We start from the raw sequence: 55,966 nt of genomic DNA on the forward strand, positions 1-55,966 counted from the left end.
CCGACCTGCTGCTCTCCTCGGTTCCGGAGATGGAAATCGGCTGGCTGGAAAAGGCAATCAAGGGACGGCGCATGGCCAGCGCGGGGAACTAGATAGCAAGCCAGCGGTCCGCCAGGTCAGAGAAGCCGGCGTCCGTCATGCGGATGCAATATTAGAGCGCCACACGTCTCGCGGAGGGCGCCGCTCGCAGACTTTTAAACAGGGGTAGGACATGAAGACTGAACTCGATTATCTCGCCGAACTCGCCGGTCAAGGCCGGATATCGCGCCGCGCCTTTCTTGGGCGCGCCGCCGCGCTCGGCGTATCGGCGGCCCTGATGCCGGCGCTGGCCGGCAAGGCATTTGCCCAGACGGCGGTGAAGGGCGGTATCATCAAGGCCGGCCTGCAGGGCGGTGAATCCACCAACAGTCTCGATCCGGCGCTGAATCTCAGTCAGGTTACCTTCAGCTTCGGCAAGCTTTGGGGCGAGTATCTTGTGCGCCTCACACCAGACAACAAGCTGGTCAACCTGATTGCCGAAGAAATTGGCGCCTCAGCCGACGCCAAGACATGGACGATCAAGATCCGCGATGGCATCGAGTTCCACAATGGCAAGACGGTCGGCGCGGAGGATGTTGCCGCCACCATCGAGCGCCATGCGGATGAGAAGTCCAAGTCCGGAGCACTCGGCATCCTGAAGAATATCAAGGGCGTCAAGGCAAGCGGCAAGGAAGTCATCGTAACGCTCGGCGACGCCGATGCCGACTTCCCCTACCTGATGGCCGACTACCATCTCGTCATCCAGCCGAATGGCGGCAAGGACGATCCGAATGCCGGCATCAGCGCCGGTCCCTACAAGGTCAGCGTCAACCAGCCGGGCGTGCGCCATGGCGGCGAGCGTTTCGCCAATTACTGGCTGGGCGACAAGGCCGGCCATGCCGACCAGGTCGAGATCATCGTCATCAACGATGCAACGGCACGGTTGGCTGCATTGCAGGGTGGTCAGGTACACATGATCAACCGCGTCGAACCCAAGGTCGTCGATCTCGTCAAGCGCATTCCCGGCGTCAGCATCGAGAACGCCTCGGGCAAGGGCTACTACCCGTTCAACATGTTCTGCGACACCGCCCCCTTCGACAGCGGCGATCTCCGCATGGCGCTGAAACTCGCCATGGACCGCGACGAGATGCTGGAAAAGATCCTGCGCGGCTATGGCTCGGTGGGTAACGACTTCCCGATCAACGAGGCCTATCCGCTGTTTTCCGCTGACATCGAGCAACGCAAGTTCGACCCGGAAAAGGCGGCGGCAGCCTACAAGAAATCAGGCCACAGCGGCTCGATCGTGCTGCGCACCTCGGACGTCGCTTTTCCGGGCGCCGTCGATGCCGCACAGCTCTATCAGCAGTCCTGCGCCAAAGCCGGCATCAAGATCGAGATCAAGCGCGAACCCGGCGACGGCTACTGGTCTGAGGTCTGGAACAAGCAGCCTTTCTCGCTCTCCTATTGGGGCGGACGCGCCACGCAGGACCAGATGTATTCCACCGGCTATGTCTCGACCGCCGACTGGAACGACACGCGCTTCAAGCGGCCGGAATTCGACAAGATGCTGTTTACCGCGCGCGGCGAGCTCGACCAGGCCAAGCGCCAGGCGATCTACCACGACATGGCAGTGATGATGCGTGACGAAGGCGGGCTGATCGTGCCCTTCTTCAACCAGTTCATCGACGCGGCCGCCACCAACAAGATCGGCGGCTATGCCAAGAGCCCTATCGGCGAAATGATGGACGGCTACGCGCTTGCCGAGTGCTGGCTCAACGCTTGAGCGGACTCTGATCGTCCGATTTCATCTATCAAGAACGCCGTGTGCCCGGGACGGCACACGGCGTTCCCGTTTCAACCGCCAACCGCATGGAGCAGCCCATGGCGCTCAAATCCAAGCTTTTGCTGATCATCCTCGATGGCGTGCCTTACAGGAACTGGCGCCGGCTGATGGGCAATCTCGAAGGTTGGGTGCAATCGGGCGAAGCCCGGGTCTGGAAGATGCGCTCCGTGCTGCCGTCGACCTCGGCCTGCTGCTATGCGTCGATCCACACCGGGGTTTCACCGCAGGTGCACGGGATTCTCTCCAACGAGAACCGGTTCCGCGTCGAGCAGCCCGATATCTTCTCCGAGGTCAGCAAGGCAGGCGGCAAGACGGGGGCGGTGACCCATTCCTACTGGTCGGAGTTCTTCCGCGCCTATCCGTTCGACCTGGTCGAGGACATGGAATTCGACGAGCCAAGCGGGCCGATCACGCATGGCCGCTTCCACACCATGACTGGTTACAATCTCCGCAACCAGATGACGCCCAGCGATGTCGACCTGTTCGCCACGCTGACGATGCTGACGAAACGCCATGGCATCGACTACGGCATCCTGCACACCTGCACGCTGGACTCGATGGGACACCGCTTCGGCCACGACTGCCACGAGATGGACCATGCCGTCTATGCGATGGACGGCATGCTGGCGGCCTTCCTGCCGCGCTGGATCGAAGCCGGCTATGAGGTGATCGTCACCGCCGATCACGGCCAGACCGATCGTGGCCATCATGGCGGCCACGACGACGAGATGCAGGATTTCGCGCTGTATTATTTCGGACCTGGAATGGGGCCGCAGGCCGACACGCTGCTCGACCAGCTGCAGTTGGCGCCGACAGTGCTGAGCCGACTGGGTGTTCCGGTGCCCGCGACGATGAAAGCGAAGCCGTTTTTGGGGTGAACTGAATGCGACGTTGGCGTCCCCTCTCCCCGTCCTTTACGGGGAGAGGGTAAGGGTGAGGGGCAGCGCCAAAGTCGAATATAAGACCTCACGCCGGCGCCGCCCCTCATCCGCCTGCCGGCACCTTCTCCCCGTATAGTGACTGGGAGAAGGGATGCTCTGGCAACCGCCTCGCTCTTCGGTTAGCCTCCCAAAAATTCCTTGGCGGAGGATGAACCTTTTTGGACCGATCAGCGACAGAGCAGACAGGAGCCAGGCGGCTCGACCGGCCATGACGGCAGCGACGGAGACCGATCGCACTCTCGTCGACCGGGTCGCGAAGGGCGACCGTGCCGCCGTGCGGCTCCTGTTCATGCGTCACCACGCGCGGGTCTACCGCTTCGTGGCGCGCCAGACGGGATCGGAAATGATGGCCGACGATATCGCCAACGAAGTCTTCCTCGAGCTGTGGCGCCAGGCGCCGGGCTTCGAAGGGCGCTCCGAAGTCTCGACATGGCTGCTCGGCATCGCCCGTTTCAAGGCGCTGTCCTTTCTGCGCAAGAAGAAGGAAGACTGGATCGACGACGAGGCCGCCGCCGCGGTGCCCGACGGCGCCGACACGCCGGAAGTCGTCACCATGAAGGAAGACAAGGCCGCCGCCCTGCGGCGCTTCGTCGACACCTTGCCCGAAGAGCATCGCGTCGTCATCGATCTTGCCTATTATCACGGACAATCGGTGAGCGAGATCGGCGAGGTGCTCGACATTCCGGTCGCCACCGTCAAGACCCGGATGTTCTACGCCCGCAAGAAACTCGGAGAGGCCCTCAAGGCCGCCGGTTACGACAGGGGGTGGCCATGAGCGCCGCTGAAAAAATGTCGCGCCGCGACGAAATGGAAACGCTGCTGCCGTTCTACCTGAACGGCTCGCTGGAAGGTTCCGACCTGGAAGCGGTCGAGGAATGGCTGGCCAGCGATCCGGCCGCACTTGCCGCCCTTGGTGAGGCTGAAGCCGAATTCTCCGGCGCCACGGCCGCCAACGAAGCAATCCGGCCGCCGGCCGATGCGCTCAGCCGCTTTGCAAAGGCACTCGACGCCGAGGCCGGGCCTGCGCGCAAGCCGGCAGGATCGTCCTGGCTGGCGCAGGCCTGGGGCCGCTTCATGGCGGTGCCGGTCGGTGTCGCCTGGGCCGCGGCCGCGGTCCTGCTGGCCCTGGTCATGGTGCAGTCGTTTGTCGAGCCCGGCGGCAAGGGCAGTGATTTCGAGATTGCCGGCGCGCAAGACGATCTGGCGAAAATGCCGTTCGCCCTGGTCAAGTTCAAGCCGGATGCGAAGGTGTCGGACATATCCGCCTTCCTCGGCGGCAACGGGCTGAAGATCATCGGCGGACCGACCGCCGACGGCGTGTTCCGGCTTGGCATCCCGGCTGCCAACGCAGCCGACTACACCAGGCAAATCGGCCTTGTTGCCGCCCAGCCCTTCACGGAGACTGTGATCGAGGGAAGGAAACCCGTTGATGGCGGCTGAGGCGGTCATTCGATTTGCGGCAGTGCTTGCGGCGGCGATGACAATCGTCGCCGTGCCCGCGTCGGCGCAGACCAACGATCCCAATCCAGACCAGACCAAAATCGACTGCCGCGACGGGACCAATGCGGCGGGAGCCGACTGCGCCAAGAACGGCAATGACACAAAGGACGGATCGGACGCAGGCCAATCCGGCGCCGTCTTCCTGCCGGCGCTGATTTTCGACCTTTTCCCCAATCCGGCGGCACCTCCGACCCCTGTGCCGACGCCACGGCCGGCACCCGCGACGCCGCCTGCCGATACTCAAGCCGGCCCCCCGCCTGGCGGCCCGATCGTCTCGCCGACCGATCTCATTGCCGTTCAGCCGCCGCGCGCGGTGGTTGGCGATTTCGTGCCCGACGAGGTGCTGGTGACCGTCGACGGCGGTGCCGGCGCTGTCCAGCAGATCGCCGCCTCCTTCGGCCTGCAGGTGCGCTCGCAGCGCCAGTCGCGGCTGCTTGGCACCACGCTGGTGCGCTTCGGCATTCCCGACGGCCGGCCCGTCGGCGTCGTGCTGGCGCAACTGGCCGCCGACGGCCGCACACAGCGGCGCGAGCCCAATCACGTCTATTCGCTGCAGCAGGCCGCCGGCATCGTCAACTATGCGTTCGACCGCATTGCGCTCGATTCCAAGCAGGCCAGCGGCGAGAACGTCCGCATCGCGGTGATCGACACCGGCATCGATGACACCAACCCGGCGCTGTCGGGCGTCGTTGCCGGGCAGTTCGACGCCATGCCCGACGTGCCGATCGAAAAGCGCGATCACGGCACGTCGATCGACGGCCTGATCGCCGGCGTCGGCGCGCTGGAGGGCATGGCGCCGGGCGCCAAGATCTATCATGCCCGCGCCTTCGAGGGCGGCAAGTCGACCATGGACGTCATCCTGTCGGCGCTCGACTGGGCGGCGGAACAGGACGTGCGCATCATCAATATGAGCTTCGTCGGGCCGAAGAACGATTTGCTCGGCGTCGCCTGCCGCAATGCCCGCGCGCTCGGCATGGTTCTGGTCGCCGCAGCCGGCAACAACGGGCCGAAGGCGCCCTATGGCTATCCGGCGGCCTTCGATGGTGTCATCGCGGTCACCGCCACCGATGCCAGGGATGGGCTGATGCCGCAGGCCAATCGCGGCGCCTATGTCTTCATTTCGGCGCCCGGCGTCGAGATGGTGGCGCCGAGCGGCGCCGGTTCGGACGTGGTCACAGGCACCTCGTTTGCGGCGGCGATCGTGAGCGGCGCCATCGCCAATCTCATCCATGCCGCGCCCGGCCGAACGGCGGACGACATCGAGAAGGCGCTCGCGGCCACGGCCAGGGATCTCGGCCCTAAGGGACGAGACAATGATTTCGGCTATGGGCTGCTGGACATCAAGGCGGCGGGGGCTGCGAAGGAGTAAGGTCGGCGCTTGCAGCGCTTCGGGAGACAGTTCTAAACAGGCGCTCCCGCCACCGATCCCCTGACCACCAGGTCGACCGGCCAGACCTCGCCGCGGGCGCCCTCCTCCAGGCCGGAAATCCGTGCCGCCAGCCGCTCGGCGACACGGGCGCCGGCGAGACGGATCGATGAACGCGTCGTTGACAGCGGCACCGAAAAATTTTCCGGCCTCAGCCAGGGGAAGACATCGTCATGGGCGATCAGCGACACGTCGCCCGGAATGCTCAGGCCGAGGTCGCGCACCGCACGCACGACGCCCAGCGCCATGATCAGGCTGGAGCAGGCGATCGCCGTCGGCGCGTCGCCTTCTTCCAGCAAACGCCTGGTGGCGCGATAGCCGTTCTCCTCGGTCATATCGACCGAGCAGACATGGCGTTCGCTCAATGACAGTCCGCTCGCGGCAAGCGCCCGGCGCACGCCGCGTTCGCGATGGATGGCGAAGGTCTCGCGGTCGTCACCGTTGATCAGCGCCAGCCTCCGATGACCGAGCTGGATCAGCAGCCTGGCCGCCTCGTGGAAGGCGCCCTCATTGTCGATGTCGGTAAAGGCATAGTCGAAATCGAAGCCCTCGCTGCGGCCATGGACGATGAAGGGAATGCCGAGCGTGTTGACCAGCGCCACGCGCCGGTCGGCGGGCCTTGGAGAGGAGATATAAACAGCGTCGACCTGCCGGTTGGCGACGATGCGCCGGTAGGTCGTCTCCTGGTCGTCGGCGTCGGCCGGCGACAGCACAAGGTCGAGCTCGTGCGAGCGGGCATAGTCACCAAGGCCGGACAGGAACTCGACGAAATGCGGATCGATGTCGACGGACGCACCGGTCGGCAGGACATAGCCGATCATGCCGGTCTTGCCGGTCGCCAGTCGGCGCGCGCTCGGGTTGGGACGATAGCCATGGCGCTTGGCGGCATCCATGACACGCCTGCGCGTCTCCTCGTTGACCTCGGGATAGCCGTTCAGCGCACGGCTTACCGTGGTTTGCGAAAGTGCCAGCATATGGGCGAGCTGCTTGAGGTTCACGAAAGGTCTCCATCCCTCAAAGCGCTTTTAAATTGAATCGACCCAAGTCCCAGCGGGCCCGAGCCATACCAAGCCTAACCATAAACGCGGTTCGGGCTTGTTTGAAACAAAAACTGCTGCTGCATCGCCATAATAGTATGTTGCAGCGCACTTTCAGGGGCGCAAATGCGCGAACCTAAATCGATTAATCCGCCAGCCTCTTGACTTCCTAGCAATTCAATGGCGTGATCGAAAAAGCCAAAGCGCTTTGGAAGACTCTTCGAAAGGTTGCGGTTCCTTTCCGACTGAGTCACAGTCCTGCGGCGTCGGCGGGCGGAATGGAGGTTCCGTCCGGTGTGTGAGACCCACTGGGAGGAATACCGATGAAGAAAATGCTTTTGCTGGGTGCTGCGTTTGCCACGTTCGCCCTGAACGCGCCCGCGCAGGCCGAACTGAAGTTCAAGCCCGGCGAAGACAAGCGCTTCAACTGGGCGAACTACGACGAGCTCAAGAAAGTCGACCTCAAGGGTGAGACACTGTCGATCTTCGGGCCGTGGCGCGGCGAGGACGAAGGCCTGGTGCGCGGCGTTCTCGACTATTTCTCGGAAGCCACCGGCGTCGAGATCAAATACTCCTCCTCGGAGAATTACGAGCAGCAGATCGTCATCGACACACAGGCCGGCAGCCCGCCGAACATCGCCGTGCTGCCGCAGCCGGGCCTGATCCAGGATCTGGCATCGAAGGGCCTTTTGACGCCACTCGGTGACGACACCGCCAAATGGGTCAAGGACAATTACGGTGCCGGCCAGTCATGGGTCGATCTCGGCACCTTTAAGGACAAGGACGGCAAGCCGGGCTTCTTCGCCTTCCCTTACAAGGCCGATGTGAAGTCGCTGGTCTGGTATTCGCCGGATAATTTCGAGGAAGCCGGCTACAAGGTGCCGAAGACGCAGGAAGAACTCGCCGATCTCGAAAAGAAGATCATCGCCGATGGCGGCAAGCCGTGGTGCATCGGCCTCGGCTCCGGCGGCGCCACCGGCTGGCCGGCGACCGACTGGGTCGAAGACCTGATGCTGCGCACCCAGCCTCCGGAGGTCTACGACAAATGGGTGAAGAACGAGATCCCGTTCAACGACCCCGCAGTGGTCAACGCCATCGACATTTTCGGCAAGATCGCCACCGACGACAAGATGGTCGACGGCGGCGCCAAGGCGGTTGCGGCGACCGATTTCCGCGACAGCCCGAAGGGCCTCTTTTCGGTGCCGCCGAAATGCTACCTGCACCACCAGGCATCGTTCATCCCGACCTTCTTCCCGGAAGGCACCAAGGTCGGCCAGGACGCGGACTTCTTCTACTTCCCGCCCTATGCCTCCAAGCCTGAACTGGGCACGCCCGTGCTCGGCGCCGGTACGCTGGCGATGATCACCAAGGACAGCAAGAGCGCGCGCGCATTCATCGAATTCCTGAAGATGCCGCTCGCCCACGAGATCTGGATGGCCGAAGGCGGCTTCGTGACGCCGCTCAAGTCGGTCAACAAGGATGCCTATGCCAGCGACGCGCTGAAGAAGCAGGGCGAAATCCTCGCCAATGCCTCGACTTTCCGCTTCGACGGTTCCGACCTGATGCCGGGCAAGATCGGCGCCGGCGCCTTCTGGACCGGCATGATCGACCTGGTCGGCGGCAAGTCGGCGCAGGACGTCGCCGCCGACATCCAGAAGAGCTGGGACGCGATCAAGTAGCGGCGGCACGTAAGCGGACCAACCATTCTCGCACTGGATCCGGGCCGTACTGGCCCGGATCCGACGGCGGCCTGTGCCGCAGCCTTTCGTCATGAGCGCATCGACATGAAGCGCGATCGGCAATGTGCGCAAGCCGCCGATGACGCGCTCCAAACAACTGAATCGGCGCCTGGTCCCTGTCATCAAGGTCATTCCTTGTCGGGTCATGCGCAGGGGGAGAGGGACCCATGGCGGCTCAGATTTTCTCGGCCATATTCGTCATCATCATCGGGGTCGGCGGTTGCGTCGCCTATTTCTGGGGCGCCAACAAACTGGTCGACCTGATATTCCCGTCACGCGGCGTCGCCGGTGCCGCGGCCATCGACAATCTGCGCCGGCAAGGACTGGTCCGACCATGGCTGTTCGTCGGCCCGGCGATGATCATCCTCACCATCTACCTGATCTATCCGGTGGTCGAGACGCTGCGGCTGTCGTTCCTCGATCGCAGCGGCATCAATTTCGTCGGCCTGGCGAACTATGAATGGGCGTTCGGCGATCGCGAGTTCCGCAACTCGATCCTCAACAACATCATCTGGCTGGCGGTGGTGCCGGCCGCCTGCACCTTCCTTGGGCTGATCATCGCCGTGCTTACGGACAAGATCTGGTGGGGCACGATCGCCAAGAGCCTGATCTTCCTGCCGCTGGCGATCTCCTTCGTCGGCGCCAGCGTGATCTGGAAATTCATCTACGAATATCGCGGCGAAGGCCAGACGCAGATCGGCATCCTCAACGCCATCATTCAGCATTTCGGCGGCCAGCCGCAGGTCTGGATATCGCTGCCGTTCTGGAACAATTTCTTCCTGATGATCATCCTGATCTGGATCCAGACCGGCTTTGCCATGGTCATCCTGTCTTCCGCCCTGCGCGGCATTCCCGAAGAAACGCTGGAAGCCGCCGTCATCGACGGCGCCAATCCGTTCCAGATCTTCTGGAAGATCATGGTGCCGCAGATCTGGGGCACCATCGCCGTGGTCTGGACCACGATCACCATTCTGGTGCTCAAAGTGTTCGACATCGTGCTGACCATGACCAACGGCCAGTGGAACAGCCAGGTGCTGGCCAATCTGATGTTCGACTGGATGTTCCGCGGCGGCGGCGATTTCGGCCGCGGCGCCACCATCGCCATCATCATCATGATCGCGGTCATTCCGATCATGGTCTGGAACATCCGCCAGGCGAACAAAGAGACGGGAGGACATTGAGATGGCCGTCGCGACCGGAAATTCCTTCGCCAGCCGCTTTGGCGTCCACATCGCCGTGCTCATCTTCGTCGCGATCTGGACCATACCGACGCTCGGCATCCTGGTCTCGTCGCTGCGCGACAAGAACCAGATCATCGCCTCGGGATGGTGGAACTCGTTCGCCAGTTCCACCCAGACGGAAGCCGGCCGGCTGCCGCCCGCCTCGGCGCAAGTCGAGAAGGACAGCAAGTTCCTCCTCGAGGGCAATATCTTCGGCGACGGCACCAAGCGCGACATCAGCGCCTTCGGCGTCAAATCGGCGGCACCGACGCAATATCCCGCCGGCACCACAGCCGATCTCGGCGACGGCGTGACCTTACAGCTCAATGCCGACGGCAGCTTCGTCATGCAGTCCCCGAAAGCATTCGAAGGCGATCGCGGCCAGCGCGTCTATTATGCTTCGTCGGCGCCGCCGAAATTCACCACCGACAATTACAGAACCGTGCTGTTCTCCGAGGGCATCGGACGGTCATTCATGAATTCGCTGACCGTCACTATCCCAGCGACAATCATCCCGATCCTGATCGCCGCCTTTGCCGCCTATGCGCTGGCCTGGATGCGGTTTCCCGGCCGGGCGCTGCTGATCGCGGTTATCATCGGCCTGCTGGTGGTGCCATTGCAGATGTCGCTGATCCCGTTGTTGAAACTCTATAATGGCGTCGGCGCTTTCTTCGGCATGCCGTCGAAGACCTATCTCGGCATCTGGCTGGCGCATACCGGCTTCGGCCTGCCCTTCGCCATCTACCTGCTGCGCAGCTACATTGCCGGCCTGCCGCGCGAAATCATGGAATCGGCGCGCATCGACGGCGCCAGCGATTTCGAGATCTTCGTCAAGATCGTCTTGCCGCTGTCGTTCCCGGTGCTGGCTTCGTTTGCCATCTTCCAGTTCCTGTGGGTATGGAACGATCTGCTGGTGGCGATGGTTTTCCTCGGTACAGAGGCAGACCAGATCGTGCTGACCGCCAAGCTCAACGCGCTGTTGGGCTCGCGCGGCGGCGACTGGGAGATTCTGACGACATCGGCTTTCGTGACCATCATTGTGCCGCTGATCGTGTTCTTCTCGCTGCAGCGCTATTTTGTCCGCGGGCTGCTTGCCGGCTCGGTGAAAGGAGGCTGAGACGATGCAATCCGCTTTGAAGGCCAACTCGAAGCCTGACCTCGCCATCGATCGCGACTGGTGGCGGGGCGCGGTAATCTACCAGATCTATCCGCGCAGCTACCAGGACTCGAATGGCGACGGCATCGGTGATCTCAAGGGTATCATAGGCCGCCTCCCCTACATCGCCGCACTCGGCGCGGACGCCATCTGGATTTCGCCGTTCTTCAAGTCGCCGATGAAGGATTTCGGCTATGACGTATCGGATTACTGCGATGTCGATCCGATGTTCGGCACGCTGGCCGATTTCGACGCGCTGACCGCGGAGGCACACAGGTTGGGCTTGAAGGTGATGATCGACGAGGTGCTGTCGCACACCGCCGACAACCACCCATGGTTCAAGGAAAGCCGGTCGAGCCGCACCAACAATAAGGCCGACTGGTATGTCTGGGCGGACGCCAGGCCGGACGGCACGCCGCCCAATAACTGGCTGTCGATCTTCGGCGGCTCGGCCTGGCAATGGGACACCAGTCGCCAGCAATATTACATGCACAATTTCCTGGCCGAACAGCCCGACCTCAACTTTCACAACCGCGAAGTCCAGGACGCATTGCTCGACGTCACCCGCTTCTGGCTGGAACGCGGCGTCGATGGTTTCCGGCTCGATACCATCAATTTCTACTTCCACAGCCAGGGTCTGGAAAACAATCCGCCGCTGCCGCCGGAAGAGCGCAACGACCAGACCGCGCCGGCGGTCAACCCCTACAACTACCAGGACCATCTCTACGACAAGAGCCGGCCCGAGAACCTCGGCTTCCTCGAACGGTTCCGTGCCCTGCTCGATGAATATCCGGCAACCGCAGCGGTCGGCGAGGTCGGCGATTCGCAGCGCGGGCTTGAAGTGGTTGCCGCCTACACCGCCGGCGGCAAGCGCGTGCACATGTGCTACTCCTTCGATTTCCTGGCGCCGGAAAAGATCAGCGCGGGCAAGGTCCGCTCGGTGCTGGAATCCTTCGGCAAGGTCGCCAGCGACGGCTGGTCGTGCTGGGCCTTTTCCAACCATGACGTGATGCGCCCGGCGTCGCGCTGGGCCGCCAATGAGGCCGACCCGACAGCCTATCTCAAGGTCATCTCGGCGCTGCTGATGTCCCTGCGCGGTTCGGTCTGCATCTATCAGGGCGAGGAGCTTGGGCTCGGTGAAGCAGAGCTGCGCTTCGAGGATTTGCAGGATCCCTATGGCATCCGCTTCTGGCCTGAGTTTAAGGGCCGCGACGGCTGCCGCACACCGATGGTGTGGGATGGCGGCGCCAAGAATGGCGGCTTCTCCCCAGCAAAGCCCTGGCTGCCGGTGCCGGCCAAGCATCTGGCGCGAGCGGTCAATGTCCAGCAGGACGACGAGACTTCGCTGCTCGAGCACTACCGGCGCTTTCTCAGCTTCCGGCGTGCCCATCCGGCGCTCGCCAAGGGCGACATCAATTTCATCGAAAGTGAGGGCGACACCGTTGCCTTCACGCGCCGCGCAGGCAACGAGCAGATCCTCTGCGTCTTCAATCTGGGAGCCGGGCCGGCCAAGGTTGACCTTGGCGGCCGATCGCTGCAACCTCTGCCCGGGCACGGATTTTCGGGGCAGGCGAACAGCGGTTCCATCGAACTTGGCGGCTACGGCGCCTGGTTCGGGCGTCTCGACTGAATTTCCAATCACTGGAGGAAACCAAATGGCCGATGTCACGCTAAGACAAGTGAAGAAGTCCTACGGCAATCTGAACATTCTCCATGGCATCGACCTCGATATCAAGTCGGGCGAGTTCATCGTCTTCGTCGGCCCGTCGGGCTGCGGCAAGTCGACATTGCTGAGATCGATCGCCGGGCTCGAGGAAATCACCTCCGGCGAGCTTAGAATAGCCGGCGAAGTGGTGAACGACGTGCCGCCGTCGAAGCGGGGCATCGCCATGGTGTTCCAGTCCTACGCGCTCTACCCGCACATGACTGTCTACGACAACATGGCGTTCTCGATGAAGATCGGCAAAGAGAACAAGGCCGAGATCGACCGCCGCGTGCGTCAGGCCGCCGAGATCCTGCAGCTGACCAAATATCTCGACCGCCTGCCCAAGGCGATGTCCGGCGGCCAGCGCCAGCGCGTCGCCATCGGCCGCGCCATCGTGCGCAATCCCAAGGTGTTCCTGTTCGACGAGCCGCTTTCGAACCTCGACGCGGCGCTTCGCGTCGCCACCCGCATCGAAATCGCCAAGCTCAAGGAATCGATGCCCAACACGACCATGATCTACGTCACCCACGATCAGGTCGAGGCGATGACGCTGGCCGACCGCATCGTGGTGCTCAAGGACGGCCATATCGAGCAGGTCGGCACGCCGATGGATCTCTACAAGAAGCCAGGCAATCTGTTCGTTGCCCAGTTCATCGGCTCGCCGGCCATGAACATCCTGCCCGCGACCATCGACAAGTCAGGCAATTCGACCGTCGTCAGCCATGTCGGCGGACGCAAGGCAACCGTGCCGATCGCAACGCCTGCTTCGGCGAAGGGTGCTGCGGTGAGCTTTGGCGTGCGGCCGGAGGACCTGATCATCGCCAGCGGCGCTGACTATCTGTTCGAGGGGACGGTCGACTATCTCGAGCAGCTCGGCGAGGTTCAGCTAGTCTATGTCGACATCGGTCGCGCCGACCTGCCGCTGGTGACCAAGCTGCCCGGCAATGTCGAGGTCAAGCGCGGCTCGACATTGCGGCTGAGCGCCAATGGCGAGGACCTGCATATCTTCGACGCTGACGGACGGTCGTTTGCCCTTCATGAGGCTGAAGCGAAGGCGGCCTGAGGCAGGACCGCGTCTTGGACGCAAAAAGAGCGGCGGGCTAGCCCCGCCGCTCTTTTGTTGAAGATTAGCTTCGGCTGTTAACGGCCGAAGAGATTCCGGTCGCTGCCCTGAGGGGCGGACTTCTCCACGTCGCCCGACGAATTGAGCAGCTTCTCGACGAGGCCACCGCTGTTGCGGACCGAGCTCGTATGCGCGCTGTCAACCGAAGTAACCGCAGGCTGACTGGCGCCATTGGAGCCAAAGTTGTCGCTGCCGGCGAACGCGCTGCCGGTGATGGCCAGAACGGCGGCGGCAGCAATAAGGATCTTGTTCATTTTAATCTCCTGAATTCTGGATTTCGCCAGGACGGCAGACACAGCTGCCGTCGCTTGCGAAATTGGCTGTTAGCGACCGAAGAGGTTACGGTCGCTGCCCTGAGCGGGCGTCTGGGCAGCCGGTTCCGAGGTCTTGGTGGAAGCCGTGTACGACTGGTCCACTGCGGCGGCAGGCTGGTTGGAGCCGTTCGAACCGTAGTTGTCGCTGCCGGCGAAAGCGCTGCCGGAGATGGCCAGAACGGCGGCGGCAATGAGGATCTTGTTCATCTTAAATACTCCTGAATGTCTGAATTTCGCCATGGCGGCGGGCGAGCCCGCCGTCGACTGGGAATCGGCTGTTAGTTGTTGCCGAAGAGGTTGCGGTCAGCACCCTGGGCAGGCGCCTGAGCAGCCGGTTCCGACTTCTTGGTCGAAGCGGTGTACGAGCTGTCGACAGCAGTGGCTGCCGCGGCGTTCGAACCGTAGTGGTCGCTACCAGCGAAGGCGCTGCCGGAAATGGCCAGAAGGGCTGCGGCAGTGAGAATGATCTTTTTCATTTTTGGTACTCCAGTATCGTCTTTTTTCCGTCCGTCTAGCGGCGTGTCTTTGGAAATGAAATCGCGTCGTTCGGACAGCCCCGATGTGGGAGGGCAGCCCCGTCTTTTCCAATCACGAAGTTGTTTCGTGTGGACCATGAATCTACACCTTGAAATTGTGCCAAGGGAGTCTAGAGATAGATTTTTCTTCTTTATATCAGCGTGTTAGGTTTAACCACCTAACGGATCACTGACTGTTTCAAAGGCCCAGCGTTCACACCGTCCTGCACGCACCGTCAACAGAAACGAACCGTTCGGTTCGATTTTAGAGCAAGCTAATAGTCACTTTTCGAAACCGTTAACCTTTTTTGACCCCGCCAAGGGATCCGATTCGGGGATATCGCAGCCGGCAAAATGGCCATCCGGGAGGTGGATTTCAGCCCGCGACGGTCTGCGGGAACGTTCGCATGCCGTGTCGCGCCGCATGGATACGATGTCGTTTTCATGCCGACGGCGCGCCCCCGATCGTGGTTAGATCATACCATCTCAGGTGCCGCTTCGTGACGACGAGGCGGAGAATTGGGAAGCCGGTCAGAATCCGGCGCTGCCCCCGCAACGGTGGTGGAGTTCAAGTCGCAACGGGAGACCACTGGGCAACTGCCTGGGAAGGTGTCGCGATGGTCCGCAAGGACAACTCCAGAGCCCGGAAACCAGCCCGAGATTGTTAGACTCGACTGATCGCGGTGGGCGGTCAAGAGGTGGATAGCGCATGTCTGGCACCTAGCCGGCCTGCGTTTCAATCCTTCCTCCATCACCACCAGTTCAGTCCTTAGAAACGAGGACAGGACATGGATACCCGCAACGACATGCTGAGGCTCCTGAAGGGGCGCCGGCAAGGCTTTTCGCTGGAGCAGCCCTTTTACACCGATCCGGACTACTTCAAGCTCGACATGGAGCTGATCTGGTATCGCGACTGGCTGTTCATCGGCCATGATTGCGAACTGCCGAAGCCGGGCAGCTACATCACCGTGCAGATCGGCGACTACCCGGTCGTCCTTGTCCGCGACCAGCACGGCAAGATCAACGCCTTCCACAATTCCTGCCGCCATCGCGGCAGCCGCGTGTGCAACGCGGAGAAGGGTACGGCGGCAAAGCTCGTCTGTCCGTATCATCAGTGGACCTATGAGCTGGACGGCCGCCTGCTGTTTGCCCGCCAGATGGCCGACGGTTTCGACAAGAGTGATTTCAGCCTGAAGCCGGTCGCCTGCGAGAGCGTCGGCGGCTACATCTTCATCTGCCTGGCCAAGGAACCGGCGGATTTCGCGCCGATGCGGGCGATGATCGAACCCTATCTTTTGCCGCACCGGTTGCGTGAAGCAAAGATCGCCTTCGAGAGCACGATCGTCGAGAAGGGCAACTGGAAGCTGGTCTGGGAAAACAACCGCGAGTGCTATCACTGCGCCGCCAATCATCCTGAGCTGTGCAAGACCTTCCCCGAGGCTCCGACCGTGACCGGCGTCAACGGCGCCGACAGCGACCCTGAAATGGTCGCGCACTGGGCCAAATGCGAGGCATCAGGCCTGCCGAGCAAATTCCGCATCGATCCGGCAGGGCAGTACCGCGCCACCCGCGCGCCCCTGCTGCGCGATGCCGTCAGCTACACCATGACGGGAAAACGGGCAGTCCAGAAGAACCTGTCCGACAGCGTTTCAACCGACCGCATCGGCTCCTTGCTGCTCTATCACTATCCGACGACCTGGAACCATATCCTCGGCGACCACGCCGTCACCTTCCGCGTGCTGCCGATCAGTGCCACGGAAACCGCGGTGACGACAAAATGGCTCGTCCACAAGGATGCGGTCGAAGGCGTCGACTACGATCTCGCTGAGCTTACCCATGTCTGGACCGAGACCAACGATCAGGACCGCCGCATCGTCGAGGAAAACGCCTTCGGCATCTTGTCGCCGGCCTACGAACCAGGCCCCTATTCGGAGCTGCATGAGGGCGGCGTGATCCAGTTCGTCGAGTGGTACGCGTCGTTCATCGGACCGCGCCTCGCAGAAGGCGACCGGCCGGCCCTGCGCAGCGTCGCCTAGCCCAGGGGACAGAGGATGAATGCGATGACGGACCTTGGCCTCTATCGCCATCTCGACCAGATGACGCCCTGGAACGACAGGCTGCAGGTGCTGGAAGTGATCGGCGTCAGTGACGAAGCGCCTGACGTGAAGACCTTCACCTTCCGCTCCGACAACCAGACCTGGTTCCGCTACAAGCCGGGCCAGTTCGTGACGCTGGAACTGCCGACATCGGACGGGCCGCTGATGCGCACCTACACGCTGTCGTCCTCGCCGTCGCGGCCGTTCTCGATCGCGGTGACGGTCAAGGCGCAGGCGGGCAGCACCGGTACGCGCTGGATGTTCGACCAACTGACGCCCGGTTCGCACGTCAAGGCCTATGGGCCGACCGGCGACTTTTCGCTGCACAGCCACCCGGCGGCCAAATATCTGTTCATTTCGGCCGGCTCCGGCGTGACGCCGATGATGTCGATGCTGCGCTGGTTGAACGACTGCGCGCCATGGACAGATGTCGGCTTCGTCAACTGTGCGCGCCGCCCGGAAGAGATCATTTTCCGCAAGGAACTTGAGCTGCTCGGCAGCCGCATGCCCGGCCTGTCGCTCGGCTTCATGATCGAGGAGCGGTCGAGCCGCGAGGGCTGGTTCGGCCATATGGGCCGCATCGACGCGATCCGGCTGCCATTGCTGGCGCCCGATTTCCGCGAGCGCGAGATCTTCTGCTGCGGCCCCGATCCCTTCATGCGCGCCGTGCGCGGCATGCTGGACGCCGCCGGCTTCGACATGGCTAAATACCATCAGGAAAGCTTCGCGGCGCCTGCCGTGGAGGAGATCCCGGCGCCGTTCTCGCCGCCGGCGGAAGACGGCGCCGCTGCTCCTGTCGAGGCCGTGACACCAATCCGTTTCTCGCTTTCCGATGTCGATGCCGAATGCGTCGCCGGCCAGACCGTGCTGCAGACGGCACGCGCCTCTGGGGTGCGGATTCCCGCCGCCTGCGAGTTCGGCCTGTGCGGTACCTGCAAGGTGAGGAAGGTCGCGGGCGACGTCGAGATGAGCCACAATGGCGGCATCCTCGATCACGAAATCGAGGACGGCTTTATCCTCGCCTGTTGCTCGAAGCCGCTTTCGGCGCTTGAAATCGAAGCGTGACCGGCTGCGCTCGCCCGGAGCCTGCGCCATCTTGCCAAAAACCCTGCAAATGGTTAGACGCCTGCAACGGTGGGGTTGACCGTAAGGCCCGAAGATCATCTCCGCGGCCTGCTCGGCGGGGGAGCAAATATGCGACAATCCGGCATCTATGCCATTGCCAGCAAGGATATCGTCTTTGAATCCTTCGACGGCGAAGCCGTCGTTCTTGACCTGACCACGGGCAAATATTTCGGCTTCTCTGATTCAGGCAGCAGACTTTGGGATGCACTGTCGTCCGGCGTGCCTGCCTCCGAACTGGTCGGCGCCGCGACCGGAATTGGCGCCCTCGATGCCGCCGCGATTGACGGCTTTGTCTCACAATTGCTCGAATTCGGTTTGCTGGCGGCCGTAACCGATGGCATGGCAAGACCGGTTCCAAGCGAATTGCTGGCTCAGCTCGCCGCTGCCAGAGAGCCCCTCAAGGTCGACATCCATGACGATCTCGCCGATCTCATTGTCGTCGATCCCATCCACGAGGTCGAGGAGCCCCTCGGCTGGCCCGCGGTGAAGCAAGCCAACTGAAGCGCCCATCAGGTTCTCGTTGCCGGACAGCTCCGGAACAGGCAAACCCATGCCGAACGTCACTCTCGAAAACCTGGTTGACTACGCACGCCATGTCCTAGCGCAAGCAGAGAGCAGCGCCGCGCATTATCCACTGACCCGCAAGGCGAGCTTGCCGCATCTGGAGCTGACCGCGCATGTCAGCGCCGGCGCATTGGCGGATGCCGTCGCTCATGGCTTTGTCACGGCTCCGGGCAGCCGAACGCCTGCCGACATCTGCCGCATCTTCGTCGCGCACCCCGGCATTGACGGCATCGCGGTACCGGCCAGTTGGGGCCAGGGACCCTTCACGCAGCATGGCTTCGCCACCCAACTGGCGGGAGCTGGATTGCGCGGCAACCATTTCCACGACCTGGATTTCTGGCAGTTCTATGATCCGCAACGTCGCGTTGGCGTGCAATTGATGGCCTCGGCCGATGCCTTTCCACCGTGGGAGCCGGGAGCGCCGCTGCGCCCCTTCCTCCATTGGGAATATGCGGCACGTGGCATGCGCCTTGCCCATGCCGGCACGCTTGGCGCCAATGGCAAGGGCGTCCTGCTGGCCGGTGCGGGCGGGGCCGGGAAATCCGGAACCGTCGCCGCCGGCCTCCTCAACGGACTGGACAGCGTCGGCGACGACTATGTGCTGGTCGACCTTGCCAACGGCGTGACTGCCCGCCCGTTGTTTTCAACACTCAAGCAGGATCCCCAGGGGTTCGCGCGGCTTGGGCTGAAGCACCGGCTGAAGGCGCATGGTCCTCTCAACTGGCAAGGCAAGCATACTTTTCACATTGATGACATTGCGCCTCGGCCGGTGCCCGAAACTCTGGACATGGTTGCGCTGCTGGTGCCACATATCGACGGTGGCGGGGCAAGTTCGATCGTGCCGGTGTCGCGCAGGGATGCCATGATCGCCTTGGCGCCGTCCGGCATAGCGCAGATGCCGGGCGAGCGGGAGAGCGGCTTTCGCTTCTTCAGCGACCTGACCCGCCTGCTGCCGTGCTATCGTCTGTCGCTGGGGACGCAGCCCCAGGAGATAGCCGGCACGATTGCGGACTTTCTCGCGCGGGGCGATTCGTGAAACTGAGCGTGATAATGCCCGTCTATAATCGTGAGCGCTATGTCGTTTCGGCATTGCGCTCGCTGGTGCGGCAGCGGGACGCCGCCGATCTCGACATCATCGTCATCGACGACGGCTCGACCGACGGCTCTGCTGAGGCCGTGCGCTCGATGATGCGCGAAAACCCCTGCATCCGACTGTTCCAGCAATCCAACATGGGCGTAGCCAGGGCGCGCAACGCCGGGCTGCGGCAACTGCCGCCGGATGCGGAGTTCGTGTCATTCCTGGATTCGGACGACATCTCGCTGGCCGGACGGTTCAAGGCCGATCTCGCCCGCTTCGAGGCTACTCCCGGGCTTGAGCTGACCTATTCGCTGATGACGCTGGTCGACCGGATCGACGATGAGCAGCTGAAACCGGCAGTCGACAGCCGCACGATGACGCTTCGGGGAATTTCGCTGAGCGCCGCCGTGTTCAGCAGAGGGCTTGTCGGCCGGACGGGCGAGTTCGATGAGGATTTCGAGCAGGCTGAGGATACCGACTATCTGCTGCGCGTTTTCGAGGCGGGACCGAACTACGAATTGTTGGACGCGGTCGCGATCTACTACCGACGCCACGCCGGAAATGTCACCAAGGAGCATAGCGGCAGGGTCCGCAACCATTTGCGTGCAATCCACAAGTCGATGCGGCGGCGCAAGGCCGATCCGTCACGGCGTGAGGTCCAGGGCATCTTCGAATTGAAGAGTCCCGCCGATTGGCGAATGCTATGATGCTCGACACAATCGGGTCGGATCAGCCAAGCCCGGAACGCTGCTGGAGACGCCAATGAGGCTGAGCGTCATCATGCCGGTCTACAATCGCGAACAGTTCGTTGGCCTGGCGCTGCGCTCGCTGCTCAGGCAGCGCGAAGACATCGATCTTGACATCATCGTCATCGACGATGGGTCGACCGATGGCTCGGCAGCCGTCGTACGGTCGTTGATCGACGAGGCCCCGTGCATTCGTCTTTTCCAGCAGGTCAATGGCGGGGTCACCAAGGCGCGCAATGCAGGGCTGAGGCAGTTGCTGCCGCAGACTCGTCTGGTGTCGTTTCTCGATTCAGACGACATCTCCCCGATAGGGCGTTTCAAGGCGGATCTCGCCTGCTTCGAAGAGGATCCGGGCCTCGACCTGACCTATTCGCGCATGACGCTGGTCGACAAGATCGATGGCGAGACGCTGGAACCAGCCGCCGACAGCCACTCCATCACCGTGCGAGGGATCCACCTGTCCGCCGGAATCTTTGCGCGAGACCTCATCGAGCGCACCGGTGGTTTCGACGAGGATTTCAAACAGGCCGAGGACACCGACTATCTGTTGCGTATCTTTGAGAGCCAGGCAAAATACGTTATGCCCGATACGGTGGCTCTCTATTACAGGCGTCATCCCGGCAACATGACCAAGGAAGCCGATGTGCCCTTTCGCGAGTTCATGCGCGCCATTCACAAGTCGATGAAGCGTCGCAAGGCCGATCCCAGCTTGCGCCGGGTGGAGGGGATTTTCGACTTCAAGGATCTCGCGCAGTGGCGGTTCCTTTGATGGCAGGCTACGGCGTCGTCATTCCGGCTTTCAACGCGGCCGCCACCATCGGCGCGGCCCTGAACTCCGTTCTGGCCCAGACGGCAAGGGCGGAGACCATCGTCGTGGTCGATGACGGTTCGACCGACGATACGGCTGCGGTGATCGATGCGATGAACCTGCCGGTGACGGTGCTGCGACAGGACAATGCCGGACCTGGCAGCGCAACGACCCGTGGCATTGCGGCACTCTCGACGCCGCTCATCGCGACGCTCGATGCCGACGATTTGTGGCTGCCGGACAAGGTCGAAAAGCAGCTGGCCTATCTCGGCCGTCATCCCGGGACAGCGGGCGTCTTTACGCATTGGCGGACGTTTCGCGGCGACAGCCCCGATTTGCCCGATGCGACCAGTGGAGCTGGCTGGTCGCGCACGACGATGATGATCCGCCAGGAGGTGGTGCCGCGCATCGGTCCCATCATCGACCCACCAGGCGGTCGCGGCGAGATGATCGACTGGATCGCCCGGGTTCGTGAGGCAGGCCTTGCCCTTGCCATGCTCGACGACGTGCTTGCATTGCGCCGCATCCGTCCGGGCAGCCTTTCCTACGGCCGCGATCCGGCACGCGACCGGGGCTATCTCCAGGTCGCAAGGCTCGCCATGCAGCGGCGAGCCCGGAACAAGGCAGGCTCCAATTGAACGCCAGGCCCGTTCGCCGCATCGGCCGCCGCTTCCCGGACTATGGCTGGTCGTGGCCCACCGGCCAGCTGGACCTGTTGCTAAAGGCGGCGCTGCTCTCCGACGAGGACGCAGCCGCCGGCTGCGTCGCGCGCTGGCTGGACGAGAACGACATCGATCTCGTCTCGTTTCGAGAACATCGCCTGCTCGCCGCCATCTCCGACAGGTTCGGCAGGAAGCTGGCCGGGCATACCGCGCACCCGCGCCTCGTCGGCCTGCAGAAGATGCTATGGACGAAGTCGCGCATGGCGATGCGCGAGGCCGAACCGGCGCTGAAGGCGATGGCAGACGGCGGCGCCGACATCATGCTGATAAAGGGCGCCAGCCGCATTGCCTTGAACGCGTCGGCGCAGCGTGGCCGGGTGGCGCACGACATCGACATACTGGTGCGCCCGCGCGACATGGCTGCCGTCTTCGACATCTTGCGCGATCGCGACTGGCAGATCGCCTCGGGCGTCAGCGCGCAATATCTGCGAACCCGGTTGGCGTCACTGCGGTCGATGAACTTCTTCAAGGGCCGTTTCGGCGACATCGACCTGCACCAGCTCGGCTATGACGGGTCGCAGACGAGCGCGGAAGACGACCTGGCGATCTGGCAACGGGCGGTCCCGGCACAATTCAGCGGCGTCGCGGTCTTCGTGCCGTCGCCGGCCGATCGCATGGCCCTGGCCATCGCCCATGGCGGCCTCGACGCCCACACCCACAGCGACTGGCTTGTCGACTGCGCGGTCGCCATCCATGGCGAAGACGTGGACTGGGACGTGTTCCTCGGCATCGTCGGCCGACGCGGCTTGGCCGTCCCGGCGGCGGTGGCATTGTCCTATCTGGCGTTTGAGATCGGCGTTCCTGTGCCGGAGCCGACATTGGCCGGTATCTTCGAGATGGCCGACCGGGCCGGCCTGTCGCGCTGGTCGTCGGTTCTGCAGGCCAAGCCGCGCACGGATTTCGGCGGCCTTGTCTGGCTGTCGCGCGGGCTTGCCAAGCAATTGCGTCTGAAGCGGAAGAAGGGCCGGTTGCAACAGGAGCCACCCGCCAAACCTTGGCGCGGCAGACCGGCCGCGCGCAAGCCGCAGGCCGTACCGGCGCTATTGGTGTTTTCGCAGGCCATCGCCTGTCCGCAAACGACCGGCGACATGATGCTCGATATCACCGTCAGGATCGGCGTTCCGCCGGTCCGGCGCCGCATCGAAATGGAGATCAATGCCGGCGACGAGCATATCGCTCGCCTGCGCGCCATGGCCATCAGCCGATCCGGCAGGGAACGCGTGCTGCATTTTCGCGGCAAGGTGACGCTCGACGGCGCGCGAGCTGCCTGGACGCTCGAAGCGCGACCGTCGCGGCAGTTTCGTGAATGGAACGACGAAGCCACAGTGGCTGCTTATGGCGCCTTGCCCTTCGAGCTGCTGTCGGCGGATTTCTCGCCGGTTGGCTAGTCTAAAGGCGAATCCGACGAACCTTTCTCGAAAGGCGGCGTCGGTTCAAACTCCGTAGCGTTCGGTGCGAATGATTCCGGCTGCAACGCCGGCATCGATCAGCGCCTGGGCGGCGGCTGACACGAAGGCGTTGGAGCCGCAGACGAAGGCGATGCCAGGCGGCTCCGGCAGCCGCGCCATGGCTTGCACCATCATCGCAACGTCCACCCGCCGCGCATAGTCGGCTGGACGGCGTGCGGCTTCGCGGGTCAGTGTCAGCACCAGGTCGAAGCCGTCCTGGCGCTCGTCGAGAACGATCAGCTCGTCACGAAAGATCACTTCGTCCCAGACCCGGACCGAAAAGACCAGGACGACGGGCACCGCTGAATTACGTGCGGCGCGGTGGCGGAGCATCGACATCAAGGGCACGACGCCCGAACCGCCGCCGACCAGAACAAGCGGGCCACTCTCATCCTCGGGCCAGACGAAATGCCCGCCAAGCGGCCCGCGCAGTTCGATTTCATCGCCCACTGCCGCGACCTCGTGGAAGAAGGGCGAGACCTCGCCATCGTCGAGTTTTTCGATCGCCAGTTCAATTACGCCATGCGTTTCGGGCGCGGAGGCGATGGAATAGGAGCGGCGCGCCTGATAGCCGTCCGGCGCCGTTAGCCTGACGTCGACATGCTGCCCTGCGCGATAGGCGAAGGGCCGAGACGGCTGGAAAAAGAAGCTGGTGACACGCGGCGTGCGCTTTTCGATGCGGACGATGCTGGCTGTTTGCCAGGGCGACTGCACGGCCGCCGCATCGCTCATGGATCGCCCGTGTAGCGTTGCTCGCGCCATGGGTCGCCATAGATGTGGTAGCCGCGCAATTCCCAGAAACCGGGCTCGTCGCGCGTGGTGAATTGCAGGCCGTTCAACCATTTGGCCGATTTCCAGAAATAAAGATGCGGCACCAGCAGCCTTGCCGGGCCGCCATGGTCCGGTGTGATCGGCTTGCCTTCGTAGAGCAGCGCCACCATGGCCTTGCCGGCGGTGAGATCCGTGACCGGCACGTTGGTGGTGTAGCCGTCGAATGCGTGCGCCAACGTGAAGCCGGTCGGCGGCTCGACCCCCGCATCGGCAAGGATATCGTCGACCAGCACACCCTGCCAAGGCGTGTCGAACTTGGTCCATGCTGTCACGCAATGGATATCGCGTGTCATCTTGGTCAACGGCAGCGCGTTGAACTCGGCCCAGTTCCATTTCTTGATCGGGCGTGGCCCGTGTTTCAGCGTGAAAGACCAATCCTCGGTACGCACGCGCGGCGTCGGGCCGGCCGACAGCACCGGGAAACCCTGTTCTAGATACTGGCCTGGCGGGATGCGGGCATCGCCATCGGTTGGCGGGCGCCGTCCTGAAGAGAAACCTCGGGTGACCATAGCGGCAATCCCCATGCAATCAGGCCACTATCGGCCTGACGCAATGTTCTCGAAGATGTCGTGACGGGCAACCTAAATCTTGACGGGCGGAGACCGGCGGGACCGTCACCGATGGACCTGCCGCTCCGCGTGCACGTCAACGCCATTTCTCAGCCATTGGCGAAAGGCACCGCGATGTACATTTGAGCGTCGCCACGCTCGACCAGCAACAGCACCGATTTCCTGCCGGACTTGCCGGCCAAGGCGATCGCCTGGGTTACCTGCCTGGCATTCTTGACCGGCACCTGATTGACGGCAACGATGATGTCGCCGGCCTGTATTCCGGAAGCGGCGGCCGCTTTGTCGGGGTTGACGCTGGCAACCACCGCGCCGTGCTGCTTGCCGGCAAGGTTCATCTGCTGGCGAATGTCGGGTGTTATATCCATCAAGCCGAGCCCTATCGCCGGAGCGCGCCCGGCGCTCGGCGCGTCGGACCCGTCGTCCAGCGACGCGGTCTTCGCATCGGCGCTGTTTTGGCCGACATCGACGGAAATCCGCATCGGCTTGCCTTTGCGCCAGACATCGACCGTTTCCCGGGCGCCCGGCGCGACATCGGCGACCGCCCGCGACAGGTCCTTGGGATCCTTCACGTCCTGCCCGGCAAAGCTGGTGATGACGTCACCCGTCTCGATGCCGGCCTTGGCCGCCGGCGAACCGTCGTTGACCTCTGAGACCAGTGCGCCGCCGGAATGGTCGAGCCCGATGGCGCTCGCGACATCCGGCGTCACCTCCTGGATCTGAACGCCGATATAGCCGTACTGGATGGAGCCGCCCTTCATCAGCTTGGCGACCACCTTCTGGGCCTGGCCCGACGGAATGGCAAAACCGACGCCGACGCTGCCGCCATTGGGTGAATAGATCGCCGTGTTGATGCCGACGACATTGCCGGCGACATCCACCAGCGGGCCGCCGGAATTGCCGTGGTTGATCGGCGCGTCGATCTGGATGAAATCGTCGAAAGGCCCACTATGCAGGTCGCGGCCGCGCGCCGAGACGATGCCTGCCGTGACGGTGGTGCCGATGCCGAACGGGTTGCCGAAGGCCAGCACCTGGTCGCCTGGCATGAGCTTGTCGGAATCGCCCCATTTGACTGTCGGCAGGGGTTTGTCCGACTTGATCTTGAGTACGGCGAGATCGTTCTTGGCATCGCGGCCGACAAGCTTGGCCGGAAGTTCGGTGCCGTCGTCGAGCGTAACCTTGATCGAAGAGGCGCCATCGATGACGTGATTGTTGGTGACGATGGTACCATCCGCGCCGACGATGAAGCCGGAACCCAGCGCCTCGGCGCGCTGCGGTTGCTGTTGTGGCGGCGTCTTGGGCGTCGGCATGCCCTGGTCACCGAAGAACTGGCGGAAATAGTCATCGAAAGGCGAGCCGCCGTCGAAAGGAGAGGCATCGCTCATCGTTTCAGGCTGTGCCTTCATGACGGTGGTGACCGTCACCACCGCCGGCTTGTCGGCGGCAACGATGGGTGCGAACGAGCCATTGGGCGCGGTGATGCCGGCGACAGGCGTCTGGGTCGTCGGAATAGTGTTGCCCTCGCCTTGGGCGAAAGACATGACGAAGGGGGATATGATCAGCGCAGCGCCCAGCAAGGCCGCGACGCGATGTCTGCGAAGGATATCTGACATGGTCGTTTGTCCGGGCGAGAGTTGATCCAGCGCCGTGGCCTCTCCCGTGCGGGGAAAATCGGTCATCGGCGTGTCGAGGTCGCAATGCCCGTCTCGCCTACATGGCAGCCAACCGGATCGACGGCCTTGCATTTAGGGCGCGGATTCGCCCGATTTAGGGTTTTAGGGCGACCTTACGAAGATTTAATATCCGCACGGCGGCAGCGTCGCAAAGTCGTCGGGCCCCGCCTTGCTGCCTCGCTGGAGCCTCAGCCACCGGCGGTTCGCTCGAGATAGGCCGTGGCAATCTCGCGCATGCGCTTGCCGTCGAAGCTCGGTCCGTGTCCTCCGTGACCGATGCGGATCGGCAAGTCGAGCAAGCGCTGCATCGTGCTGACATAGGCGGCTCGGTCGGAATCCGGCAGGTCGTCGATCAGCATGGCGTCGTAGATGGCATCGCCGCTGAAGAACAGGCCGTCGGCCTCGTCGAACAGCGCGATCGAATCCGGTGAATGGCCCGGCAGATGCAGCACGCGAAATTGCCGGTCGCCAAGATCGACGACATCGCCCTCGTCCAGGGTTCGCGTCAACGGCGCGGGCGGGATCCTGTAGTCGGCCGACTTCCATCCGGGCGCCGGCAGTTTCGAGACGGCACCCTCGAGGTCATGGAACATGTAGGCGTAGGTCGCCGCCTCATCCATGCTCTCGAATTGTTCCGCGCTTATCCTTGGTCCTGCCCGCAACGGGAATTCATGCAGCGAGCCGACATGGTCGAGATGGATGTGGGTGGCAACGACCAACAGCGGCTTGCCCTCCGTCGTCTCGACCTGCGGCGCCAGCGGACAGATGCCCATGCCGGTGTCGACGAGCAGGTCGGCATCGCGACCGCGCAGATGCCAGATATTGGCCCGCACATAGGCATGCACGAAGGGCTCGGTCAGCATCGTCGTCTTGTCGTCGACGACGCTCCTGCTGAACCAGCCGGGCATCACCTGTGAGCCGGGCATCAAGTGTGAGCCCTGCATCAGACGAAGGGCTTCCCGACCTTGTATTTTTCCGGCACCAGCCGCTTGAGATAGGCCATGCCGGCATCCGACAGCTGATTGACCTCGGGCTTCATGAAATCGCCCGGCATGTGGCGTGTCTTGCCGGCGACGTTCTTGAGCGGCACTTTCTTCAGCACCGTTCTGGTGCCGTCATATTGCAACGCCACCGAGCCGCCGCCCTGTTCGGCGACGGTGACGGCGAAAGCGCCGGCATCGAACGCCTCCTGCGCGTCGACCGCGCTGATGGCGCCGATATAGCCGCGCGGCATGTAGCCGAGCGCATCGACGCGGGCCCGCTTGCCCGGCAGGCCTTCCGCCAACGCGCGCTCGAGTGCGGCCGGCAGGTCGCTGCCCGACAATTTGACGTTGCCGTGCGCGTCGCGCTCGAGCTTGTCCGGCGGCACCAGGCTTTCGACCAGGGCCTTGCCGTCGGCGGTGCTGACGCCTTCCGAAACGGCGACGATGCAGCGCTTGTGGCGATCGAGCGTGGCACGCACGTCGTCGATGAAGCCGGCGGCCGAGAAGGGGCGCTCGGGCACGTAGACGAGGTGTGGGCCGCTGTCGGGGTCGAGCTGCCAGGCGGCCGCGGCCGCGGTCAGGAAGCCCGCATGCCGGCCCATGACGATGCCGACATAGATGCCGGGCAGCGCACGGAAATCGAGATCGACGGAGAGGAAGGCGCCAGCGACGAACTCGGCCGCCGAAATGAAGCCCGGCGTGTGGTCGTTTTCCTCGAGATCGTTGTCGATGGTTTTTGGCGCATGGACGAAGGCGATCTTGCCGCCGGCGGCATCGGTCAGGATCTGCTGCGTACCCGACGTGTCGTTGCCGCCGATATAGATGAAGGCGTCGGCGCCGGCCTTCTTCAGGCCGTTGAGGATGACATCGCAATAGGCGGCGTCGGGCTTGTCGCGGGTCGAGCCGAGGGCGGCGCTCGGCGTGCCGGCAATCAGCCGCAGCCGGTCCTCGGGGATGGCGGAAAGGTCGACATAATTGCCGTCACGGATGCCGCGCACGCCATGGATGGAGCCCAGCACCTTGGCACCGGGATGCCGCTTGCGGATCTCCAGCGTCGCTCCGACAACCGTCTGGTTGATGACGGCGGTTGGGCCGCCGCCCTGCGCGATGACAAACGTTCCAGCCATGCTTGATTTCTCCCGGCGCGATGGTTTTCAAGGCACCTTGGCCTGTCTTGCCGCATCGCGCAACGGGAGTTTCGAGCGGCGCCAACACGCCGCATAAGCGTCAGACGACGACGACCGGATTTTTCTTGGAGACGCGGCTGTAGAGGTCGATGATGTCCTGGTTGATCAAGCGCACGCAGCCCGACGACATCGCTTGGCCGATGCTCCACCATTCGGGCGAGCCGTGGATGCGGTAGCCGGTGTCCTTGCCGTCCTGGTAAATGTAGAGGGCACGCGCGCCGAGCGGATTGGTGAGGCCGCCGGGCTGTCCGGCCTGCCATTTCACCAGTTCAGGCTTGCGGGCAATCATCTCCGGCGGCGGCGTCCAGGTCGGCCATTCCCTGCCGTACTGGATGTTGGCGCGGCCGGACCAGCGGAAACCATCCTTGCCGATGCCGACGCCGTAGCGAATAGCGTCGCCACCCGGCTGGACGAGATAGAGCATGCGCTCCTTGAGATGGACGACGATGGTGCCGGGGGCCTCGCCTGTCGTGTCGACGACGATCTGGCGGCGGAATTCCGGCTTGACCTTCAGATATGGCACTTCCGGCACGTTGAAGCCGCCGTCGGTCAGCCCGGCATACATGACGCCGGGGCTGGTGATGTTCTTGTCGACGCTGATGCTTGGCCGGATCGGCCGCACGGAACCCGTGGTGACGTCGTCGAGCTCGAGCGCCGGCAGACCCAAGCCCGAGGTCGAGCAACCGGCGGCGCTCAGCAGCGCGAGCGCCCCTGCCCCGGACAGGATGGCACGGCGGGAAAGATGATGATCGGTTTCGATTGCGTCGCCATTTCGCGGCGGCGTCAGACCTTCCGGCAACTCACGCATATACCCAGACCCTACGCTGTCGGCGGGAAGCACGGTCCGGCCGGATAGAGGGCATTTTCATCATTCATGGTTGATAAAGCGTGAAGACCTTGCACAGACTGCATTTGCGCATGGCCTTGACGATGTCCGACCTTCTTGCCTGGGCTTGAACGAAGGCTGCTGCACAAAAAGACCTCGGTCGGGTCATATTCCCGGCACTGGTGTTTCCTACTTCTCAAGCGATCAGCGAGGGGCCTCCATGTGCAAGACCTTAAAAACCGACATCAAGCTTTTTGCCGCTGCCATTGTCGCGGCGGCAACGGTTCTCGGCGCAAACGTCAGCCTGGCCGATATTGTGAGCACGCTGAACGGCGCGAACTGACACCGATCTGCCGCTGGCGCCGTCAGGGAAATCGCCTCTTTACATTCTCCCGGGTCTAAGGATTTATCCTCTTCTTTACGCTCAAAGGAGACGAGCATGTCCTTCGAAAACTGGGCCGCCTTCGCCGCCGCGTCGACGATCCTCCTCATCATTCCGGGTCCGACCATCCTTCTCGTCGTGTCCTACGCGCTGGGCCAGGGCTGGCGTACCGCCTTGCCGATGGCCGTCGGCGTGGCGCTGGGCGACTTCACCGCGATGACCTTGTCTATGCTGGGCATCGGCGCGCTGCTGGCCGCTTCGGCGACCGTGTTCACCATCCTGAAGCTGATCGGCGCTGGCTATCTGATCTATCTCGGCGTGAAGCTGTTTCGCGCCGGCGGTGCGCTGAAAGCCGAACCGCGCACCGATGCGGTGTCGTCGGCCAAGATGATGGCGCATGCCTGGCTGGTCACCGCGCTCAACCCGAAAAGCATCACCTTCTTCGTCGCCTTCCTGCCGCAGTTTCTCGACAGGCACGCCGATTTCTGGACACAGATGCTGATCTTCGAGACGACCTTCCTGGCGCTCGCCTTCGCCAATGCCTTCGGCTATGCGCTCATCGCGGCACGCGCCCGCGACGTCGTGCGCAATCCCAAGGCGATCCGCATCTTCAACCGCACCGGCGGCACGCTGCTGGTCGGCGCCGGCATCGCCACAGTGGCGATGCGTTCCAGCAATTAGGCTCTCCTTTTGATCATGATCCCGAAACTGGTTTTCGGGATCATGATCGGCCTTACCACTTCACACTGAAGCCGAGATTGCCTTCGAGGATACGGCGTTTGTCGCCGCCGAGATTGGTGGTGTAGTCGCCGGTGGCGAAGATGCTGACCTTGTCGCTCACCTTGGCGATGACGCCGCCGCCAAACTCGAACGAGGTCGATTTGCCCTCGGTCGAGATGTCGGTGGTGTCGAAATTGACATGGCTGGTGCCGCCGAAATCGTGCCAGATGTTGGCCTCGAGGTAGGGCTGCAGCGCCATGCCGTTGATGATGGTTTCGCCCTGCAGCCGCACGCCCAACCGCCCGGTGACGCTGTCGTCGGGATCGAAGGAGACCGACGAGAACAAGTCCTTGGTGTCGTCGAGCGACAGATGCTGCCAGACCAGTTGCGCCTGCGGCTCAAGCGTCCAGCCTTGCGCCAGCGCAATGGGATAGCCGCCTTCCAGCGAAGCGGTGATGCCGGTCCCGCCGACATCGATGCCGATGTCGCGCGACGATGTTGCGTTTCCGCCGAAGAAGGTGGCCATGAGGACGCCGTCCAGGTACCAGCCACCCTGACCGATCCGGGTCCAGTAGCCGCCGACGCTGGTGCCGTTGATATCCATGCTGCCGACGGACAGATTGTCCCAGCCCAGCGCCTGGCCGCGCACGTCGCCATTCATGCTGGCATAGGCGACGAACAGGCCGGCGCGATCGGTCTGGCCCGACGCGGTTTCGCGGCCGAACAGATCGAAGCCCGCCTGGAGACCGAACAGGGTGCCGTCGAAGGACGGCGATACCGTTCCTGAATATGCCATCTTGCTGTCCTGACCGAAGATGCGGCCCCAGACCGGCGACAGCTCGGTGTTCGACAACAGGCTCTGCTCGCCGCGCCGTTCGTGGAAGGTGCCGAGCGTCGTCATCGCCAGATGTTCGGCGACCGGGGGCAAGGCGGAATAGACCGGAACCTCGATGCGATAGAGCAGGATTTCCTCGCCCGCCGCCGGTGTCGGCAGGTCGGGGACATCCGTTGGCACCACCGGTGGCGGAGGGGGCGGATCCGCCACTGGTGCCGGCGGTGGCGCCGGTGGTGTCGCGGGCGGCGGATCGGTCGGCACGACCGGCGGCGCCGGATCAACCGGATCGGGGTCGCCGGGCGTGGATTCCGGCGGCGGCGGCGGCGCAGGGTCGATAGGCGGCGGCGGCGGCGGTTCGGCCGCCGGCGGCTCAGGTTCCGGCGGCGCAGCAGGTTCCAGCACCGGCGGGGCTGCGGCCGGCGGGGCCGGCGTGTTCAGCGTCGAGCGCAGGTACCAGTTCTCCTCGCTGCCGGCGCTGACGCCGCCCTTGAACAGGTAATATTCGAAGGCACCGGCGGCGACCGGGGCGTCGAGCGCGAATGTCGTGGCGCCCGAGGTGGCGCCGTTGATTGCCTGGACGACCATGATGCCGTCCTGCGTGGTCGCAGCCCCCGCGCCGCCGAGATTGACCACGGAGATGCCGGTCGAACCGGAAGCCGTTCCGCTCGACAGGACCAACTTGTCGGATGCGGAGGAATCGTCACCGAGCTCGGTCTGGATAAGCAGCAGGCCACCCAGGCCGACATAATTGCCCGAAATCGTCAGGCTGTCGGTGGCGCCGGTGCTGCCATTGGTCAGGTCGATGCGTCCGGCATTGGTGACCTGCGCCAACTGGCCTGCCGTAAAGGCCTGGATCGCCGCGTTGAAACCACCGCCATAGAGCGTGCTTGCGGCATCGACACTGAGCGAACCCGTGCCGGTGCCGCTATCGCCGAGCACCAGATTGCTGTCCATCGTCAGCTCGGTGTCGTTGGTGGCGTCGATACTCTCCCAGTTCTGGAGCCGGCTGACCCCATCCAGTTTGACGTTGTCCAGGGTCAGCGCATCGGTGCCGGCACCACCTGATATGGCATCCGTGGCACCGAGATTGGCGTTGGTGAGGTTGCTGAGCTTGGCGGTGTCGTTATCGCCGCCGAGATCGACGGAACCATAGATGATGCCGCCACCGTTCCAGACGAAACTGTCGGCGCCAAAGCTCATCAGTATATCGCCACCGACCGTGCCGCCGGTGACCGTGACGCTGTCATCGCCGCCGCTGACGCTGATGTTGCCGCCGATGGTGCCGCCCGAGAGGATGATCGTGTCCTTGTCGAAGCCGGTGACGAGGTTGCGGTCGATGGTGCCGCCCGACATGTTGAAATAATTCTGGTCGAGCTTCATGTTGACGCGGCCGATGCGGCCACCGGTCATCACGGCGCGGTCGCCATCGTCAAAGAAATCGACGATGCGTCCGCCGGTCATGGTGAAGGTGTCCAGGCCATCGCCCTGGTTGAGCGAGCCGATCTGGCCGCCGCTCATGTTGAAGTCGTCGATGCCGGCGCCCTGCTGGACATTGCCGGCGACGGTCCCCGCGCCGATGGTGAAAAAATCGGTGCCGCCACCCTGATCGACGGTGCCGGTGATGGCGCCTGACTGCATATCGATGCGGTCCGTGCCGACACCAAAGGTGACATTGCCTGATATCTGCCCGGTGCCCCCGGCGGGAAAATTGAGCGTGTTGTCGCCATCGGGATCGGCGAGGCTGCCGCCTGAATCGCCGCTGTCGCAGGTGTAAACGGTGTTTCCGGCGGATGGACCCAGCACGCATGCGGCAAACGCGGCGGAGTTGGGCAGCAACGCAAAAGCCGTAGTTGAGAGGATGCTAATAAGCCACGGGTGTAGCGGATGCGGCTTTCGCCGTAGCGAAGCAACTGCCACCTGCACATCCTCCGAATGACTGTTCGGAAGTGAGTTCTTCATATGTTGCATCGCGATTTCTAGCCCCCGCCAGTCGCCGTAATGAAGACACAATTCATTCGATTTTACAAAGCCTAATCTGCCCCGCATGGTTGCTAAACTGCAAAGACTACTCAAATGACCTGGCGTAGCGCGCGGTTGGCGTTGCCGTGGCCCATGCTTTAGGATCGGTTTGGGCCGAAGGATCGAGGGCCTGTCACGGGTCGACAGAAGGACATCGCATGGCAACCAGGGACGCATTCGGCCTGGCACTTTCGGGCGCCACGGAGGCGGGATTCACCCCCTACAGCCAGGCAGTGCGTGAACTGCAGTGCTTCGTCGGCGATCCCGTAGCCTCCGTCGACCGCGCCATCGCGGAAAATCCCGGCTTCGTCATGGCGCATGTCTTCAAGGGTTATCTGTTCGGCCTCGCCACCGAGCGGGAGGCGACGGCCGTGGCCAAGGCCTGCCATGAGACCGCACTGCCGCTTGCCGCGACCACGCGCGAGCGGGCGCATGTCTCGGCCCTTGGGCATCTCGCCAGCGGACGATGGCATCAAGCCAGCCGCGTTCTCGAGGACGTCGCCATCGAGACCCCCCGCGACGGGCTGGCGCTGCAGGTCGGCCACCAGATCGATTTCTTCACCGGCAATGCCCGCATGCTGCGCGACCGCATCGCGCGGGCCCTGCCGTCATGGCAAAGCGGCATGCCCGGCTACCACGCCATGCTCGGCATGCAGGCCTTCGGGCTGGAGGAAATGGGTGACTATGTCAGGGCTGAGCAGCTTGGCCGCGCGGCGGTCGACATGGAGCCGCGCGATGGCTGGGCGCAGCACGCCGTCGCCCATGTCATGGAAATGCAGAGCCGGCAAAGGGATGGCATCGCCTGGATGCAGGCCAACCCGGAAGCGTGGACAAGGGAGAGCTTCCTGCAGGTGCACAATTGGTGGCACCTGGCGCTGTTCCACTATGATCTCGGCGAGACCGACGCGGTGCTGGCCCTCTATGACGGCCCTATCTACAGCGTGCAATCGACGATGGCGCTCAACATGGTCGATGCCTCGGCAGTCTTGTGGCGGCTCGCCCTCGGCGGCGTCAATGTCGGCGACCGCTGGGCAGCGCTTGCCGCCAATTGGCGCAAGGCCGGAGCGGGCCTTTATGCCTTCAACGATGCCCACGCGATGATGGCCTTTGTCGGTGCAGGGTTCGATGCGCCGGCCCTCGCTTTGCTCGAGGCGCAGCGCGAGGCCATGCGTGGCAGCGACGACAATGCGGCTTTCACGCGGGATGTCGGCCATCCGCTGACGCTCGCCATCAAGGCATTCGGGGAGGGCAGCTACGCCGAGGCCGTGCGCCTGATCCGGCCGATTCGGTCGATCTCCCATCGCTTCGGCGGCAGCCACGCCCAGCGCGATGTTATCGACCTGACGCTGATCGAGGCAGCGTTGCGCGCCGGTGACGGTGCGCTGGCCAGGGCGCTCACGGCGGAGCGTTCGATGGCGCGGCCCGACAGTCCGCTGTCAGCGCTGTTTGTGCAACGCGCCGCCGATTTGTCGGAGAATTGACCCGAAGCGGATCTTGTTTTAAAAACTGGCCAAGCCAGATTTTTTCGAGACCCGAAAAAATTAAATGGCGTGGGAGGAAGACATGTATCTGGGCCTCGATCTCGGGACGTCGGGCGTCAAAGCGCTGCTGATCGATGCCGGGCAAACCGTCATCGGTTCCGGCCACGGTTCGCTTGATGTTTCACGACCGCATCCCGGCTGGTCGGAACAGAATCCCGAGCACTGGGTCCGGGCCTGCGAAGACGCAATCGCCGAGCTCAAATCGTCCCATCCGCATGAACTCGCGGCAGTCAAGGGCATTGGCCTGTCCGGGCAGATGCATGGCGCCACGCTGCTCGACGCCGCCGACAAGGTGCTGCGTCCCTGCATCCTGTGGAACGACACGCGCAGCCATGCCGAGGCGGCTGTCCTCGATGCCGATCCGCGCTTCCGCGCCCTGACCGGCAACATCGTCTTTCCCGGTTTCACCGCGCCAAAGCTGGCCTGGGTGAAGAACAACGAGCCCGCTGTCTTCGCCGAGGTGGCAAAAGTGCTGCTGCCCAAGGATTTCCTGCGGCTCTGGCTTTCGGGCGAACACATTTCGGAAATGTCGGATTCTGCCGGCACGTCCTGGCTCGATGTCGGCAAGCGCCGCTGGAGTGCGGACTTGCTCGCCGCGACATCGCTCGATGAAAAGCAGATGCCGTTGCTGGTCGAGGGTACGCACAAGGCAGGCGCACTGCGCAGCGAATTGGCATCGAAGTGGGGCGTCCAGGCCGGCATTCCGATCGCCGGCGGCGCCGGCGACAATGCGGCCTCGGCCTGCGGCATGGGCACGGTCGGCGCCGGCCACGCTTTCGTCTCGCTCGGCACGTCGGGCGTGCTGTTTGCCGCCAACGCTTCCTACCTGCCCAACCCGGCCAGCGCGGTTCACACCTTCTGCCACGCCCTGCCGAACACCTGGCACCAGATGGGGGTCATCCTGTCGGCGACCGATTCGCTCAACTGGCTGTCCGAAATCACCGGGAAGAACGCCGGCGAATTGACCGCCGAGCTCGGCGACACATTGAAGGCGCCCAGCGGCGTGTCCTTCCTGCCTTATCTCTCGGGTGAGCGTACACCCTACAATGATGCCGCCATTCGCGGCGCGTTCACAGGGCTGGCGCATGAATCGAGCCGTGCCGTGCTGACCCAGGCCGTGCTGGAGGGTGTGGCCTTTGCCTTCCGCGACAGCCTCGAAGCCCTGGCCACGGCCGGCACGACCTTGACGCGGGTGACGGCGATCGGCGGCGGCTCGCGCTCGCACTACTGGTTGAAGGCGATTGCCACCGCGCTTCAACTGCCTGTCGACATTCCCGCCGACGGCGATTTCGGCGCCGCCTTTGGTGCCGCACGGCTCGGTCTGATTGCTGCGACGGGTGCCGATCCGCTTGAAGTCTGTACGGCACCGAGAACGGATGCGACGATCGAACCGGACGCGGCGCTTGGCGGCGTCTATGCAGATGCCTATCGGCGCTACCGAGCGCTGTACCCGGCGATTCGGGGCGTGACCGCGTGAGTGAGCGCGAGGCACCCCCCTCTGCCCTGCCGGGCATCTCCCCCGCAAGGGGGGAGATTAGCAGCGTTGACGGATATGCGAGTCCTGCACGGTGGGTGATTGGCGAAGGCGCGGATGTCAACCCATCTCCCCCCTTGCGGGGGAGATGGCCGGCAGGCCAGAGGGGGGCGCTTCACGCCCGCCTCCCCGAGAAATCCTCACTGCGCCGGCACCTTGTCGAGAAAACCAGTGACGCTCTTGAGGCGGCCGTTCTCGATGATTCCGATGTCGGTACCTTCGATCACCGAAGGCGTCCCCTCAGGTCCGAGATTCCACGAGAAGCGGATCTTGTCGGCAAAACCGTCCGGCGTGCCCTTCAGCGAGAATCGGAAGCCGGCAAAGCGCTGCTGCACGCCGTCGATCAGAGCCGCGACACCTTCATGGCCGTCGCTCTGCATGAGCGGATCACGATAGCTGACGTCTTCCGTGAAGGTCGCCTTGAGCAATTCGGCCCGGCGGCCGGCATCGCTTTCGTTCCAGGCGGTGATGTAGTTCTGGGCGATCTTGGTGAGGTCGGTCATGGTCTGTCTCCTTCGTTTGGTGGCTTTGACATGACCCTTTTCGACCAGCGCTGGCCTGAAACCAATTACGCCTGAGGTAATGGCGGCAGAATTTTGTGAGAGGACAGAAATCATGAGCAGCGGATTCTTCGGCGACATCAAGAAAATCAAATATGAAGGGCCGGATTCGACCAATCCGCTGGCCTATAGGTTCTACAATCCCGACGAGGTCGTCGCCGGCAAGCGGTTGGAAGATCATCTGCGCTTCGCCGTGGCCTACTGGCACTCCTTTGCCTGGCCGGGCGGCGATCCGTTCGGCGGTCAGACCTTCGACCGGCCGTGGTTTCCCAAGGCCGGCGGCACCGACACGATGGAGTTGGCAAAACTGAAAGCGGACGTCGCCTTCGAGATGTTCTCGCTGCTTGGCGCGCCCTATTTCTGCTTCCATGACGCCGATGTGCGGCCGGAGGGCAAGGACTTTTCCGAAAGTGCCGCGCGCCTCGACGAGATCGCCGATTACTTTGCGGGCAAGATGAAGCAGACCGGCGTCAAGCTGCTTTGGGGCACCGCCAATCTGTTCTCCAACCGCCGCTTCATGTCGGGTGCGGCCACCAATCCCGATCCGGACGTCTTTGCCTACGCGGCGGCGACGGTAAAAAGCTGCATCGACGTCACCAAGCGGCTGAAGGGCGAAAACTACGTGCTGTGGGGCGGGCGCGAAGGCTATGAGACCCTGCTCAACACCGACCTTGCGCGCGAGCAGGAACAGGCCGGCCGGTTCCTCAGCATGGTCGTCGACTACAAGCACAAGATCGGCTTCAAGGGCGCGATCCTGATCGAGCCGAAGCCGCAGGAGCCGACCAAGCATCAGTACGATTACGATGTCGCCACCGTCTACGGTTTCCTCAAACGCTTCGGGCTGGAGAAAGAGGTCAAGGTCAATATCGAGCAGGGCCACGCCATCCTGGCCGGCCATTCCTTTGAGCACGAACTGGCTCTGGCCAATGCGCTTGGCATTTTCGGTTCGATCGACATGAACCGCAATGACTACCAGTCGGGCTGGGACACCGACCAGTTCCCCAACAACGTGCCGGAAATGGCGCTGGCCTACTATCAGGTCCTGCAGGCCGGCGGCTTCAAGACCGGCGGCACCAATTTCGACGCCAAGCTGCGCCGCCAGTCGCTCGATCCGCAGGACCTGCTGATCGGCCATATCGGCGGCATGGATTCGTGCGCACGCGGCCTGAAAGCCGCGGCCCGCATGGTCGAGGACAAGGCGCTGTCGGCGCCGCTGGCCGAACGTTATGCCGGCTGGAACACGGCCGAGGGCAAGGCGATGCTCGCCGGCAAGCGCACGCTTGAGGATATCGCCGAGCGCGTCGTCAAGAAGAAGATCGAGCCGCAGCCGAGGTCCGGCCGCCAGGAACTGCTGGAAAATATCGTCAACCGCTACGTGTAAGGCGCGCGCCGCTCCATCTCTGGACCGACATCCGACACTACTGGCTGAAAGCCGCCGCCATCGCCATCTGCTAGTCAGCCCACTTCGCACGAGGCTGCCGAGGATCGCACAGATCTTCGGCAGCCAGCGTGTAATCAAGATGCCACGCGTGTCGCCGAAAGAGGGCCTGTGCGGCAGCCTTTATTTTATGCATGTCGCCATCCCAAAATCGGTGTGCGCTTTTGGGCGACATGCATTGGCGGGAGACGGAAAATGGCAGAGGATCGAATCATCGTGCGCCCGGCGCAGGCGAGCGATATTCCGGCGTTGAAGCAGGTGCTGCATGAAACCTTCGAAGGCACATGGCTGCCGAACATCACCGAAGCAGCGGCGCGGCGCTATGTCGAGACGGATATTGGCGGGCGCTATGTCGACCGGAGCTGGCCTGAATTCGCCGTTGCCGAGATCGATGGCGAGGTCGCCGGCCTGATCCATTGGCGCGCGGATTTCATCGAGGCCCTGCACGTGACGGCATCCCGTCAAGGGCAAGGTGTCGGCCGCAAGCTGCTTGCCCACGCCGAACAGGCGATCGGCGCCGCCGGATTGGCGCAGGCGCGGCTGGAAACCGACACGTTCAACCTGCCCGCACAAGCACTCTACAAGGCGGTCGGTTATATCGAAAAAAATCGCTATCCAGACGACGAATGGGACAGTGGCTTCACCACGGTGCTGTTCGAAAAGCGGCTGTAGATCTCTCCTTGACCTGACCTGCCAAGGCGCAGGAACAGCTTTGCGCATGGCCCGGTCACGCGACATGGTTTTGCCCTTCGATGCCCTTCAATGACCTCGCTCTTGCCTTCAAACAGCCGTCACGAATCTCGTATAAGACTGGCTCGTGGCGGGAGAGGAAGAAGGAGGCGAAACGATATGCAGAACGAACGTGAAATCGACGCCCTGCTCTCACCTGGCGAGGCTGGATCGATCATCGACCGGCTGATGGCGATGCCGCGGAAAACGGACGACGCCAAGATTTCGAATGAATGGGATCGCGCCGTGGCCAGCCGCTTCGAGACCCGTCTGGCCAGACAGATGCGCTCGCAAATCGACGGCGACCGTCAGAACGCGGCCTGATCGCCCGTTGAAACCTACCCCCTCCGCAACCTGACCGGCGCTTCGCCAAAAGTCCTTGAAAACGCCCTCGAAAATGCCGCGGCGGACGAGAACCCGGTCCGCCCGGCAATGTCGGCCATCGCCACTCGCGTGTCTACCACCAGCCGGCGCGCGGCACCGAGGCGCAGCCTGAGGTAATAGGCGCCCGGCGTCTCGCCGATCGATCTGCGAAAGATGCTTTCCAGCGTCCGTGCCGTCACCCCGGCGCGCTTGGCCACCGCTTCGATGGTCAGCGGCTGGTCGACATGCGATTCCATCAGCCGGATGGCTTGTGCAAGGCGCGGGTCGTAGCCGTCGAGCCGGCCGAGCGAGACCAGCGGCTGTGCGTCGGTGGCGGCGCGCGCCTGGTCGTAGATGAAGACGCTGGCGACATCGAGCGCCACCGCCATGCCGAGCCGCGTGCGGATGAGATGTAGCATCAGGTCGAAGGTCGGCGATGCGCCACCCGACGTGAACACCGGCCCGTCGATGACATAGCGGTCAGGGCGGACATCGACGCCGGGGAAGGCCGAGGAAAAGTCCTCCATGTCCTCCCAGTGGGTGGTGGCGCTGCGCCCTTCCAGCAGGCCCGCGCGTGCCACCAGCCAGGTGCCCGCTTCGACGCCGCCGCAAGCACGCGCCGTGCGTGCGGCCCGGCGCAGTCCGGACAACAGAGCCGAGGTTGCATAGTTCTGGGTGCCGAAGCCGGCGACGACGACAAGGACGTCGGTCGGCTCGCCCGCATCGAAGCGGCCGCTGACCGCCACCGGCAGGCCGCATGTGGTGACCGGAGCCTCCCCGGTCACCGAGACCAGCCTGAAATCGAACAGGGTCTCGCCGGCGATGCGGTTGGCGGCCCGCAGCGGATCGACGGCCGAGGCCACGCACATGATGGACGAGCCGGAAAACACCAGCAGCGTCACCTTGAGCGGCGAGCGCTCGGCGCGAAAGATCGTCGGTTTTTCGCTTTTCGTCATGGAAGCTTCGTAAAACGCAAAACAGTTTCCGGCAAGTCGGGCATTGTTGTGGACTGTTCTTTCGGAGGAGAATTCCATGCCGCTCGCGATGAACCGTGAGGTCTTCATTACCTGTGCCGTGACCGGGTCCGGCGGCTCGCAGGACCGCAGCCCGCATGTGCCGCGCTCGCCAAAGCAGATCGCGGACTCCGCCATCGATGCGGCCAAGGCTGGCGCCGCCATCGTGCATTGCCATGTGCGCGATCCCGAGACCGGCAAGCCCAGGCGCGATGTGCACCTCTACCGCGAAGTGACCGAACGCATTCGCGAGGCAGAAGTCGACGTCATCCTGAACCTGACCGCCGGCATGGGCGGCGACATGGTGTTCGGTTCGCCGGAGGCGCCGCTGCCGCTCAACGAAAAAGGCACCGACATGGGCGGCGCCACCAACCGCATGGAACATGTGCGCCAGTGCCTGCCGGAAATCTGCACGCTCGACTGCGGCACCATGAACTTCGCCGAAGCCGATTATGTCATGACCAACACGCCCGGTATGCTGCGCGCCATGGGCGGCATGATGACGGCGCTTGGCGTCAAGCCGGAGATCGAGGCCTTCGACACCGGCCATCTGTGGTTCGCCAAGCAGCTGGTCGAGGAAAAGGTGCTCAATCCGGATGCGCTGGTGCAGTTGTGCATGGGCGTGCCGTGGGGCGCGCCTGACGATCTCAACACCTTCATGGCCATGGTCAACAACGTGCCGTCGACCTGGAACTGGTCGGCCTTTGCCATCGGCCGCAACCAGATGGCCTATGCCGCGGCGGCGGTGCTGGCCGGCGGCAATGTCCGGGTAGGTCTCGAAGACAATCTGTGGCTCGACAAGGGCGTGCTGGCGACCAATGCTCAGCTGGTCGAGCGTGCCGCCAGCATCGTCACCAATCTGGGCGCCAGGATCATCGGCCCGGAGGAAGTGCGCAAGAAGCTGAACCTGACCAAGCGGGCGCCGATAGCGGCATAAGCATGATCCCGAAAAGTGGGAACTGGTTTTCGGATAAGATCATGCTGAAACAATGAAGTTCATTCATCGGAAGGGTCGACATGACTACCGTCAAATTCACCGCGATGAAGGATGGCGATCGGGACGATTACGAGTTCCTGACCGCGCATGAAATCGACTATGCGGCCAGGACCGGGGAGCGGCTGCTCGACGCGCTGGTGCAGCTCGACGCGGGCCTGTCGGGCTACAAGATCACAAGGCTCGGCCATTCGCTGCAGGCGGCGACGCGTGCCTGGTATGATGGTGCCGATACCGACTGGATCGCTTGCGCACTACTGCACGACATCGGCGACATCTATGCGCCTTACAATCACGATGAATATGCCGCTTCGATCCTGAAACCCTTCGTGCGCGAACAATGCACCTGGGTGGTGGAGAAACATGGCGATTTCCAGCGGCTCTATTATGCCCATCATCTGGGCGGTAACCGCCATGCGCGCGATCGCTTTGCCGGCCACGCCTATTTCGACGATTGCGACCAGTTTTGCGAGCGCTGGGACCAGTCGAGCTTCGACCCCGACTATGACACGCTGCCCATCGAATTCTTCCGGCCCTTCGTGATCGAGGTCTTTGCCCGCAAGGCCTACGATCCCTCGGTGATCCGCGCCGGTGAGCGCGTGCCGCTCATCGATCCCGCAACAGCCACGACAAGAACCGGAGCTTCCGCATGAGCATCATCAACAAGGCAGCCGCCATCGGTGGCGGCGTCATCGGCGCCGGCTGGGTGGCGCGGCTGCTGCTCAACGGCATCGACGTATCGATCTTCGATCCCGATCCCGAGGCGTCGCGCAAGGTCGGCGACGTGATGAAGGGCGCGCGCCGCGCCTACAAGCAGATGGTGCCCGGCGGTTTGCCGAAAGAGGGCAAGCTGACCTTTGCCAAGACCATCGCCGAGGCAGTGGCCGATGCCGATTTCATTCAGGAAAGCGTGCCGGAACGGCTCGACCTCAAGCACCGGGTGCTCGCCGAGATCGATACCCACGCGCCGGCCAATGCGATTGTCGGCTCCTCGACCTCCGGCATCAAGCCGACCGACATGCAGGTGGCGATGAAGAAGCACCCGGAGCGGCTGGTCGTCGGGCATCCGTTCAACCCGGTCTATCTCCTGCCGCTGGTCGAGATCGTGGGCGGCGAACAGACCTTCCCTGAGGCGATCGAGGTCGCCAAGGAGATGTATGCCTCGATCGGCATGAAGCCGGTGGTGATCCGCAAGGAGATCGAGGCCTTCGTCGGCGACCGCCTGCTCGAAGCGGCATGGCGCGAGGCGCTGTGGCTGATCAAGGACGGCATCTGCACGGTCGAGGAACTCGACGACATCATGCGCTACGGCTTCGGCCTGCGCTGGGCGCAGATGGGCATGTTCCAGGTCTATCGCGTCGCCGGCGGCGAGGCCGGCATGCGCCACTTCATGGCGCAGTTCGGGCCCTGCCTGAAATGGCCATGGACCAAGCTGATGGATGTGCCGGAGTTCAACGACGAGTTGGTCGACCTGATCGCCACGCAGTCGGACGACCAGGCGCATGGCCTGTCGATCCGCGAACTGGAAAAGATCCGCGACGATAATCTGGTCGCCATCATGGACGCGCTGTCGAAGCAGAACAAAGGCAAGGGCTGGGGCGCTGGCGCCCTGCACAAGGACTATACCAGGCAGTTGGCCAAACTGGCGGCGAAGAAGCCCACGGCCTCCAAGGCGGCCGAGAAGGCCAAGGCGTTGAAGCCGGTGAAAAAAGCCGAGAAGCCGAAGAAAAAGACCGGCAAGAAGAAGGGCTGAAGCATGGATTTCGGGCTGTCGGAGGAACAGAGGCTCATCGTCGAGACGACGCGTGCGTTCGTCGAGAACGAGCTTTACCCGCATGAGCGCGAGGTCGAGCGCACCGGTGTGCTGCGCCGCGACCTGATCGAGGAGATCAAGGTCAAGGCAATCGAGGCCGGGCTCTATGCCGCCAACATGCCGGCCGATGTCGGCGGTGCAGGCCTCGATACCGTGACCTGGCTGCTCTACGAAAAGGAACTCGGCCGCGCCAACTATGCGCTGCACTGGACCTGCGTGGCGCGGCCCTCCAACATCCTTCTGGCCGGCACGCCGGAGCAGCGCGAGAAATATCTGTTCCCCTGCATCCGCGGCGAGAAATGGGACTGCCTGGCGATGACCGAGCCGGGCGCAGGCTCCGACTTGCGCGGCATGAAGGCGACGGCGGTGCAGGATGGCGACGACTGGGTGCTGAACGGCACCAAGCATTTTATCTCCCACGCCGACCTCGCCGACTTTGCCATCGTTTTCATGGCCTCAGGCGAAGAGGATTCGCCGCGCGGCAAACGCAAGAAGATCACCGCCTTCTTCGTCGACAAGGGCACCAAAGGCTTCACCGTCCGCGATGGCTACCGCAACGTCTCGCATCGCGGCTACACCAACGCCATCCTCGAATTCGACGATTGCCGGCTGCCCGCCGCCCAAGTGTTGGGCGAAGTCCACAAGGGTTTCGACGTCGCCAATTCCTGGCTCGGCGCCACCCGGCTGCAGGTCGGCGCCACTTGCCTCGGCCGTGCCGAGCGGGCGCTTGGCCATGCCGTTGAATATGCCGCGCAGCGCCAGCAGTTCGGCCAGCAGATCGGTAAGTTTCAGGGCGTGTCGTTCAAGCTCGCCGACATGGCGACCGAATTGAAGGCCGCCGACCTGATGGTGTTCGAGGCCGGCTGGAAGTACGATCAGGGTACCGTCACCGATCAGGACATGGCCATGGCCAAGCTGAAGGCCACCGAGATGCTGGCATACGTCGCCGACGAGGCGATCCAGATCCATGGCGGCATGGGGCTGATGGACGATCTGCCGCTGGAGCGCATCTGGCGCGACGCGCGCGTCGAGCGCATCTGGGAAGGCACTTCGGAAATCCAGCGGCACATCATTTCACGGGCGTTGCTGCGCCCGTTTGGGGCATAACATATGCATAAACTTGAGCGTCTCCTGCGGCCGAAATCGATTGCCGTCTTCGGCGGTGCGCAGGCTGCCGCCGTCGTCGCGCAATCGATCAAGATGGGCTTTGCCGGCGAGATCTGGCCGGTGCACCCGACCAAGGACGAGGTTGCCGGCCGCAGGGCCTATCGTTCGGTCGCCGATTTGCCGAGCGCACCGGACGCTGCCTTTGTCGGCGTCAACCGGCATTTGACCATCGAGGTGGTCAAGGCGCTAGCCGAACGCGGTGCTGGCGGTGCCGTCTGCTTTGCCGCCGGCTTCCTCGAAACCGAGGCCTATGACGACGACGGCGAGCGGCTGCAGGCCGAGCTGGTCGGGGCGGCCGGCTCGATGCCGATCATCGGGCCGAATTGCTACGGCCTGATCAATTATGCCGACGGCGCGCTTCTGTGGCCCGACCAGCATGGCGGGATAAGACTGGCCGAGGGCGGCAAGGGCGCCGCCATCATCACCCAGTCCTCCAACATCGCCATCAACATGACGATGCAGAGGCGCGGCCTGCCGATCGCCTTCCTGATGACCGCCGGCAACCAGGCGCAGACCGGTCTGTCCGAAATGGCGCTCGGCCTGATCGAGGACGAGCGGGTCACGTCGCTCGGCCTGCACATCGAGGCTTTCGATTCGGTAGCCGGCTTCGAGAGGCTGGCGGCACGGGCGCGCGAGCTGAAAAAGCCGATCATCGCCATGAAGGTCGGCCGTTCCGAACAGGCCAGGCAGGCGACCGTCTCGCATACCGCCTCGCTCGCCGGCTCGGACGCGGCCTCGGGTGCGTTCCTGCGGCGGCTCGGCATTGCGCGGGTCGATTCGATCCCCGCCTTCATCGAAGCGTTGAAGCTGCTGCACATCACCGGACCTTTGCCCGGCTATAGGCTGTCGTCGATGAGCTGCTCCGGCGGCGAGGCCTCTGTCATGGCCGACAGCGCCGAAGGGCGCTGGGTCAATTTCCCTGTGCTGACCGACAGCCACCGCGCCCATGTCAAATCGACGCTCGGGCCGCTGGTCGCGGTCGCCAATCCGCTCGACTATCACACCTTCATCTGGAACAACGAGCCGGCGATGACCGCCACCTTCACCGCCATGGTGTCGGGCGGTTTCGATCTCAACATGCTGGTGCTCGATTTTCCGCGCCCCGACCGCTGCTCGGTCACCGACTGGTGGGCGACGCTACGCGCCTTCGAATCGGCGCTGAAGACCAACAAGGCGCATGGCGCGATCGTCTCCTCGCTGCCGGAGAACCTGCCGGAGGAATACACCGCCGAGTTGATGGCACGCGGCATGGTGCCGTTGTTCGGCATTTCGGAAGCCATGGATGCCGCCGGGGCGGCGGCCTTCATCGGCTGGGCTTGGGCTGAACCGCAGGCGCAGCCAATCGACACGTCCGCATCCGGTGCGCCTGGCGGTGACCACGTCACGCCCGATGAGGCCGAGGCGAAGTCACGGCTGATCAAGGCCGGCCTGCCGGTGCCGAAGGGCGAACGCGCCGCCAATGCGGTCGAGGCGGTGATCTCGTCCATGGCGCTCGGCTTCCCGGTGGCGCTGAAGGCGCTCGGCGTCACTCACAAATCCGAAGTTGGCGCTGTCAGGCTCAATCTCAGGGATGCCGAATCCGTCAGCACCGCAGCGCATGACCTGCTGCCGCTCGGCACCGGGCTCCATGTCGAGCGCATGGTGCGCGACGGTGTCGCCGAACTCATTGTCGGCTTCACCCGCGATCCGATGTTCGGCGCGGTGATGACGCTCGGCACCGGCGGCGTGCTGGTCGAATTGTTGCGCGACAGCGTCACGCTGATGCTGCCGGCGACGCGCGACGACATCGAGGCGGCGCTGCGCGGCCTGAAACTGTTCCCGCTGCTCGAGGGCTATCGCGGCCGGCCGAAAGCCGATGTCGCGGCTGCCATCGATGCCATTTCGGGCATTGCCGCCTTCGTGCAGCAGAATGCCGGCGAGATCGAGGAACTCGACATCAACCCGCTGATCGTCTGTGCAGAAGGTAAGGGCGCCTGGATCGCCGACGCGCTGCTGGTGCTGGGAGACAAGAAGAATGTCTGACGTCATTTCGACCCGCCGCGAGGGCACCATCCTCGAGGTCACCCTCGACCGGCCCAAGGCCAACGCCATCGACCTGAAGACCTCGCGGCTGATGGGCGAGACCTTCAAGGCGTTCCGCGACGATCCGGAGCTTCGCGTCGCCATCGTCAAGACCGCCGGCGACAAGTTCTTCTGCGCCGGCTGGGATTTGAAGGCGGCCGCCGGCGGCGATGCGGTCGATGGCGACTATGGCGTCGGCGGCTTTGCCGGGCTGCAGGAACTGCGCGACCTCAACAAGCCGGTGATCGCTTGCGTCAACGGCATGGCGGTCGGCGGTGGCTTCGAGCTGGCGCTGTCCTGCGACCTCATCTACGCCTCGGACCATTCCTCCTTCGCGCTGCCCGAAATCCGCGCCGGTACGCTGGCCGACGCGGCGACGATCAAACTGCCGAAGCGCATCCCCCATCATGTCGCCATGGACCTTCTGCTCACCGGCCGCTGGATGGATGTCACTGAAGCGCATCGCTGGGGCCTGGTTAACGAAGTGCTGCCCAAGGAAAAGCTCGAGGAGCGCGTCTGGGAGATCGCCCGGTTGCTCGCCAGCGGCCCGCCGCTGGTGTTTGCCGCGATCAAGGAAACGGCGCGGGTGGCGGAATCGCTGACTTTCCAGGACGCGATGAACAGGGTGACGCGCCGGCAGCTGCCGACGGTCGATGCGCTCTACGGCTCCGAGGACAATATGGAAGGCTTTCGTGCGTTTGCGGAAAAGCGCGATCCGGTGTGGAAGGGGAAGTAGCAGGAACGATGGCGTTCCGTCACACCCCCCTCTGCCCTGCCGGGCATCTCCCCCGCAAGCGGGGAGATTGGATGTCGTTTCTGCTTTCGCCAATCGTCAACGTTGCAAGAAGAGCACCGCGATCGACGCTGTCGATCTCCCCCCTTGCGGGGGAGATGTCCGGCAGGACAGAGGGGGGTGCCCAGGTTCGACTTCGGCAGCCTCACTCATGACCGACTACAAAACCCTCATCGACGCCGAGACGTGGGCCTTTATCGAGCGGACCAATTCCTATTACCCGCCGGATACAATCGACTACACGATCGCGCAGCAGCGCGGGATTTATGACCGCATGTGCCGCGAGTTCTTTGCCGGCCATCCCGAAGGCGTTGCTGTCGAAACCTCAGCCATCGCGACGTCCACGCACGATATCCCGACCCGTATCTATCGAAGCCCACTCCAGGCAGCCGTGACGGTGCTCTATGTCCATGGCGGCGGCTTCATCCTCGGCGGACTGGACAGCCATGACGATGTCTGCGCCGAGCTTTGTGCCCGCACCGGCTATGAGGTGGTCTCGGTCGATTATCGGCTGGCGCCTGAACATCTGCATCCGGCCGCCTTCGACGACGTGATGAGCGCTTTCGAATGGGCCGCCGCGACCCCTTCGCACCCGATCCTGCTGTGCGGCGACAGCGCCGGCGGCAATCTCTGCGCCGCCGTCAGCCATGCAACGCGCGGCCATTCGAAAACGCCGATCGGCCAGGTTCTGATCTATCCCGGCCTCGGCGGCGACCGGTCGCAAGGATCGTACATAACGCATGCCGAAGCGCCGATGCTGACCACGCGCGATCTCGAATTCTACAAGAACATCCGCACCGGCGGGCAAGACGGCACCGGCGACATCACGCAGTCGCCGCTTGCCGACGCCGATTTCGCCAACCTGCCGCCGACCGTACTGATCACCGCGCAATGCGATCCCCTGTCGTCCGACGGCGAAGCCTATCGCGACCGCATCGTCGCGGCCGGCGGACGGGCATATTGGTTCGAGGAACCAGGGCTGGTGCATGGCTATCTCAGAGCCCGGCACACGGTGGGCCGCGCCCGAGCGAGTTTTACCCGGATCGTCGACGCGGTGGCCGCCCTTGGACAGGGCGCCTGGCTCTGGTGAGTGGTTCTATCGTCTCGCGGTTTGGGCCTTATTGCACGGCCGCGGCCGCCGCCCGACCGGCGCCGCGGCCGGAAAAGATGCACCCACCGAGGAATGTGCCTTCGAGCGCCGCATAGCCATGCACACCGCCCCCGCCGAAACCGGCGGCTTCGCCGACGGCGTAGAGTCCCGCGACCGGCTGGCCATCGGCATCCAGCACGCGGCTGTCGAGGTCGGTCTGCAGGCCACCCAGCGTCTTGCGGGTCAGGATGTTGAGCCGCACCGCAATCAGCGGGCCGTTTGCCGGGTCGAGCATCTTGTGCGGCTTTGCCGTGCGGATCAGCCGGTCGCCGAGATAGGCACGGGCGCCGCGCAAAGCGGTGATCTGCATGTCCTTGGAGAACGGATTGTCGAGCTGCCGGTCGCGGGCGCGGATTTCGCGCTCGACCTGGGCCACCTCAAGCAGCGGCTCACCGCCGGCAAGCGCGTTCATGCGCGCGACCAGCGCCGGCAAATCGGCCTCGACGATGAAATCCTCGCCTTTCTCCATGAACGCCTTGACCGGACCCGGAAGGCCAGATGTGGCGCGGCCGAGCACCTGGCGCCAGCTCTTGCCGGTCAAATCGGGGTTCTGCTCGGAGCCCGACAGCGCGAACTCCTTCTGGATGATCCTTTTGGTCAGGATGAACCAGGAATAGTCGAAGCCGGTGCTCATGATGTGGGAGAGCGTGCCCAGCGTGTCGAAACCGGGATAGAGCGGCACCGGCAAGCGCTTGCCGCGCGCATCGAGCCACAGCGATGACGGGCCGGGCAGGATACGGATGGCATGGTCGGTCCAGACCGGTGCCCAGTTCTTGATGCCCTCGACATAGTGCCACATGCGGTCGCGGTTGATGATCGAGCCGCCGGCCCGTTCCGTGATCGCCAGCATGCGGCCGTCGACGTGATCGGGCACGCCGGTGATCATGCTCTTCGGTGCAGCGCCGAGCCGTTGCGGCCAGTTTTCGCGGACAAGCTGATGGTTGGCGCCGATGCCGCCGGAGGCGACGATCACCGCTTGCGCGTGAAGCTCGAAATCGCCTGATATTTCGCGCGAACTCTTGTGGCCGCGCTCGACAGCGCTGGGCTGCAGGATGTCGCCACGCACACCGGTCACAACAGCGCCCGTGCGGGTCAATTCATTGACCCGGTGCCGGAACCTGAAGCTGATCAATCCACGCTTTTCCGCCTCGCGCACGCGCAGGACAAAAGGTTCCAGCACGCCGGGGCCGGTGCCCCAGGTGATGTGGAAGCGCGGCACCGAATTGCCATGACCTATGGCATTGCCGCCACCCCGCTCGGCCCAGCCGACGACGGGAAAGAATTTCAGGCCGCGCTGCATCAGCCATGAGCGTTTCTCGCCGGCGGCGAAGCCGACATAAGCTTCCGCCCATCTGCGCGGCCAGAAATCCTCGGGCCGGTCGAAAGCCGCGGTGCCCAGCCAGTCTTCCAGCGCCAGGTCATGCGAATCGCGGATGCGCATGCGCCGCTGCTCGGGCGAATCGACGAGGAAAAGCCCGCCGAACGACCAGAACGCTTGGCCGCCGAGCGACTGCTCCGGCTCCTGGTCAATCATGATGATTTTCTTGCCGGCCTCGGCAAGCTCGGCGGCGGCAACCAGCCCTGCAAGGCCGGCGCCGACAATGATCACGTCCGCATCGTCAGCCATCTTTCCTCCCAGAATTAGCCGGCTACTTTATTGCCGGGGTCAGACGGTCTCCCAGCCTTCTTTGACGCCGGCGCGGAAGATGGCATCGATGACTTTCTGATTGAGCACAGATTCCTCCAGCGTGAAGACGCGCTCCTTGCCGCCCTGTGCCGCACGCGCGAAGGTCTCGACCTCCAGCCGGTATTGCTGCGTGCCGGGAAAGCGGAACACCTGCGCCTCGGAGTGGTTCTGGTTGTGCAGTTCGACGCGGTGGTGGTCGTAGAGCCCGGCATTGAAAGGCGAGAACAACTCGATGAAACCCTTCTCACCGTGGAACACCATGACCTGGCGCGCCGCCATCTGCGTCGACAGGTAGAAGGACAGTTCGAAGTCACCGAAATCGGCGCGGATCGAGGAGTAGATGTCGGTGCCGAATTTCTGGTCGCGCTCGATCGTCGCCTGCACGCGCAGCGGCTCCTTGCCGGTCGAATAGCGCGTCGACACGGTCGGGTAGACGCCGATGTCGGGCAGCGCGCCGCCGCCGAGGTCGAGCTGGTTGCGCATGTTGCTGGGGTCGACGTTGTAGTAGGAGAATGCGCCCTGCACATGGCGCAGCCGGCCGATGGCGCCGCTGGCGATCAGGTCGCGCACCTTGATCCATTGCGGGTGGTAGATGACCATGAAGGCTTCGCAGACCAGCACCTTTTTCTGGTCGCGCAGCTTGATCAGCGGCAGGATGTCCTTGGCGTCGAGCGCCAGCGGCTTTTCGACCAGCACGTGCTTGCCGGCTTCGATGGCCTTTGCCGTCCATTCGACATGCTGCGAGGTCGGCAGCGGGATGTAGACGCCGTCGACTTCGTTGGAGGCAAGCAGTTCCTCATAGGAGCCGAAGGCATGGCGCGCGCCGAAGCGGTCGGCGAGCGCCTTGGCCTTCGACAGGTCGCGGCTGGCGATCGCCGACAGCACGCCGTTCTCCGCCTCGACCATGGCCGGCAACAAATGCTCGCGGCCGATCTTGGCCGTCGACAACACACCCCATCGGAACATCAGGCTTCTCCATCACGATTACAGGCCACGAGGTTTGCCCGAAATCGGGAGAAAAGCCAATTAGAGACTGTCCAACGAACCGCGCCTTCGTCATCCTCGGGCTTGACCCGATGATCCATGCCGCGACATCCGCCAAGGAATGCAGCGCAACGGATTCTGGACCGTGGCAACGCCTTGATGTCGCGGCATGGATCCTGGGGTCTGCGCCGCGTCGCTTCGCTCCTTGCTACGCCCCAGGATGACGATGCGCGAGGTGTGTCTGCCAATCGCAAAGGTGCTGACAGAGAGCTAACCCCTTTTCCCCGTCAGCGTCATGTCGAAGTCGACGATGTTGGAATAGATTGGCGTGCCGACATCCATGCCGTAGCGTGACCTCAACACCTTGCCGGTGACATGGAATTTTATGGTGCCAGCCTTGAGACCGCCAAGCTCGGCCGTGAATTTTTCCGGGAACGTCTTGCCGCGCGCCGTCAGCCTACCGGAGACCAGGGCCGTGGTGTCGCTGGTTCGGGTCACACTGGTCGAGCGGAACTGGATTTCCGGGCTGTTGGCGGCATCGAACACCGCGTCGGAGCGCAGGAAGGCATCGATACGGCCCTGGCCGGTGCCGACGCTTTCGGGAAAGATGGTGAAATTGACCTGCGAGCGCCCGACATCGCTGTTGTCGATGCGGATCGACCCCTTGAAGCGGGCAAAGGCGCCATTGAGGCCGCCGCCGCCGACCTTGTCGATGGAGAAGCGGATGCTGGAGCTGGCCGGGCTGATCGAATAGCTGCCGGCGGCGTCACCAAGCGCGACGGCCGCTGAAACAGGCATGGCAAGGCAAGCGGCGACCGCCGCAAATCCGAGGATGCGCGTGTACATGGGATGTTCCTTGTTGGAGGCAGCGCATTTCTTGCGCCCTCACTCCATGAACGAATGAACCGCTCGCTCTATTCCGGATCTGACGAAGGCGTGATCATGCGCGTGAGCACGCCATCCCTGAGCTGGAAATGATGCCGCAGTGCCGCCGCGACGTGGAGAGCCACGAGCGCCATACCGGCATAGGCGAGATACCAATGCGCCGCCGCCCAGAAGCTTTCGGCACCATCCGATTCGGCCAGCGGCAGGTTCGGCATGATGAACAGGTTGAACGGCAGGCTGGGAATCTCCAGCATCGAGACCGACACCAGCGCCCAGCCGGACAAGGGCAAGGCAAGCTGGAATGCGTAGAGCGCAAAATGGGCCAACGGTGCTGCCCGACGTTCCACAGACCCGACCGAACGCGGCAGCGCCGGCGTTGCATTGCCCAGGCGCCAGGCGATGCGCAGGATGATCAGGCCGAGCAGCAGAAAGCCGAGGGATTTGTGCAGCTGGATCAGTTCGAAGGCGGTGCGCTGGCTGGTCACCCGCACCATGACGAAGCCGAGTCCGAACTGGCCGATGAAGATGAGCGCAATCAGCCAGTGAAGAATGATCGCGCCCCAGCCATAGCGGGTGATGCTGTTGGTGATCGATGTTTGCATGGGACGTGAACGAACGGTGAGGCGGCTTTCTTCCGACGCGCGCTTCACCCTCCCCCTTGTGGGGAGGGTCGGCTCGCGGTCGGAGCGAAGCGAAGACTGCGAGACGGGGTTGGGGTGGGCCCTACGAGACCCCCACCCCGCTTCGCAAAAGCCGCCTTCGCGGCATTTTGCTGCGCGACCCTCGCCACAAGGGGGAGGGTGGGCTATCCACTCACCTTGAAGAAATCGACAAACGCCCGGAGCGCCGGGCGCATCTGCCGGCGGCTCGGATAATAGACGAAGAAGCCGTCGAAGGGCGGGCACCAGTCCTCCAGCACGCGGATCAGCCTGCCGTCGGCGAGCGGTGCGCGGACATAATCCTCAAAGACGAAGGCAAGCCCGGCGCCGTCGACCGCCGCCTGGGCGATCAGATGGTCCTCGTCGAGGATCAGCGGTCCCTCCACCGCCATCTCGATCCTCTCGCGGCCTTTTTCGAATTCCCAGCGGTAGAGGATGCCGCTGGAGAAGCGGAAGCGGATGCAGCGGTGATCGGCAAGGTCACGCGGGTGGCGCGGCTTGGGGCTCGCCTCGAAATGGACCGGGGCGCCGACCACCGCGCCGCGAAGGTCCGGCCCGATGCGCACCGCGATCATGTCACCCTGCAGGCTCTCGCCTAGCCTGACGCCAGCATCGAAGCCGCCTTCCACCACGTCGGTGAAGCGGTCCTCGATGGCGATCTCCAGCACGATGTCGGGATAGGCCGCCGCAAAGGCGCCCAGCCGCGGCGTCAGCACCAGATGCGCTGCCGTGCGCGGCACGGTCAGCCGCAGATTACCGGCCGGCCGATCGCGCGCTTCGATTGCCGTCTCCAGCGCCAGGTCGATCTCGGAAAGCGCCGGCCGCAATCGCTCGAGTAGTTGCGCGCCCTCCTCGGTCGGGGCAACGCTGCGCGTGCTGCGTGCCAACAGGCGCACGCCAAGCCGAGCTTCGAGGCTGGATACCGCGTGGCTAACCGCCGAAGGCGCGATGGCCAATTCCCTGGCTGCGCCGCGAAAGCTGCCGCATTGAGCGACAGTCGCCAGCACCGCCAGTTGTGAAAGATGCGCTCGATTCATTGATCTATCTTTTAGTACAGCCTGTGCGGATGAAAACCGATTATCGAACACAAGGCAAGGCGCTATTTCTGCCACATCGCAACAAGGAGACGCGTTATGCAAACCCGCAAGCTAGGAACTGAATTGAACGTCTACCCCGTCGGCCTCGGCTGCATGGGCATGAGCTTCGCCTATGGCGGCCAAGCGGAAGCCGATGCGATCGCCACGCTGCACCGCGCCGTCGACATCGGCGTCAATTTCTTCGACACGGCGGAAGTCTATGGCCCCTTCGAGAATGAGATCCTGCTCGGCAAGGCGCTGAAACCGGTGCGTGACAAGGTGACGATCGCGACAAAATTCGGCTTCAAGATTTTGGAGGAAGGTACAGGCCTCGACCGCATGGCGGGCGTCGACAGCCGCCCCGAGCACGTCAAGGCGGTCGCCGAGGCCTCGCTGAAACGGCTGGGCACCGATGTGATCGACCTCTACTACCAGCACCGCGTCGACCCCGACGTGCCGATCGAGGACACCGTCGGCGCCATGGCCGAACTGGTGCGCGAGGGCAAGGTGCGCGCGCTTGGCCTGTCCGAGGCGAGTGCCGCGACCATCCGCCGGGCCCATGCCGTGCATCCAATTGCTGCCGTGCAGAGCGAATATTCGCTGTGGAGCCGCGACCCGGAGGACGAGGTGTTCGCCATCTGCCGCGAACTCGGCATCGGCTTCGTTCCCTACAGCCCGCTCGGCCGTGGCCTGCTGACCGGCACGATCGCCAAGCCCGAGGCCTTGAGCGACGACGACTGGCGCCGGACCTTGCCGCGCTTCCAGGCCGAGGCGATGGAAGCCAATGCCGCCGTCATCGCCACGTTGGAAAAGCTGGCTGCTGAAAAGGCCGTGACCTCGGCGCAGCTGGCGCTGGCCTGGGTGCTGCACCAGGGCGATTTCATCGTGCCAATCCCCGGTGCAAGAAGGATCCGCCATCTGGAGCAGAATACGGCTGCGGCCGCGATCGAGCTGAGCGCGGCCGAGGTGCAGGCGATTGGTGAGGCGCTGTCGCCGGACAAGGTCGTGGGTAAGCGCTACACCGAGGAGTTGCTGGCGCTGGTGAATGGGTGAGCCTGATCACCACTTGGTAGTCGAAAGGGGCGCTTCGGCGTCCCTTTTGCGTGGCGCGGGACGTAGAAGATTGTGAGACCCTGGCGCGAGACACCCCCCTCTGGCCTGCCGGCAATCTCCCCCGCAAGGAGGGAGATTGGCAGCTCCACTGCCGGCACCTCTCCTTCGATGTTGGTGATTGGCGAAAGCCGGCGTGACATCCGATCTCCCCCCTTGCGGGGGAGATGTCCGGCAGGACAGAGGGGGGTGACTCGCGCCGACATTCCGGCATTCCTACCAAGCCACCACTGAGATCTCCGGCCAGTGCTCCTTCGCCCGCGCACCCTTCACCTCATGCGTTCGCTGGTTGTCCATCACCCGGTTCGGCACGATGCGAAACGAGAAAATGTCGTCGAGCCCGAATGGTGCAACCAGATCGAGCTGCCCATCCGCGTCGTATCGGACACCGACCGCGTGGGTCTTCGACGCGAAATAGCTGACGGATTCGCTGGAGCTGGAATAGCGCGGGCACGGTTGCCCGAATTTCTGCGGATACCACAGATGCACCCGCGCCTGGTTGCGCACCTCGACCGGCAGCGGCAGTCCTTCGAAATGCGCCGCCGCACGGCGGATGACTGTGTCCTCCGCCTCGTAGGACAGGTCGCTGTCATCGAAATAGAACAGATCGACATCCCTAATGCCATAGCCCGGCGGCTTGCCGGTCAGCTGGTTCCAGACGGTGTTGTAGAGCGCGCCGGAGACAATCAGCCAGTTCGGGAGGTCGAGCGTGCGCGCGCGCGTCAGCGCCTCGCAAACAAGAGGATCAGCCGAGACGATCTCAAGAAACGTCGTGCGTTGCGTTTCGAACGGGAGCCCGGAATAACGCAGATGGTCCATCCCCCTTTGGAGGGCGATTCGCCATCTGCTCGCAAGGCTCAGAGCAATTCCAGGAAAAGTGTGAAACGGTTTTCCCGGGAAAAGCGCAGAGCGCTTTCCCTTGGGAGTTTCGTCAGAACAATCTACCCGCGCAGAACGCCGCCCGTCTGCTTGCCGACATTCTCGACGATACGCTTGGCCAGTGCCTCGAAATCCTCGTCGGTCAGCGTCTTTTCGACCGGCTGGATCGACACTTCGATGGCAATAGACTTCCTGCCCTCGCCGAGCGAAGCGCCTTCGAAGATGTCGAAGACCGAAACGCCCGTGATCAGCTTCTTGTCGGCGGCGAGCGCCGCGCGGACCAGCGTGCCGGCCTCGACCGACTTATCGACGACGAAAGCGAAGTCGCGCTTGACCGCCTGGAAGGGGGACAGTTCCAGTTTCGGCTTGGTTTTCGTCGGCTTG

53 protein-coding genes and 1 riboswitch (1 of these 54 cut by a window edge) are annotated in these 55,966 nt (G+C 63.5%); of the genes, 33 read left to right on the forward strand and 20 right to left on the reverse strand.

Going from position 1 to position 55,966, the window contains the following annotated elements; all coding sequences use genetic code 11:
* The first annotated feature begins 211 nt into the window (after positions 1-211).
* The 5 genes from NKH52_RS23305 to NKH52_RS23325 all read left to right on the forward strand — a co-directional run bounded on the left by NKH52_RS23305 (position 212) and on the right by NKH52_RS23325 (position 5,671).
* A complete protein-coding gene (locus tag NKH52_RS23305) occupies positions 212-1,801 on the forward strand; it encodes an ABC transporter substrate-binding protein (RefSeq protein WP_127289700.1) in 1,590 nt (529 codons plus the stop codon).
* A gap of 98 nt (positions 1,802-1,899) precedes the next feature.
* A complete protein-coding gene (locus NKH52_RS23310; protein ID WP_352736670.1) occupies positions 1,900-2,739 on the forward strand; it encodes an alkaline phosphatase family protein in 840 nt (279 codons plus the stop codon).
* A gap of 271 nt (positions 2,740-3,010) precedes the next feature.
* Positions 3,011-3,577 carry a sigma-70 family RNA polymerase sigma factor gene (locus NKH52_RS23315; protein WP_352736672.1) on the forward strand — a complete coding sequence of 189 codons (567 nt, stop codon included), beginning with the start codon at positions 3,011-3,013 and terminating at the stop codon, positions 3,575-3,577.
* Entirely contained in the window at positions 3,574-4,242 is a 669-nt protein-coding gene (locus tag NKH52_RS23320) for an anti-sigma factor (protein ID WP_352736674.1), read from the forward strand. Before NKH52_RS23315 ends, NKH52_RS23320 begins: the two co-directional genes overlap by 4 nt.
* A complete protein-coding gene (locus NKH52_RS23325) occupies positions 4,232-5,671 on the forward strand; it encodes a S8 family serine peptidase (protein ID WP_352736676.1) in 1,440 nt (479 codons plus the stop codon). The genes NKH52_RS23320 and NKH52_RS23325 overlap by 11 nt, the downstream gene beginning before the upstream one ends.
* A gap of 32 nt (positions 5,672-5,703) precedes the next feature.
* Here NKH52_RS23325 and NKH52_RS23330 read toward each other — a convergent pair whose 3' ends face one another.
* Positions 5,704-6,726, reverse strand: a complete 1,023-nt coding sequence (locus NKH52_RS23330) for a LacI family DNA-binding transcriptional regulator (RefSeq protein ID WP_352736677.1) — start codon at positions 6,724-6,726, stop codon at positions 5,704-5,706.
* A gap of 362 nt (positions 6,727-7,088) precedes the next feature.
* Between NKH52_RS23330 and NKH52_RS23335 the strand changes: the two genes are divergently transcribed.
* The 5 genes from NKH52_RS23335 to NKH52_RS23355 all read left to right on the forward strand — a co-directional run bounded on the left by NKH52_RS23335 (position 7,089) and on the right by NKH52_RS23355 (position 13,648).
* The gene (locus tag NKH52_RS23335; RefSeq protein ID WP_352736679.1) at positions 7,089-8,444 is read left to right on the forward strand and encodes an ABC transporter substrate-binding protein; all 1,356 of its coding nucleotides are present in this window, start codon (positions 7,089-7,091) and stop codon (positions 8,442-8,444) included.
* 227 nt (positions 8,445-8,671) lie between these two features.
* A complete protein-coding gene (locus NKH52_RS23340) occupies positions 8,672-9,685 on the forward strand; it encodes a carbohydrate ABC transporter permease (protein ID WP_127289686.1) in 1,014 nt (337 codons plus the stop codon).
* Position 9,686: 1 nt separating this feature from the next.
* Positions 9,687-10,841, forward strand: a complete 1,155-nt coding sequence (locus NKH52_RS23345) for a carbohydrate ABC transporter permease (protein WP_352736681.1) — start codon at positions 9,687-9,689, stop codon at positions 10,839-10,841.
* Positions 10,842-10,845: 4 nt separating this feature from the next.
* Positions 10,846-12,510 (forward strand): beta-galactosidase BglA, encoded by a 1,665-nt coding sequence (gene bglA / locus NKH52_RS23350; protein ID WP_352736683.1) that lies wholly within the window; start codon positions 10,846-10,848, stop codon positions 12,508-12,510.
* Between the two features lie 25 nt (positions 12,511-12,535).
* Complete coding sequence (locus NKH52_RS23355; RefSeq protein ID WP_352736685.1) at positions 12,536-13,648, forward strand: ABC transporter ATP-binding protein; 1,113 nt, start codon at positions 12,536-12,538, stop codon at positions 13,646-13,648.
* A 77-nt stretch (positions 13,649-13,725) separates the two neighbouring features.
* Here NKH52_RS23355 and NKH52_RS23360 read toward each other — a convergent pair whose 3' ends face one another.
* The 3 genes from NKH52_RS23360 to NKH52_RS23370 form a co-directional block, all read right to left on the reverse strand.
* On the reverse strand, positions 13,726-13,962 hold the full coding sequence (locus NKH52_RS23360; RefSeq protein ID WP_127289678.1) for a DUF680 domain-containing protein: 237 nt from the start codon (positions 13,960-13,962) through the stop codon (positions 13,726-13,728).
* Positions 13,963-14,031: 69 nt separating this feature from the next.
* On the reverse strand, positions 14,032-14,229 hold the full coding sequence (locus NKH52_RS23365; protein ID WP_352734244.1) for a DUF680 domain-containing protein: 198 nt from the start codon (positions 14,227-14,229) through the stop codon (positions 14,032-14,034).
* A gap of 71 nt (positions 14,230-14,300) precedes the next feature.
* Positions 14,301-14,498 (reverse strand): DUF680 domain-containing protein, encoded by a 198-nt coding sequence (locus NKH52_RS23370; RefSeq protein WP_013528268.1) that lies wholly within the window; start codon positions 14,496-14,498, stop codon positions 14,301-14,303.
* 510 nt (positions 14,499-15,008) lie between these two features.
* Positions 15,009-15,210, forward strand: a riboswitch (cobalamin riboswitch).
* A 115-nt stretch (positions 15,211-15,325) separates the two neighbouring features.
* Between NKH52_RS23370 and NKH52_RS23375 the strand changes: the two genes are divergently transcribed.
* The 8 genes from NKH52_RS23375 to NKH52_RS23410 all read left to right on the forward strand — a co-directional run bounded on the left by NKH52_RS23375 (position 15,326) and on the right by NKH52_RS23410 (position 23,064).
* Positions 15,326-16,573, forward strand: coding sequence for an aromatic ring-hydroxylating oxygenase subunit alpha (locus NKH52_RS23375; protein ID WP_352734246.1), 1,248 nt, complete (start codon positions 15,326-15,328; stop codon positions 16,571-16,573).
* A 24-nt stretch (positions 16,574-16,597) separates the two neighbouring features.
* Positions 16,598-17,698, forward strand: a complete 1,101-nt coding sequence (locus NKH52_RS23380; protein ID WP_352734248.1) for an FAD-binding oxidoreductase — start codon at positions 16,598-16,600, stop codon at positions 17,696-17,698.
* Between the two features lie 129 nt (positions 17,699-17,827).
* Positions 17,828-18,259 (forward strand): PqqD family protein, encoded by a 432-nt coding sequence (locus NKH52_RS23385; RefSeq protein WP_127289668.1) that lies wholly within the window; start codon positions 17,828-17,830, stop codon positions 18,257-18,259.
* Positions 18,260-18,308: 49 nt separating this feature from the next.
* Positions 18,309-19,358, forward strand: coding sequence for a serine kinase (locus tag NKH52_RS23390; RefSeq protein ID WP_352734251.1), 1,050 nt, complete (start codon positions 18,309-18,311; stop codon positions 19,356-19,358).
* A 14-nt stretch (positions 19,359-19,372) separates the two neighbouring features.
* Positions 19,373-20,107 carry a glycosyltransferase family 2 protein gene (locus NKH52_RS23395; RefSeq protein WP_352734253.1) on the forward strand — a complete coding sequence of 245 codons (735 nt, stop codon included), beginning with the start codon at positions 19,373-19,375 and terminating at the stop codon, positions 20,105-20,107.
* Between the two features lie 55 nt (positions 20,108-20,162).
* A complete protein-coding gene (locus tag NKH52_RS23400; protein ID WP_352734255.1) occupies positions 20,163-20,915 on the forward strand; it encodes a glycosyltransferase family 2 protein in 753 nt (250 codons plus the stop codon).
* Positions 20,915-21,592, forward strand: a complete 678-nt coding sequence (locus tag NKH52_RS23405; RefSeq protein WP_352734257.1) for a glycosyltransferase family 2 protein — start codon at positions 20,915-20,917, stop codon at positions 21,590-21,592. The genes NKH52_RS23400 and NKH52_RS23405 overlap by 1 nt, the downstream gene beginning before the upstream one ends.
* Positions 21,589-23,064, forward strand: a complete 1,476-nt coding sequence (locus NKH52_RS23410) for a nucleotidyltransferase family protein (protein ID WP_352734259.1) — start codon at positions 21,589-21,591, stop codon at positions 23,062-23,064. The genes NKH52_RS23405 and NKH52_RS23410 overlap by 4 nt, the downstream gene beginning before the upstream one ends.
* 45 nt (positions 23,065-23,109) lie before the next feature.
* On the opposite strand, the gene NKH52_RS23415 is transcribed toward NKH52_RS23410, so the two are convergent.
* The 6 genes from NKH52_RS23415 to NKH52_RS23440 all read right to left on the reverse strand — a co-directional run bounded on the left by NKH52_RS23415 (position 23,110) and on the right by NKH52_RS23440 (position 29,172).
* Positions 23,110-23,856: an FAD-binding oxidoreductase gene (locus tag NKH52_RS23415; protein ID WP_352734261.1), complete on the reverse strand. Its 747-nt coding sequence runs from the start codon at positions 23,854-23,856 to the stop codon at positions 23,110-23,112.
* Positions 23,853-24,464 carry a sulfite oxidase-like oxidoreductase gene (locus NKH52_RS23420; protein WP_352734263.1) on the reverse strand — a complete coding sequence of 204 codons (612 nt, stop codon included), beginning with the start codon at positions 24,462-24,464 and terminating at the stop codon, positions 23,853-23,855. The genes NKH52_RS23415 and NKH52_RS23420 overlap by 4 nt, the downstream gene beginning before the upstream one ends.
* A gap of 149 nt (positions 24,465-24,613) precedes the next feature.
* Positions 24,614-26,134 (reverse strand): DegQ family serine endoprotease, encoded by a 1,521-nt coding sequence (locus NKH52_RS23425; protein WP_352734265.1) that lies wholly within the window; start codon positions 26,132-26,134, stop codon positions 24,614-24,616.
* A gap of 248 nt (positions 26,135-26,382) precedes the next feature.
* The gene (locus NKH52_RS23430) at positions 26,383-27,102 is read right to left on the reverse strand and encodes an MBL fold metallo-hydrolase (protein ID WP_352734371.1); all 720 of its coding nucleotides are present in this window, start codon (positions 27,100-27,102) and stop codon (positions 26,383-26,385) included.
* Between the two features lie 35 nt (positions 27,103-27,137).
* Positions 27,138-28,304 carry a diphosphate--fructose-6-phosphate 1-phosphotransferase gene (locus NKH52_RS23435; protein ID WP_352734267.1) on the reverse strand — a complete coding sequence of 389 codons (1,167 nt, stop codon included), beginning with the start codon at positions 28,302-28,304 and terminating at the stop codon, positions 27,138-27,140.
* A 100-nt stretch (positions 28,305-28,404) separates the two neighbouring features.
* The gene (locus tag NKH52_RS23440; RefSeq protein WP_352734269.1) at positions 28,405-29,172 is read right to left on the reverse strand and encodes a L,D-transpeptidase; all 768 of its coding nucleotides are present in this window, start codon (positions 29,170-29,172) and stop codon (positions 28,405-28,407) included.
* 238 nt (positions 29,173-29,410) lie between these two features.
* On the opposite strand from NKH52_RS23440, the gene NKH52_RS23445 reads away from it, so the two are divergent.
* Together NKH52_RS23445 and NKH52_RS23450 are read left to right on the forward strand one after the other, a co-directional pair.
* Positions 29,411-29,533: a hypothetical protein gene (locus NKH52_RS23445; RefSeq protein WP_352734271.1), complete on the forward strand. Its 123-nt coding sequence runs from the start codon at positions 29,411-29,413 to the stop codon at positions 29,531-29,533.
* 96 nt (positions 29,534-29,629) lie between these two features.
* Positions 29,630-30,253 (forward strand): LysE family translocator, encoded by a 624-nt coding sequence (locus NKH52_RS23450; protein ID WP_352734273.1) that lies wholly within the window; start codon positions 29,630-29,632, stop codon positions 30,251-30,253.
* A gap of 52 nt (positions 30,254-30,305) precedes the next feature.
* Here NKH52_RS23450 and NKH52_RS23455 read toward each other — a convergent pair whose 3' ends face one another.
* Positions 30,306-33,095, reverse strand: coding sequence for an autotransporter family protein (locus tag NKH52_RS23455; RefSeq protein WP_352734275.1), 2,790 nt, complete (start codon positions 33,093-33,095; stop codon positions 30,306-30,308).
* Positions 33,096-33,304: 209 nt separating this feature from the next.
* On the opposite strand from NKH52_RS23455, the gene NKH52_RS23460 reads away from it, so the two are divergent.
* Both NKH52_RS23460 and xylB read left to right on the forward strand, forming a co-directional pair.
* Positions 33,305-34,627: a tetratricopeptide repeat protein gene (locus NKH52_RS23460; protein WP_352734276.1), complete on the forward strand. Its 1,323-nt coding sequence runs from the start codon at positions 33,305-33,307 to the stop codon at positions 34,625-34,627.
* Between the two features lie 82 nt (positions 34,628-34,709).
* Complete coding sequence (gene xylB, locus NKH52_RS23465) at positions 34,710-36,164, forward strand: xylulokinase (RefSeq protein WP_352734278.1); 1,455 nt, start codon at positions 34,710-34,712, stop codon at positions 36,162-36,164.
* 197 nt (positions 36,165-36,361) lie between these two features.
* Here xylB and NKH52_RS23470 read toward each other — a convergent pair whose 3' ends face one another.
* Positions 36,362-36,724 carry a nuclear transport factor 2 family protein gene (locus NKH52_RS23470; protein WP_352734279.1) on the reverse strand — a complete coding sequence of 121 codons (363 nt, stop codon included), beginning with the start codon at positions 36,722-36,724 and terminating at the stop codon, positions 36,362-36,364.
* Positions 36,725-36,836: 112 nt separating this feature from the next.
* Between NKH52_RS23470 and xylA the strand changes: the two genes are divergently transcribed.
* The 3 genes from xylA (at position 36,837) to NKH52_RS23485 (ending at position 39,272) form a co-directional block, all read left to right on the forward strand.
* On the forward strand, positions 36,837-38,162 hold the full coding sequence (xylA, locus tag NKH52_RS23475; protein WP_352672790.1) for a xylose isomerase: 1,326 nt from the start codon (positions 36,837-36,839) through the stop codon (positions 38,160-38,162).
* A 252-nt stretch (positions 38,163-38,414) separates the two neighbouring features.
* Complete coding sequence (locus tag NKH52_RS23480; protein ID WP_352734281.1) at positions 38,415-38,891, forward strand: GNAT family N-acetyltransferase; 477 nt, start codon at positions 38,415-38,417, stop codon at positions 38,889-38,891.
* A gap of 177 nt (positions 38,892-39,068) precedes the next feature.
* Positions 39,069-39,272, forward strand: a complete 204-nt coding sequence (locus NKH52_RS23485) for a hypothetical protein (RefSeq protein ID WP_127398055.1) — start codon at positions 39,069-39,071, stop codon at positions 39,270-39,272.
* Between the two features lie 14 nt (positions 39,273-39,286).
* On the opposite strand, the gene NKH52_RS23490 is transcribed toward NKH52_RS23485, so the two are convergent.
* Positions 39,287-40,267, reverse strand: coding sequence for a GlxA family transcriptional regulator (locus tag NKH52_RS23490; protein ID WP_352734283.1), 981 nt, complete (start codon positions 40,265-40,267; stop codon positions 39,287-39,289).
* 76 nt (positions 40,268-40,343) lie between these two features.
* On the opposite strand from NKH52_RS23490, the gene bcoG reads away from it, so the two are divergent.
* The 7 genes from bcoG (at position 40,344) to NKH52_RS23525 (ending at position 48,242) form a co-directional block, all read left to right on the forward strand.
* Positions 40,344-41,261 (forward strand): 3-dehydrocarnitine:acetyl-CoA trimethylamine transferase BcoG, encoded by a 918-nt coding sequence (gene bcoG, locus NKH52_RS23495; RefSeq protein WP_352734285.1) that lies wholly within the window; start codon positions 40,344-40,346, stop codon positions 41,259-41,261.
* A gap of 80 nt (positions 41,262-41,341) precedes the next feature.
* A complete protein-coding gene (locus tag NKH52_RS23500) occupies positions 41,342-41,971 on the forward strand; it encodes an HD domain-containing protein (protein ID WP_352734287.1) in 630 nt (209 codons plus the stop codon).
* A complete protein-coding gene (locus NKH52_RS23505; protein ID WP_352734288.1) occupies positions 41,968-43,071 on the forward strand; it encodes a carnitine 3-dehydrogenase in 1,104 nt (367 codons plus the stop codon). Before NKH52_RS23500 ends, NKH52_RS23505 begins: the two co-directional genes overlap by 4 nt.
* Before the next feature lie 3 nt (positions 43,072-43,074).
* The gene (locus tag NKH52_RS23510) at positions 43,075-44,238 is read left to right on the forward strand and encodes an acyl-CoA dehydrogenase family protein (protein ID WP_023810592.1); all 1,164 of its coding nucleotides are present in this window, start codon (positions 43,075-43,077) and stop codon (positions 44,236-44,238) included.
* 3 nt (positions 44,239-44,241) lie between these two features.
* Complete coding sequence (locus tag NKH52_RS23515; RefSeq protein WP_352734290.1) at positions 44,242-46,320, forward strand: acetate--CoA ligase family protein; 2,079 nt, start codon at positions 44,242-44,244, stop codon at positions 46,318-46,320.
* On the forward strand, positions 46,313-47,095 hold the full coding sequence (locus NKH52_RS23520) for a carnitinyl-CoA dehydratase (protein ID WP_352734291.1): 783 nt from the start codon (positions 46,313-46,315) through the stop codon (positions 47,093-47,095). The genes NKH52_RS23515 and NKH52_RS23520 overlap by 8 nt, the downstream gene beginning before the upstream one ends.
* Before the next feature lie 208 nt (positions 47,096-47,303).
* Positions 47,304-48,242 carry an alpha/beta hydrolase gene (locus NKH52_RS23525; protein ID WP_352734293.1) on the forward strand — a complete coding sequence of 313 codons (939 nt, stop codon included), beginning with the start codon at positions 47,304-47,306 and terminating at the stop codon, positions 48,240-48,242.
* A 28-nt stretch (positions 48,243-48,270) separates the two neighbouring features.
* On the opposite strand, the gene NKH52_RS23530 is transcribed toward NKH52_RS23525, so the two are convergent.
* The 5 genes from NKH52_RS23530 to NKH52_RS23550 all read right to left on the reverse strand — a co-directional run bounded on the left by NKH52_RS23530 (position 48,271) and on the right by NKH52_RS23550 (position 53,554).
* Positions 48,271-49,929, reverse strand: coding sequence for an FAD-binding dehydrogenase (locus NKH52_RS23530; protein ID WP_352734295.1), 1,659 nt, complete (start codon positions 49,927-49,929; stop codon positions 48,271-48,273).
* Between the two features lie 39 nt (positions 49,930-49,968).
* Complete coding sequence (locus tag NKH52_RS23535; protein ID WP_352734297.1) at positions 49,969-50,955, reverse strand: Gfo/Idh/MocA family protein; 987 nt, start codon at positions 50,953-50,955, stop codon at positions 49,969-49,971.
* 288 nt (positions 50,956-51,243) lie between these two features.
* A complete protein-coding gene (locus tag NKH52_RS23540) occupies positions 51,244-51,819 on the reverse strand; it encodes a YceI family protein (protein WP_352734299.1) in 576 nt (191 codons plus the stop codon).
* A 68-nt stretch (positions 51,820-51,887) separates the two neighbouring features.
* The gene (locus tag NKH52_RS23545) at positions 51,888-52,460 is read right to left on the reverse strand and encodes a cytochrome b (RefSeq protein WP_352734301.1); all 573 of its coding nucleotides are present in this window, start codon (positions 52,458-52,460) and stop codon (positions 51,888-51,890) included.
* A gap of 203 nt (positions 52,461-52,663) precedes the next feature.
* A complete protein-coding gene (locus NKH52_RS23550) occupies positions 52,664-53,554 on the reverse strand; it encodes a LysR family transcriptional regulator (RefSeq protein ID WP_352734303.1) in 891 nt (296 codons plus the stop codon).
* 96 nt (positions 53,555-53,650) lie between these two features.
* Here NKH52_RS23550 and NKH52_RS23555 point away from each other — a divergent pair, with 96 nt between their 5' ends.
* Positions 53,651-54,646 (forward strand): aldo/keto reductase, encoded by a 996-nt coding sequence (locus NKH52_RS23555; RefSeq protein WP_352734305.1) that lies wholly within the window; start codon positions 53,651-53,653, stop codon positions 54,644-54,646.
* A gap of 273 nt (positions 54,647-54,919) precedes the next feature.
* Here the strand turns inward: NKH52_RS23555 and NKH52_RS23560 are convergent, their stop codons facing one another.
* Positions 54,920-55,522: a nucleotidyltransferase family protein gene (locus NKH52_RS23560; protein WP_352734307.1), complete on the reverse strand. Its 603-nt coding sequence runs from the start codon at positions 55,520-55,522 to the stop codon at positions 54,920-54,922.
* 122 nt (positions 55,523-55,644) lie between these two features.
* A protein-coding gene (pheT, locus tag NKH52_RS23565) for a phenylalanine--tRNA ligase subunit beta (RefSeq protein ID WP_352734309.1) crosses the window boundary here: on the reverse strand, positions 55,645-55,966 show its final stretch. It continues 2,087 nt past the right edge of the window; 322 of the gene's 2,409 nt are visible here — the last part of the coding sequence; its start codon lies beyond the right edge, outside the window; it ends in the stop codon at positions 55,645-55,647.

This window comes from Mesorhizobium sp. M1066, from assembly GCF_040318635.1.
Lineage (GTDB): Bacteria > Pseudomonadota > Alphaproteobacteria > Rhizobiales > Rhizobiaceae > Mesorhizobium.

Excerpts from the sequence above, each read along its gene's own strand:
- NKH52_RS23305 (WP_127289700.1), top strand. The coding sequence starts at position 212 with ATGAAGACTGAACTCGATTATCTCGCCGAACTCGCCGGTCAAGGCCGG.
- NKH52_RS23310 (WP_352736670.1), top strand. The coding sequence starts at position 1,900 with ATGGCGCTCAAATCCAAGCTTTTGCTGATCATCCTCGATGGCGTGCCT.
- NKH52_RS23315 (WP_352736672.1), top strand. The coding sequence starts at position 3,011 with ATGACGGCAGCGACGGAGACCGATCGCACTCTCGTCGACCGGGTCGCG.
- NKH52_RS23320 (WP_352736674.1), top strand. The coding sequence starts at position 3,574 with ATGAGCGCCGCTGAAAAAATGTCGCGCCGCGACGAAATGGAAACGCTG.
- NKH52_RS23325 (WP_352736676.1), top strand. The coding sequence starts at position 4,232 with ATGGCGGCTGAGGCGGTCATTCGATTTGCGGCAGTGCTTGCGGCGGCG.
- NKH52_RS23335 (WP_352736679.1), top strand. The coding sequence starts at position 7,089 with ATGAAGAAAATGCTTTTGCTGGGTGCTGCGTTTGCCACGTTCGCCCTG.
- NKH52_RS23340 (WP_127289686.1), top strand. The coding sequence starts at position 8,672 with ATGGCGGCTCAGATTTTCTCGGCCATATTCGTCATCATCATCGGGGTC.
- NKH52_RS23345 (WP_352736681.1), top strand. The coding sequence starts at position 9,687 with ATGGCCGTCGCGACCGGAAATTCCTTCGCCAGCCGCTTTGGCGTCCAC.
- bglA (WP_352736683.1), top strand. The coding sequence starts at position 10,846 with ATGCAATCCGCTTTGAAGGCCAACTCGAAGCCTGACCTCGCCATCGAT.
- NKH52_RS23355 (WP_352736685.1), top strand. The coding sequence starts at position 12,536 with ATGGCCGATGTCACGCTAAGACAAGTGAAGAAGTCCTACGGCAATCTG.
- NKH52_RS23360 (WP_127289678.1), bottom strand. The coding sequence starts at position 13,962 with ATGAACAAGATCCTTATTGCTGCCGCCGCCGTTCTGGCCATCACCGGC.
- NKH52_RS23365 (WP_352734244.1), bottom strand. The coding sequence starts at position 14,229 with ATGAACAAGATCCTCATTGCCGCCGCCGTTCTGGCCATCTCCGGCAGC.
- NKH52_RS23370 (WP_013528268.1), bottom strand. The coding sequence starts at position 14,498 with ATGAAAAAGATCATTCTCACTGCCGCAGCCCTTCTGGCCATTTCCGGC.
- NKH52_RS23375 (WP_352734246.1), top strand. The coding sequence starts at position 15,326 with ATGGATACCCGCAACGACATGCTGAGGCTCCTGAAGGGGCGCCGGCAA.
- NKH52_RS23380 (WP_352734248.1), top strand. The coding sequence starts at position 16,598 with ATGACGGACCTTGGCCTCTATCGCCATCTCGACCAGATGACGCCCTGG.
- NKH52_RS23385 (WP_127289668.1), top strand. The coding sequence starts at position 17,828 with ATGCGACAATCCGGCATCTATGCCATTGCCAGCAAGGATATCGTCTTT.
- NKH52_RS23390 (WP_352734251.1), top strand. The coding sequence starts at position 18,309 with ATGCCGAACGTCACTCTCGAAAACCTGGTTGACTACGCACGCCATGTC.
- NKH52_RS23395 (WP_352734253.1), top strand. The coding sequence starts at position 19,373 with ATGCCCGTCTATAATCGTGAGCGCTATGTCGTTTCGGCATTGCGCTCG.
- NKH52_RS23400 (WP_352734255.1), top strand. The coding sequence starts at position 20,163 with ATGAGGCTGAGCGTCATCATGCCGGTCTACAATCGCGAACAGTTCGTT.
- NKH52_RS23405 (WP_352734257.1), top strand. The coding sequence starts at position 20,915 with ATGGCAGGCTACGGCGTCGTCATTCCGGCTTTCAACGCGGCCGCCACC.
- NKH52_RS23415 (WP_352734261.1), bottom strand. The coding sequence starts at position 23,856 with ATGAGCGATGCGGCGGCCGTGCAGTCGCCCTGGCAAACAGCCAGCATC.
- NKH52_RS23420 (WP_352734263.1), bottom strand. The coding sequence starts at position 24,464 with ATGGTCACCCGAGGTTTCTCTTCAGGACGGCGCCCGCCAACCGATGGC.
- NKH52_RS23425 (WP_352734265.1), bottom strand. The coding sequence starts at position 26,134 with ATGTCAGATATCCTTCGCAGACATCGCGTCGCGGCCTTGCTGGGCGCT.
- NKH52_RS23430 (WP_352734371.1), bottom strand. The coding sequence starts at position 27,102 with ATGCCCGGCTGGTTCAGCAGGAGCGTCGTCGACGACAAGACGACGATG.
- NKH52_RS23435 (WP_352734267.1), bottom strand. The coding sequence starts at position 28,304 with ATGGCTGGAACGTTTGTCATCGCGCAGGGCGGCGGCCCAACCGCCGTC.
- NKH52_RS23440 (WP_352734269.1), bottom strand. The coding sequence starts at position 29,172 with ATGCGTGAGTTGCCGGAAGGTCTGACGCCGCCGCGAAATGGCGACGCA.
- NKH52_RS23445 (WP_352734271.1), top strand. The coding sequence starts at position 29,411 with ATGTGCAAGACCTTAAAAACCGACATCAAGCTTTTTGCCGCTGCCATT.
- NKH52_RS23450 (WP_352734273.1), top strand. The coding sequence starts at position 29,630 with ATGTCCTTCGAAAACTGGGCCGCCTTCGCCGCCGCGTCGACGATCCTC.
- NKH52_RS23455 (WP_352734275.1), bottom strand. The coding sequence starts at position 33,095 with ATGCAACATATGAAGAACTCACTTCCGAACAGTCATTCGGAGGATGTG.
- NKH52_RS23460 (WP_352734276.1), top strand. The coding sequence starts at position 33,305 with ATGGCAACCAGGGACGCATTCGGCCTGGCACTTTCGGGCGCCACGGAG.
- xylB (WP_352734278.1), top strand. The coding sequence starts at position 34,710 with ATGTATCTGGGCCTCGATCTCGGGACGTCGGGCGTCAAAGCGCTGCTG.
- NKH52_RS23470 (WP_352734279.1), bottom strand. The coding sequence starts at position 36,724 with ATGACCGACCTCACCAAGATCGCCCAGAACTACATCACCGCCTGGAAC.
- xylA (WP_352672790.1), top strand. The coding sequence starts at position 36,837 with ATGAGCAGCGGATTCTTCGGCGACATCAAGAAAATCAAATATGAAGGG.
- NKH52_RS23480 (WP_352734281.1), top strand. The coding sequence starts at position 38,415 with ATGGCAGAGGATCGAATCATCGTGCGCCCGGCGCAGGCGAGCGATATT.
- NKH52_RS23485 (WP_127398055.1), top strand. The coding sequence starts at position 39,069 with ATGCAGAACGAACGTGAAATCGACGCCCTGCTCTCACCTGGCGAGGCT.
- NKH52_RS23490 (WP_352734283.1), bottom strand. The coding sequence starts at position 40,267 with ATGACGAAAAGCGAAAAACCGACGATCTTTCGCGCCGAGCGCTCGCCG.
- bcoG (WP_352734285.1), top strand. The coding sequence starts at position 40,344 with ATGCCGCTCGCGATGAACCGTGAGGTCTTCATTACCTGTGCCGTGACC.
- NKH52_RS23500 (WP_352734287.1), top strand. The coding sequence starts at position 41,342 with ATGACTACCGTCAAATTCACCGCGATGAAGGATGGCGATCGGGACGAT.
- NKH52_RS23505 (WP_352734288.1), top strand. The coding sequence starts at position 41,968 with ATGAGCATCATCAACAAGGCAGCCGCCATCGGTGGCGGCGTCATCGGC.
- NKH52_RS23510 (WP_023810592.1), top strand. The coding sequence starts at position 43,075 with ATGGATTTCGGGCTGTCGGAGGAACAGAGGCTCATCGTCGAGACGACG.
- NKH52_RS23515 (WP_352734290.1), top strand. The coding sequence starts at position 44,242 with ATGCATAAACTTGAGCGTCTCCTGCGGCCGAAATCGATTGCCGTCTTC.
- NKH52_RS23520 (WP_352734291.1), top strand. The coding sequence starts at position 46,313 with ATGTCTGACGTCATTTCGACCCGCCGCGAGGGCACCATCCTCGAGGTC.
- NKH52_RS23525 (WP_352734293.1), top strand. The coding sequence starts at position 47,304 with ATGACCGACTACAAAACCCTCATCGACGCCGAGACGTGGGCCTTTATC.
- NKH52_RS23530 (WP_352734295.1), bottom strand. The coding sequence starts at position 49,929 with ATGGCTGACGATGCGGACGTGATCATTGTCGGCGCCGGCCTTGCAGGG.
- NKH52_RS23535 (WP_352734297.1), bottom strand. The coding sequence starts at position 50,955 with ATGTTCCGATGGGGTGTGTTGTCGACGGCCAAGATCGGCCGCGAGCAT.
- NKH52_RS23540 (WP_352734299.1), bottom strand. The coding sequence starts at position 51,819 with ATGTACACGCGCATCCTCGGATTTGCGGCGGTCGCCGCTTGCCTTGCC.
- NKH52_RS23545 (WP_352734301.1), bottom strand. The coding sequence starts at position 52,460 with ATGCAAACATCGATCACCAACAGCATCACCCGCTATGGCTGGGGCGCG.
- NKH52_RS23550 (WP_352734303.1), bottom strand. The coding sequence starts at position 53,554 with ATGAATCGAGCGCATCTTTCACAACTGGCGGTGCTGGCGACTGTCGCT.
- NKH52_RS23555 (WP_352734305.1), top strand. The coding sequence starts at position 53,651 with ATGCAAACCCGCAAGCTAGGAACTGAATTGAACGTCTACCCCGTCGGC.
- NKH52_RS23560 (WP_352734307.1), bottom strand. The coding sequence starts at position 55,522 with ATGGACCATCTGCGTTATTCCGGGCTCCCGTTCGAAACGCAACGCACG.